We start from the raw sequence: 47,708 nt of genomic DNA, 5'->3' as shown, positions 1-47,708 counted from the left end.
ATCGCGCCGAGAGTACTGCGGGGCCAGCCCGTGGGAGGCCAGGGCGCCGCTGACCGGTGGACGGCACCGAGCCGTCAATGGAATGGAAAAGGGGGAGGCCTCGCGGCCTCCCCCTTTTTTGCGTTTACGGGCTTTTGTCTCACATAGTAGCTGTGTTTTATAACCCTCGTTTGTCGCATCTTCTGTGAACGGGCTACAATAACTTAGTCTGTGCGATATGGAGGTGAACATGGCTGAAGCTGGTATCGGCGTTGATATCGTCGAGATTTCCCGTATGAAATCAATTCTTGAAAAGACGCCGTCGTTTGCTCGGCGTGTGTTTACCGAAGAAGAGCGTGCGTATTGTGATGCATCATCGCGTCCCGCTGCTCACTATGCGAGCCGCTTTGCTTCGCGTGAGGCGGTGCTTAAAGCTCTTGGCACGGGTTTTAGTCAAGGCGTGGGTCGCAAGGATGTTTCGGTAACGCGTGATAAACTCGGCAAACCGAAGGCTCTGCTTTCTGGTCGTGCTCTCGAAATCGCCCAGGATTTGGGTGTTGTCGAGGTCGCTCTTTCTATTACCCTTACGGGTGACTTGGCTGTCGCTAATGCCATTGCAATCACCGAGGATGCTCGACCTAAGCCCAAGGAAGAAAAGGTGAGCAACAAGAAACGCGTTGCGCAGACATTTAAAGAGGCTCGCTCTGTTTTAGATGAGCTTGAGCAGCTGCAGAATTCAGCATTGACGGAGCACTTGGGCGATGCTTCGCAAGATACGCTAGGAGCATAGATGAAACCGGTTTTGAGTACCGAAGAAGTCGTTCGTCTCGAGGATATCATCGAACGCGAAGGGACTTCGAAGGCCGAGCTTATGGAGTTAGCGGGTGAGTTTGCCGCCAACGAGGTCTTGAAGCTCAATCCCGATCGGGTTCTCGTTCTGGTCGGTTTTGGTAATAATGGCGGCGACGGTTGGGTTGCCGCCGATATCCTGAGCCACAAGGGTGTGGACGTGGATATCGTTTCTCCGGTTGAGCCGGATGAGATTCCTGCTGCTTTGGCACGTCATGTTGCTCGTCGAACTGCCGGCCGCGATGTGCACGTTTGCGTCGGTCCCTCGCGTGACGAACTCGAGGTTTTGATCGATAAGGCGGATGTTGTTGTCGATGCCATTTTTGGTACCGGTTTCCACGGGAATCTGCGTGCGCCGTTCTCCATTTGGATTCCTACGGTCAATGAATGCGCCGATTGTGTCGTATCCATTGATGTCCCCTCGGGCCTGAATGCCGAGACGGGCGTTGTTGATGACGACTGCATTCGTGCCGAGCGCACGGTGACGATGATTGCGCCCAAGATTGGTCTGTATAGCGCTGATGGCCCTGAGTATGCTGGCGATTTGATCTGCGGCAATCTTTACGACCGTCTTGACGAAGTCATCGATGATGTTGACCACGCCGCCGAGATTGTCGAGCCCGGTGACTTAGTTGATTACTTTGCTCCGCTACCATCGAATATCGATAAGTATTCCCGTGGCTCTGTGCTTATTGTCGCCGGATCGGCGCAATATCCTGGTGCTGCCATTATGGCGGCCAAGTCTGCAGCTCGCGCGGGTGCTGGTTACGTGGCGGTCGCGGCTCCTGATGCCTGCGCCAATCTTATTCGCATGGCACTTCCTTCGATTCCCGTCTTTGCTATTCCGTCTGATTCCCGCGGCTCCTTTGGCGCCGCTGCGCGCATGACGGTGTGCGAGATCGCAAAGAAGTACAGCTGCGTACTGTGCGGTCCCGGTATGACGACGTCTGCTGGCGCTATGCAGGTGGTTTCGGGCTTGCTCGAGCTTGATGTACCGCTAATTTTGGACGCCGATGCACTCAACTGCCTTGCTAAGATTGCCATTGACGGTATTGATAGTAACCCCGAGATGTATCGTCGTGAGCAGCCGTTGGTTATGACGCCGCACTATCGTGAGCTTTCGCGTTTGGTTGCCGGTGACGAGGTGAACGACCTTGGTACCGCGATTGCAGCTGCGCAGAAGGTTGTCTGGGCTGCAGGCTCCGACAATCTGGTGGTCATAGCCAAGGGGCCGACGACGGCTATCTGTGGCGTTGAGCGCGTGCTGCTGCCACTCTCGGGTCCGGCTTCTCTGGCAACTGCCGGTTCTGGTGATGTTCTCGCGGGTATTTTGGCCGGCACGCTTGCCACCATGCGCGACGAGATGGATCGTTGGGAGCTGCTGTATTCGTACGCCGTCGCACTTCACAGCTACGCCGGTTTTGCCGCGGCGACGGAGTATGGTGAGAAGAGCGTTATCGCGACCGATCTTATCGACTTGATCGGTCCTGCCATGGAGCTGGCGGCAAAGGATGCGCTCGAAGATCTGGGAATCATGGACGAAGGGTCGGATGACTAATCATGAATAAAGCCGATTTGACGCGCTGGTCCTGGGTCGAGATCGACCGCGGGGCGCTCCGTCGCAACACGAGAGCCTATAAGAACTTGTTGAATCCGCGTCAGCGCCTGTGCTGCGTGGTCAAGGCCGATGCTTATGGTCATGGAGCTGTTGAGTGCGCTAAGATCATGTATTCGGCTGGTGCCGACATGTTTGCCGTGGCGACGGTCAACGAGGGCGTTGGGCTCCGTCAGGGCGGAATTACTAAGCCCATCCTGATTCTAAGCGAGCCGCCTATCGAGGCTATTCCTGCATTGCTCGAGTTCGATATCATGCCCTCGGTCTATACGTCCGATTTTGCTCTCGCGTATGGCGAATGCGCCGTCGCGGCGGGCAAGGTGGGCAAGTACCATCTTGCCATCGAGACGGGCATGAATCGTATCGGCGTTCACTACACACAGGTGCTCGACTTTGTCCGCGGCATCAGCTTCCATCGCGGTATTCAGTGCGACGGCGTATTTACGCACTTTGCCACGGCCGATGAACCTTCGGGTTGGGACTACAAGCTGCAGTGCCAGCGTTTTACCGAGGCCGTTCAGGCCATTAAGGACGCAGGTTTTGAATGCGGTATCGTGCATTGTGCCAATACGCCATCCTCGATGCTCGATTCTTCAATGCACTTTGACATGATTCGTGCCGGCATCGGTTTGTATGGTCTGCAGCCATGTGAGCTGAGTGGTCGCGTGATGCAGCTTGATCCCGTCATGAGCGTCCACGCGCGTGTGACGCGCGTGGCGCATCCTGCGATGGGCGAGGGCGTGGGCTACGGCTTTACCTATCGCGTACCGCGCACGCGCGTTCAGATCTGCACCCTTCCGATCGGTTATGCCGATGGCCTTTCGCGTACGCTTTCCAATCGTATGGACGTGCTGTATCGCGGCGAGCGTGTGCGTCAGGTGGGCAATATCTGCATGGACCAGTTTATGGTCGCCATTCAGTCCAACCCGGCGCATGAGATTCCCGAGGCCGAGTATGGTGACGAGATGATCATTGTCGGCCGCGATGGAGATGCCGAGATTACCATGGACGAGATGGCGCGCCTACGCGGCACGATTAACTACGAGGTCGCTTGCGGCTTTGGTATGCGTCTCGACAAGGTCTACGTGTAGGAGTCGCTATGGGCGTCATGCACATCCCCGGCCATAGCCATCAGGCGCCGCGTGAGGTCGCACTCGAGGAGATCGAGGCCGTTCTGGGCGATTGTCACCTTTGCCAGCTTTACCAGTCGCGCCATAACATCGTGTTTGGCGTGGGAAACCCCCACGCTCGCGTGATGTTTATTGGCGAGGCGCCGGGCCGCAATGAGGATTTGCAGGGCGAGCCCTTTGTGGGGGCGGCAGGCGAGGACCTCAACGGCATTTTGTCGCTGGCGGGGCTCAAACGCGAAGACGTCTACATTGCCAACGTGCTTAAGTGCCGCCCGCCGGGAAACCGCAATCCGCGTCCCGAGGAAGTGCTGGCTTGCTCACCGTTTTTGCGCGAGCAGATTCGAAGCATCTGGCCCGATATCATCGTGACGCTCGGCAACCCCGCAACGCACTTTGTGCTCAAGACCGAGATCGGCATTACCAAGCTGCGCGGCAGGTTCCATCAGATGGGGCACTTTGTGGTGATGCCCACTTTCCATCCGGCAGCAGCGCTACGCAATCCAGCGTGGCAGGAGCTGCTGGAGGAAGACTTTAAGATGCTGGGCGACTATCTGGGGCGACATCCCGCACCAGAGGACGCCTCGGAATAATAAGGAGCATGTATGTCCCTGGAGCGCCTGGGGGTAGGTACTTACAAAACGACTTGCGCTGCCGATACAGAGTACTTTGGCGAGCTAATTGCACCGTGCCTTGAGGACGGCGATGTGCTCATCCTGACCGGTGGCCTGGGAGTGGGCAAAACTCACTTTACCAAGGGCGTCTCGCGCGGGTTGGGCGATGGGCATATGGTTACGAGCCCTACGTTTGCGCTCATGGCCGTTCACGATCAAGGTCGTATTCCGCTGTTTCACTTTGATTTATACCGCCTGGAGCATGCCTACGAGCTCGAGGATACGGGCATTTTCGATGTGCTGGGCTATGAGGGTGCTTGCCTGCTGGAATGGGGCGAACAATTCCAGGACGAGCTGACGGATGAGTATCTTTCGGTGACGCTCAAGCGTGATGGGGGCGACAGCGATGTGCGAACGATAACGCTTGAGGCGCACGGTGACCGCGCAATGGAGCTTTCCCATTTGATTGATAAGGCTGTACAAGATGAGCTTGCATAACGACAACGCGCTGGTGGTGGCGCTCGATACCTCGACCGACATGCTTGCCTGCGCGGCAAGCTGGATTGATGGGCAGACGGGCGAGACGAAGCTCGTGAGTGGCGACCACATGTGTCGCCGTCACGCCAACGTTGAGCTCGTGAATACCGTTGATGGCGTGCTGGCTCAAGCCGGTCTGGATCGCAGCGATGTTGGTTGCTATGTGGTCGGCCGCGGCCCGGGGTCCTTTACGGGTGTGCGCATCGGCATCTCCACTGCCAAGGGCCTCGCGCGTGGTGCCAATGTTCCGCTGCTGGGCGTGTCGACGCTCGATGCTTGCGCTTGGACGGCGTGGAAGGCTGGCGTGCGCGGCAAGCTTGGTATCTTGGCCGATGCTATGCGCGGTGAGGTATATCCGGCGCTGTATATGCTGGTCGATGAGGGTCCCGAGCGTCAATTTGAGCGCGAGCACGTGGTCAAGGCCGCCGTGGCGCTCGATGAGTGGCGCCAAGCAGCGGACTGGGACCAGGTTCAGCTGACCGGTGACGGTCTTGTGCGCTATGGCAAGCTGCTGGGTGAGGACGAGACCGCCCGCTGCGTGGAGCGCGACCTGTGGTGGCCTTCGGGCGAGGGCTTGCTGCTCGCGCACGCTGCGGGCGACGGCGATCCGGCCCGCGTCCTGCCGATTTACACGCGCCTTTCGGATGCCGAGGAAAACGAGCGCAAGCGTCTTGGTCTTGCCGAGAGTGCGCAGAGCGAAATTACGGGTGTTGCCGATGAGCTCGCCGGTCGTCATCTGCAGTTCCGTCCCATGGGCGCGGCGGATGCCGAGGGCGCGAGCGCACTGGAGGCTACTTGCTTTGAAGGTGCCGGACACGAGGCGTGGACGCCGGGCATGTTCCTGTCCGAACTGGGCGAGGACGTCGCTGCGCCGCGTAGTTGGTGGGTGGCACACGACGACGGCAAGCTGCTGGGCCTTGCCGGCGGTATGGTCGTGGACGGTGATGTGCAGATTCTGGATGTCGCCGTCGACCCGGCACATCGCCGTGAGGGCATTGCCCGCAAGCTGCTGTCGCATGTGAGCTATGATGCCCAGATGCTCGGCTGCACCACGGCTTCGCTCGAGGTCGAGGACGGTAACGAGGGAGCGACCGCGCTTTATAACGCTCTGGGCTTTACCGAGGCTGGCCGTCGCCGCGGCTATTATGGTGCCGGCAAGGACGCCATCGTCATGACGGCTCCGCTGCCCCTGGTGCTTCCGGTCGACAATGCCTCGCCCGAGCCGACGGCAGCCGAGCAGCGCGTATGGCCGCTGCCTGCGCCTAGGCGCTCCGAGGGGGAGCGTGCCGAAATTGAGCGCCGCCGCCTAGTGCTCGCTATCGAGAGCTCCTGCGACGAGACGGCCGTGGCGATTATCGATGCGGATGGCAATATGCTGGCCAACCAGGTGTCGACACAGATTGATTTTCACGCCCGCTTTGGCGGCGTGGTGCCCGAGATCGCCTCGCGCAAACACGTTGAGGTGATTGTGAGTGTCGTGGATGCGGCGCTCGAGGATGCCGCAGCATCGCTGGGCCTTACGGGCGGAGCCATTGCACCAAGTGAGCTTGCCGCCGTGGGCGTGACACAGGGTCCGGGCCTGGTGGGCGCCCTCGTGGTGGGCGTTGCCTTTGCCAAAGGCTTTGCCTACGCTGCCGGTAAGCCGCTCGTATGCGTCAACCATCTGGAGGGGCACCTGTTTGCCAACTTGCTGGCGCAGCCCGACCTCAAGCCGCCGTTCATCTTCACGCTTGTCTCGGGCGGGCACACCATGCTCGTGCACGTGAAGGCATGGGGTGACTACGAGGTACTTGGTGAGACACTCGACGATGCTGTGGGCGAGGCCTTCGACAAGGTGGCAAAGGCACTGGGTCTGGGCTATCCCGGTGGCCCCATCATCTCCAAGCTGGCCGAGACGGGTAATCCCCGCGCGATCGATTTTCCTCGCGCGCTTAACAGCAGGGGAGACTATCGCTTCTCGCTTTCGGGCCTCAAGACGGCGGTGACGCTCTACATCGAGCAGGAGACCAAGGCCGGGCGCACGATTCACCTGCCCGACCTAGCGGCCTCGTTTGAGGCGGCGGTCTTTGACGTGCAGTACAAGAAGGCCAAAAACGCCCTGCACGCCACCGGGTGCAAGGAGTATTGCATCGGCGGTGGTGTCTCGGCCAATCCGCATCTGCGCGAGATGATGATCAAGAAGCTCGGGCGTCAGGGGATCCGCGTGACGGTGCCGCCCTTGTCTGCCTGCACCGATAACGCTGCCATGATCGCGGAGGTCGCCCGCCGTAAATTCGACCGAGGTGAAATCTCGCCGTTCGACGTCGATGCCGATCCGAACATGACGCTGTAGTCGCAAAGGTGCGATCCCCGGCGCTGCCCGGGCGCCAACGGCCGCATATGAACTTTCCTGCTCTACAGTCCTGCTCACGACGGAGGCCACATTAAGTGGCCTCCTGTTCGTGCGGAACTCGCGATAAAGTTCATATGCGGCCGTTGGCGCCCGGGCAGCGCCGGGGACCTTTCTGTATCGATATAGCTTCTGAGCTGGATCGGCGTCGACAACGTCCAGCAAGGTTAACAAGCCAGCGTCGAATTTCCGGCGTGCTTTAGCTGAAAGAAAAGATGGCATGCGGAGCTTTGCTCCGCATTTGGGATGGGAGCCCCTCGGGAGCGGGCGGGCGTATACAAGGTTTATCGCGAGTTCCGCACGAGCCGGAGAGCACTTAATGTGCTCTCCGTGCGAGCAGGACTGTAGAGCAGGAAACCTTGTATACGCCCGCCCGCTCCCGAGGGGCATCTCTCATGCAAAAACTTTTGTTGGGTAAAGTCCGAGGTCAATGGCGTTTTATACCGAGAAATTCAAAAATAGTTGAAAATTCATTACAAATTTGCGTTGACTTTAGGTAACTAAAGTTTCATACTCCTTTTTCAACCACTGGGGGATGTGAACACGCACGGATCGTTCGCATCATGATTGAAGAGGTTTTTTTAGACATGTTCACGCATCAGCTAAACATTATCAGCGTAGTAATTATCTGATGCGGGTTAGCACATACAGCTAGCCCGTACGATAATGGGCGGCTGATGAAGATGAGGGTCGTCGAGCGCAACCGACGGCCCTCATTTTTTATGTCTGAGAAGTTCTTTTTAGAGGAGGAAATGACATGAACGGAGTTTTGCTCATGGTTGTGACCGCGGCGGTGCTCGCCTGCGGCTATCTGGGCTATGGCCGCTGGCTGGCCAACAAGTGGGGTGTTGACAAAGAGGCCCTCACGCCGGCCAAACGCATGAAGGACGGCAAGAGCTTCTCGCCTGTCTCTGCCTTCACCGCGTTTTCGCACCAGTTTAGCTCGATCTGCGGTGCCGGCCCTGTCACGGGTACGATCGTCGCCATGGCCTTTGGCTGGCTGCCCGTTGTGCTTTGGGTTCTCGTCGGCGGCATCTTTTTTGGCGCCGTCCACGACTTTGGTGCCCTGTACGCTTCGATGAAGAACAACGGCAAGTCCCTGGCTCAGCTCATCGAGAAGTACATCGGCAAGACCGGCCGTCGCCTGTTCTTGCTGTTCTGCTGGCTGTTCTGCATCATCGTCATCGCCGCTTTCACCGATATGGTCTGCAAGACGTTCATGTTCACCCCGGCCGTTGACGCTTCTGGCGCCGCCACCGGTGCCGTCGACTTCGCCAAGTCCTATGCCGCCGGCTGCGCTGGTACCATCTCCATCCTGTTCACCTTCGTCGCTATCGCCTTTGGTTGGGCCCAGAAGAAGTTCAACCTCACCGGTGCTGCCGAGTTTGTCACCGGCGTGGTCCTCATGGTCCTCATGTTCGCCGTCGGCATGCAGTTCCCGGTCTACCTGGACAAGTTCCAGTGGTTCGCCGTTGTCATGGTCTACCTGGTCTTTGCTGGCGCCATGCCCATCCAGATGCTCAAGACCCCTCGCGACTACCTCACTTCCATCATGATGATCGTCATGATCGCCTGCGCTGTCCTCGGTATCGTCGTCCTGGGTGTTAACGGCCAGGCCACCATCACCGCTCCGGCCTTTACCGGCTTCTCCAGCGCTTCTGGCATGATGTTCCCGGTCCTGTTTGTTTCCGTTGCCTGCGGTGCCCTCTCCGGCTTCCACAGCCTCGTTTCTTCTGGTACCTCCTCCAAGCAGGTCGAGAAGGAGCAGGACGCCGTCAAGGTCGGTTATGGCGCCATGATCGTCGAGTCCTTCGTCGGCATCCTTGCCATCATCGTCGCCGGCATCATGTTCTCCGACATGAACACCGCCGGTACCGGCGCCCTCAACGCTGGCGTCGCTTCCACCCCGTTCCAGATCTTCGCTGCTGGTATCTCCCGCGGTATGCAGGCCTTCGGTGTTGACGGCACGCTCGCTACCGTCTTCATGACCATGAACGTCTCCGCTCTGGCCCTGACCTCGCTCGATGCCGTCGCCCGCATCGCCCGCACCTCGTTCTCCGAGTTCTTTGCCCAGACCAACGACGCCCTGGCCATCGAGTCCAAGGCCGGCTACATGAAGGTTCTCGGCAACCCCTGGTTCGCCACGGTCGTCACCCTGCTTCCCGGTCTCGCCCTCGCCTTTGGCGGCTATGCCAACATCTGGCCGCTCTTTGGTGCTTCCAACCAGCTGCTCGGCGGCATGACCATGATCACCCTCGCCGTGTTCTGCAAGTGCACCGGCCGCAAGGGCTGGATGCTCTACGTGCCCGTCGCCTTCCTGCTCTGCTGCACCTTCACCTCGCTGGTCCAGAGCGCCATGGGCTGCATGACCGCTGTCCAGGCTTACGGCTTCTTCGGCACCATCCCGGCTACCGCCACCACGGCCGCCGTCTCCGTCGCCGCCACCAAGGGCTTGCAGCTCGTTTTCGCCGTCCTGCTGATGGTCCTGGGCCTCATCGTCGCCGTCAACTGCCTCAAGGAGTTCTTCGGCAAGGAGGCCGGCTCCATGCCCGACGAGGAGCCCGAGTGGTCCGAGATGGGCAAGGCCGAGTACGGTCGCGCCACTGCCGCTGAAGCTCCTGCCGACGCCGAGGCCGCCAAGGCCTAGTCGGTCGGACGGGTTGAATCTCCCATCTATTTGACTCGGAAAGACCGGGTCCGCAATCAAGCGGACCCGGTCTTTTTTCTTGTGAGAACAGGTGGTGCAAGGGCGTTCTCGCAGATGTTTTGCGTGGATAGGCTCGTGCGTTGTACCATAAGGACGTATATGTGTGCATATGAAAGGGGCCCCGTGGCCAAGACGGTATATTCCGATAATCAAAACAATGTCGATGCTCTGGCTGAGCGTCTGAGCAGCCAGACGTCGCTTTCTGCCGAGCGCGCCAAGCTGGTTGCTTACGACCTGCTCTGCCGCAAGGCGCTCAAGATTAAGTCGAGCGCGCTGGCGCAGATTTTCCGCTCCGTCGATAAGGAATGCGACACCAAGGCGATGCGCGATGAGCTTATCGCGGCAAATATCGTGACCAAGATCGAGGGCAGCGGCATTAACGGGCGCCCGGCGTTCTATACCATCAATGTCGAGATCCGCGATGCCCAGGAGCAGCCTGCCGAGTCCGTCGAAGATTTTGTCGTCGAGGATTCCGCTGACGTGCCTGCTGTGGAAGAAGCTGCTCCGCGTGAGCATGTCGATACCGATGAGTTGCTCGATGAGAACGTCGTGCGTGCCTTTACGGCCAAGGCAGGACGCGGCGGTTTTGGCGGGGGTGGCAAGCGCGATGCGCAGCGCCGCGCCCAGCAGGAGCGCTTCCGTCGTGCCGTTGCTCAAAAGGGTGAGACGGATGCCGAGGCTGTTGAGAACGAGGTTGCTGCCGAGTCGCAGAGGCCCGCGAAGGAGCAAAAGCCCGTGGAGGCCCAGGAGCTCCAGCGTCGCCGTGGTGCCCACTTTAAGGCTGCGCAGCAGGATGTCGCGCATGAGGTTGAAGAGCCTTCCGAGGCTGCAGACGATGTTGAGGAGTCTGCCAAGAAGGCTCCGGGTTCATGCCGTCCCGGGCGTGGTTTTGCGAGGCGCGCGTATCCCGTAAGGCGTCAGGAGAAGGGCGAGCCGGCTCCGACCGCTCAGGCCGAGAAGGCCGAACAAACCGAGAAAACCGTTGAGCCGGCGGCTCGCGAGCAGAAGCCTGTTGAGCCGCAGCTTGAGGTTGCTGCCGAGGCCAAGGGCGAGCAGCCTACTGATGGGCAGACGGAGCAGGGCGCGTCGAGCAGGCCTCGCCGCCGTCGCCATCGCGGGGGTCGCAGTTCCCATGCCGAGACTGCAGCCGAGAAGACCACGCCGCAGGACGAGGATGCGAAGGCCGAGGTTTCTTCGGGGCAGCCTAAGCGCCAGCCGGCGAAGGAGAGCAAGTCCGATCGTCCGCAGAAGCAGGCGTCTATGCCGAAGCGCGAGCGCAATTCCCAAGGCGATTCTAAGCGCAGGTCTCAGAAGAAGCCGGAGTCTGCCGCAGCAGATGCTGCTGCCCAGCAGCCCGAGTCGGCCGTCCACGGCGAGGTATCGGCGTTTGCCCTTGCCCGCGTTTTAGGCAGGCAGCTGCTCAAAGTTGTCCCTACGCCTACGGCGCTCTCTAAGATCAAGGAGCAGCAGACACAGATCGTAAAGGTCGAGGGCAAGGACGGCAAAAAGGCTCCGCAGCGCACTCAGCACAACGAGATGTCCAACCGCAAGATTGCCGAGGAAATCGTAATCATCCAGGCTTGGATCGAGCAAAACCGAGGTGCCGATACGCCGGTTGCCTCGCGCCGCCAGCGTGCCTACCAGATTTTTAACGACGAGAAGGCTTTTGACGGCAAGCACGGTGAGCGCCTGATAAGGCGCATGACCGAAAAGGGCATCAGCATGCAGGCGATCAAGGTCGCCCCCAACCGCCCCGTGCACTTTACGGGTTTCTTTACGCTGGGCGCCGATAAGCCGTTCATTATGGTCGAGAACCTGGACACCTATGACGAGATCGTCAGGCTGCTGCGTGGCCGCAAGCACGCCAAGCTCTTTGGCATCAAGGTGGGCGGCGTGATTTTTGGCGGCGGATGCAAGGCGAGCGTCTCGCATGCCCTGGACGATTATCTGGCTGAGATCGGCTATCGCTTTAACTACGTCTACTACGTGGGCGATATCGACCGCGAGGGCGCGCGCATCGTCGAGCAGGCTCGCAATGCCAATGTGGTTGAGATTCGCCTGCATGCCGGCATGTACCGCGCCATGCTCGCCGAGCATAAGCGTCGCGTGAAGGCCGGCGGCGAGTGCGAGCCCGCGGCTGCCAACCAGGGCGTGCCGCAGAACTTGGCGGCGACGATCAAGGATCTGCCCATGGTCACGCGCGTGCAGTTCCGCAATGTGCTGCGCGAGGGCGGGCGCATTCCGCAGGAGATTCTGATGACCGCCGACTATCGGGATGGCGACTCGGGAAGCTTCGACCGCATGCTTAACAACTAAATTCCGCCGGCCCCGGGAGAGCGGGGACACCGGCTTAGGTTTCCTGCTCTACAATCCTGCTCACGACGGAGGCCACATTAAGTGGCCTCCTGTTCGTGCGGAACTCGCGATAAACCTAAGCCGGTGTCCCCGCTCTCCCGGGGCCTGTCGTGGCTTGGCCGTTGCATGCGGCTCGCTTTTCGGAACGGGGCTGACGGACACGTTCCGAAATCTACCACCGTCGCTGTGCAGGGTGTCTATAAAGAGCCGTGGCCAAAAAACATCAAATATGAGTACTGATACTCTTTTAGTAGCAGTAATTTTGACCACATTTAAGGTGATTTGACGTGTCGATCGAGCAGATAAGCTGCCGTATCTCCTCAAGTGTTCATTAAAGGAAGACCTTGATGCGAATAAATCTCATTAAGATCTTCTTTTATTAACGAAAATAATGTAGCTACAACGGTAACAGTACTCATATTTGCCGTTTTTTGGCCACAATCCTTCGGAGGGTCCTCGAAAATAGTCCCGAGCCGGCACTTGGGGACGTTCCTATAATGCCGGCACTTAGGAGCGTCCCCAAGTGCCGACACCGCGTCTGCCTGCGGCGGCCGCGCCCCGCTGCATCGCTCCGCACCCTTGCGGGTTCGAATCCCTCCGCTTGGCGGCGTTGGCTCGATTTGCTTGACGTGAGGGGCTCTTGGCTGGTGTGGGACGGAGGGATTCCGCGTCCGCCTGGTCGGCGGCCGCGCCCCGCTGCGTCGCTTCGCTCCTTGCGTGCTGCGCTGGAAAACGCTTCGCGTTTCCTCAGCTCCGCACCCTTGCGGGTTCGAATTCCTCCGCTTGCCCACAAGAAAGCGCCCTGGGCCGTTATGGGCTTAGGGCGCTCAGTTTTAATGGCTGGGACGGAGGGATTCGAACCCCCAACAGCCGGCACCAAAAACCGGAGTTCTACCGTTGAACTACGTCCCAATGTGTGGTGTTGCCCAAAAGCAACTCGTCTAGTTTACCTAATCTGCGAGGGCATCGCAAACGCCGTCGAGTAGGCGTACGGCGAGCGTCTGCGCGTCGCTGGCCGTGAAGGTGCCGTTGTAGCGCGTCATGCCCGTGAGCTCAATGCGAATGCGAGCCGGCTTCTGCTGCGCGGCGACATTGGCGGTGCGGATGCGCTGGGCCAGGTTGTGGCACTCGGCGAGGGCAATCGTGGCGCGTGGCGCGGCGTCGGCGGGCAGCTCGTCGCTTGCGATCTCGAGCACCAGGTCAACGTCGGTTGGGACCTCGGAGTCGCAGAGCATCATGCCGCTGTTGTCGGTCGTTGCCGTGGCGATGTTCCACATGCGCGAAGCAACGCTGCGTGCGATGGAGTCCTCACCGATAACGGCGATCTGGAAGCGCTCGAGCACGTTGGCGGCGCGAGCAAAACCGATGCGGGACTCGGCTTCGGTGACCGAGGGCTTGCCCTCCCACACATGGTGCAGGCGGTTGATGTAGGCGTAGGTGTCCTGGAAGGCCATGCCGTCGGCAAACAGGCCGACATTTTCCTGGAACTGCTGCAGGGCGGCCTCGGTATGCGGACCAAAGTAGCCGTCGTCTTCGCCACAGGCAAAGCCCAAAACGTTGAGAGCGCGCTGCAGGGCCTGCACATCGGCGCCATGGAAATTGGGCATGCGCAGATACAGGGTGCGGTCGCCCAGCTTATACGAGGCGTCGACCAGGGCGCTCCAACAGGGGATATCGACGGCATGACCGGCAGCAAGGCCGCTGTCGAGCCTGAAGGTGCTGACGGCCTGCTCGGTGGTGGTGCCAAAGCGCTTGTCGGCGACCTCGTCGGCATCGATGGTGTAACCGAGCTGCAGAAGGCGGGACTGGACGTCCTCGACGGCTGCTCCCTGCATGCCCGTGGTAATAGGTTCCATGAACGAACCCCTTTCGGCGTACCATTCGTACTATTTTGAGCGTGTGTCGGATAGACAACGCGAGACAATTTATAAACATGCACTCAATAGTGTAGCAACTTGTACCCAAACTCGCTGCCCACAGGTTTTATGACCCCCGCTAGTTAAGACGCTCCACAAAGAAATCTGCCATTGAGAGGAAGAGCTCGCGCGCATGCGGGTCGAGCTCGACGCCTTCGATAGCGGCCTTGGCCTTAGCGGTCAGGTCGAGCGCATAGGTGTGGGCGTAATCGATGGAGCCGGTCTCCTGGAAGATCTCCACGGCGCGTGCGAGCTGCGCAGGGTCCTCGGTGCCCGAGGAAAGGATTGCCTCGATCTCGTCGTGATAGCGCTCGTCTGACAGGGCATGCACGGCAACGAGGGTGCGCTTGCCCTCGGTGATATCGGTGCGGAAGTCCTTGTTGGCGGCCTCCTTGGTGCCGATCAAGTTGAGCAGGTCGTCTTGAATCTGGAAGGCAAGGCCCGTGTGCAGCCCAAAGGCGCGCAGTGCCTCAATCTGCTCTTCGCTGCCGCCGCCGATAATGGCTCCGGCGGCAAGCGGCGTCGCTCCGCTGTAGTACGCGGTCTTGTGCGTCGCCATGTCCAGATAATCGTCGACCGAAATGTCAAAGCGCCCGTCGCGGACCCAGCCCAGGTCGAGCGCCTGGCCCTCGATGGTACGGACGATCATCTCGGTAAGCTCGTGGAGCACGCGAAGCTTCACGTCTGCGTTGAGTGTGGGGTCGTCGAGAACCGTCTTGGTGACCATGGTGAGCGCCAGGTCACCGCAGTTGATGGCAAGACCGGTGCCCTCGGTAAGGTGCATGCAGGGCTTGCCGCGACGAATCTGCCCGTTGTCGGCGATGTCGTCGTGGATGAGTGCGCCCGACTGAAAGTGCTCGATGGCCGCCGCGGCGCTGCGGGCGCTCTCAAAGCTGCCGCCTACCGCAGTGGCGGCGAGCATGCAGATGAGCGGGCGGTGGCGCTTGCCAGCGTTTGCCGTAAATGCCGAGAGCGGGGTATACAGGTAGCGCTCGATATCGGCGGAAGTCGCCTGTCCGTCAAAGAACGTGGCCAGATAGTCGTTAATCTGGTCAAAGTGCTGGGCTAAAAAGCTGGTAAACGGACTGGACACGGGTTCTCGCATTCTTTGATAGGTTGCATCGTTGCATTATGCAGACAACATATTGCCACATTAGGGCGTCGAGCGCGGCGGTTGAAGACGATTGGTCCATGCGGCCGCAAGTGCGGTAGGGGCTTGGCTAGATAAGCCCAAAGTGTTCGAGCGCGGTGACGACGCCGTCGTGGTCGATGCTGTCGGTGACATAGTCGGCCTTTTCCTTGAGGAAGTCCGGCGCGTTGCCCATGGCGATGCCAACGTCGACGGCGTTCATCAGCGAGACGTCATTGCTGGCGTCGCCGATGCCGTATACGGTTCCGTGGTGGGGATCGAGGGCGTCGAGTACGGACTGGATACCCTCGCGCTTGGTGCATTCGCGAGGCGAAATCTCGGTCACTTCGAGCTCGAGCTCGTTAAAGCAGAGCAGCGGCTCAAACGCTTGATCCTGAGCGATGCGGTTGGCAAGCGACGTGGACATTAAGATCTTGTAGGCGCTGTAATGTTGCAGCTGCGTAATTGCATCGCCCACGGTGCGGGCGTATCCCGGGGCGTCGGGCGCATCGGCACTCATGCGAACGACGCCATTGAGTCCCTCAAAACGAATCACTTCGTCCGATTGCTCAAGAATGGGAGCAAGGCGCTGCAGCATGCCGGGCGTCATCGCCAAATCGCGAATCACGTGTCCCTCAAGTTCGACATAGCCACCCGCGAGGCAGACGATGCCGGTCCAGGGCAGCTCGAGCAGCTTTGGATGGATGCAGCTCAGCGTGCGCCCTGTGCAGATAAACGCCATATTGCCCTTGGCGACAAAATCACGGATGGCTTGCGAGACCGCTTCATTGGGATAGGGGGAGAGGTCTCGCTCGCTCTCGGGAAGCTCTTGTGCCACTCGAGGGTCTTGCCAGGCGAGTGTTCCGTCGATATCGAAGAAGCAGATATCGCCGCGCTTATGGGCTGCGCTGGCGGCAGGGGAGGCCGAGGTGGTGGGCACAAATCCCGGCTCGAGGCCCATGATCTGGTCAAAATGCTCTTTAACGCGGGGAACGGAGATGCCAATAATCACCTGGGCGGTCTTGCCCGTAATGATGAGGCCCTTGGCGCCCGCCGCGACGAAGGCTGCGTTGTCTGCGACAACGGAAGGTTCTGCGACCTCAACGCGCAGACGCGTGGCGCAATTGGTCGCTCCTACAATATTGCTAACGCCACCCAAGAGCGCAACGACTTGCTCAGCAAGCAGATGATCTTGGGATGATTGGTTGTCGGTGCCGTTTTGGGCCGCGCCTTCTTTGGCAGAGCTTTTTCCCGTCAGACGTGCGAGCGCCGCATCGCTGGCGATATGATCCTCGCGGCCTGGGGTTTTTAGGTCGAAAGCCAGAATGAGGCCCCGGAAGACCAGAAAAAAGACAGCGCTAAACATCAGACCGATACCGAGCGCCAAAAGGTAGGAGCCGGCATGCATTCGCATGAGTGGGATGAAGTTGAAGGCCGTCATTTCCATGAGACCGCCCGAGAAGATGCCGACGATGCCAAAGAAGTTCATGGTCATGGCAAGGCAGGAGGACAGGACGGCGTAGAGCAAAAAGAGTCCGGGATAGGTGAACATAAAGAGAAACTCGAGCGGCTCGGTGACGCCGCAGACCACCGAGGCGACGATGGCGGGCAAAAGGATGACCTTAAGGCCGGCGCGGCGTTCGGGTTTGGCGGTGAAATAGAATGCTGCCGCGATGGCGGGAAGGCCAAAGAGCTTGCCCCAGCCGGTGGCGGTAAAACCTGCCCAGGGCGCAAGTTCATTTAAAGGGCGCGTGCTATGGGAGAGAATGGGGAGCAGGTTGGTCCACGTGGCGTAAATACCGTCGTGAATGACCAGATTGTCGTAATAGATGGGCATATAGAGCAGATGGTGCAGCCCCATGGGCTCGAGCGCTCGCTCCAAAAACACAAAGATGCCCACGCCGAAGGGGCCGACGCCCGCAAGTGCGTGGCGCAGCGTTTCGGTCACAGCGTATGCGAAAGGCACGATGGCGGCCGAGATGGCGGCAAGGGCAAACACGGCAAAAAAGCTGATGAGGTAGACCAGCGAGGAACCCGAGAAGGTGCCGAGCCAATCGGGAACCTTGGCATCGTAGAAGCGGTCATGGATCGCGACGACGGTTGCCGACACCGCCAGCGGGCCGATAATGCCGGTGTCGAGCGTCTTGATGCCGTCGATGACGGTGATGCCGCTAGCGGAGGTCAAAAACGACGGGTACTTAAGCCCAAGGTTGTCTCCGCTCAGCTTAATGATCTCGCTCAAAAAGAAACAGTAGGCAAAATAGGCTACGAGCGCCTCGAGGCAGCAGCGTGCCGGTTGCTTTTGGGCAAGGCCGATAGGCAGCGCTACGGCAAAAAGGAGTGGAAGGCGCTTAAAGACCGTCCACGAGCCGCGCTGAATGATAGTCCAGAAAACGTACCAGGGGGTTCCGTATACGGCGAGGTCGCCGACGATATCCACGGTCGTTGCGAGGGCGGAGATGCCGACCATGAGGCCTGATATAGAAAACAGCATGGCGGGCGCGAACATGGCTCCGCCAAAACGTTGGATTTTCTGCAGCATAATATGCCTTTCGGATGCAACATGCTGTGCGAGCAAGAACGTTTAAACAATGAACTCATTGTAGAGGACTGGCTGCTTGCCGCATTGACGGTTTTGATTCGGTCCGATTTGGGTTTCGGGGGAACCGTCGACGGTAAATAATCCGTGCTTTACCGATAATCGGTTTAAACAACTTTAAGAAATGCTATCGTGCCTAGCCATACATATTCATTAGAGGTGAAATCATGCCAAAAGCGATTTACGAAGGAATCTACCGCGAGATCCGTTCGCGCATCATCAACGGGACCTATGCGTTTCAGGAGATGCTGCCAACCGAAGCCGAGCTGACCGCGGAGTTTGGCTGCACGCGCAATACCGTTCGACGCGCCTTGAGCATGCTGGCCGACCAGATGTTTGTGCAGCCTATACACGGTAAGGGCGTGCGCGTTATTTGGCTTAAGGGCGAAACCGACATGCTGGGCGCACTCGAAGAGGTTGAGTCGTTTGGCGAGTTCGCAAAACGCAACAATGCCGTCGCATCGACCGAGGTCAAGTCTTTTGAACATTTGATTTGCACTGAGCAACTCTCACGTCGCCTGGGCTTTAAGGTGGGCGAGGAGCTGATTCGCGTAGTGCGTGTCCGAAGCCTCAACGGCAGCGCGCGCCAAGTGGACCATGGCTACTTTTTGGCGTCGATCGCCAAGGGCCTGACCCCCGAGATCGCGGCGGATTCTATCTACGGCTATCTGGAGCACAAGCGCGGCGTCAAAGTGATGGCGAGCCGTCGTACGGTGAGTGTCGAGCTCGCCAACGATGAAGACTGCAGCTATCTGGACCTCGGCAAGTACAACTGCGTCGCCGTTATGGAGAGCCAGTCGTACACCTCGGACGGCATCTTGTTCGAGGTCACGCATGCCCGTACACACCCCGAGATCTTCCATTACCGCGTCAATTCCAAGCGATAGCCGGCTAGCTCGCAGCCTGACGAGACTCATGCCCTCAAAGCGAAAACGCCCGGTCAAACCGACGATGCATCGGCTTGACCGGGCGTTTTCTCTGCATTCGATAACAAATAATTGTTTATACAAAACTTGTCAAGTATCAAGTCGAAATTACCGTTCACCGAAGTTTTTCTACCGCTCTAGTAATACTTGTTCAAACAACTAGCCAAATGGCGTATTGTACAAGTCAGCAAAAGGGGCAAAGTCCCCGAGCCAATCTCCGAAGGCGGCGGCAAAGGGTGCCGCCACGGTGTGAAAGGGTGGATTGTAATGAAGAACGAAATGAGCAGAAGGCAGTTCCTGGGCTTTGCTGGTTCCGCGGCTGCGGTTCTTGGTCTGGGCCTCGTGGGCTGCGGTGGTTCTGCCGGCTCTGGCTCCTCTGCTTCTGGTGACGCTGCCGAGGTCTACTTCCTCCAGTTCAAGCCCGAGGTCGACAAGGAGTGGAAGGAGATCGCCAAGGCGTACAAGAAGGAGAAGGGCGTCGAGGTCAAGATCGTGACCGCCGCCTCCAACACCTACGAGGAGAAGCTCAAGTCCGAGATGTCCAAGAGCTCCGCTCCGACGCTGTTCCAGGTCAACGGCCCCACCGGCCTTAAGAACTGGAAGGACTACTGCGCCGATCTTTCCGACACCAAGCTCCGCGGCGAGCTCATCGACGACTCCCTGGCGCTGCAGTCCGACGGCAAGGATCTGGGTATCGACTGGGTTCAGGAGAGCTACGGCATCATTTACAACAAGGAGCTCCTCGAGAAGGCCGGCTACAAGGCCGAGGACATCAACTCCTTCGACAAGCTGAAGGCTTGCGCCGATGACATCCAGGCCCGCAAGGACGAGCTCGGCGTTGACGGTGCCTTCACTTCCGCCGGTATGGATGACTCCTCCAGCTGGCGCTACACCACGCACCTCGCCAACCTCCCGCTCTACTACGAGTTCGAGAAGGAGCACAATCAGGAGGACGACGAGATCAAGGGCGAGTATCTCGACAACTTTAAGCAGATCTTCGACCTGTACATCACCGACTCCACCTGCGATCCTTCGCAGCTCGCCTCCAAGACCGGTGACGACGCCACCAACGAGTTCGCAACCGGCAAGGCCGTCTTCTATCAGAACGGCTCTTGGGCCTACGCCGACCTCACCAAGGCCGGTATGACCGACGACCAGCTCGGCATGCTGCCGATCTACATCGGCGTCGACGGCGAGGAGAACCAGGGCCTGTGCTCCGGCGGCGAGAACTACTGGTGCGTCAGCTCCCAGGCTTCCGAGGATGCCCAGAAGGCCACCGAGGACTTCATGTATTGGTGCGTCACTTCTGACACCGCCACCAGCATCATCGCTGACAAGATGGGTCTGACCGCCCCGTTCAAGAGCGCTAAGGAGACCACCAACGTCTTCTCTCAGCAGGCCGTTGCTATGGCCAAGGACGGCAAGAAGACCGTCGCTTGGGACTTCGTTTACATCCCCTCCGAGGAGTGGAAGAAGAACCTCAAGCAGGCTCTCATCGCTTATGCTGCCGACAACACCAAGTGGGACGGCGTCAAGAACGCCTTCGTCGATGGCTGGAAGACCGAGAAGGCTGCTTCCGAGTAAGCAGTTGCTGCCCAAGCTATCTGATTAGCGACAGGGGGCGGGCAGACGTAGGTTTGCCCGCCCCCTGCATATTGAAAGGACCCTTCTATGGGCAAAGCACTCAAGCGCTGGTGGCCGCTCTTTATGCTGCCCACGTGCCTGGCGTTTATGATCGGGTTCGTGATTCCCTTTATCCAGGGTTTCTATCTCTCGTTCTGCCAGTTTATTACCATCAATAACGCGCACTTTGTCGGTATCGAGAACTACGTGCGCGCGCTGTCCGATCCGCAGTTCTCCACGTCGTTCTTCTTTACCGTGGCGTTTGCCTTCCTGTCGACGGTGCTCATCAACGTGATCGCGCTGGCCATTGCGCAGGCGCTCACTCGCAAGGCGCTCAAGGGCACCAACATCTTCCGTACGATTTTCTTTATGCCTAACCTGATTGGCGGCATTGTACTGGGTTACATTTGGCAGATTCTGATCAACTGCCTGCTCTCCAACGTGGGTGCCCAGCTTATCGCCCTCAACTCCGCCGCTGGCTTCTGGGGCCTTATCATCCTGACCCTGTGGCAACAGGTCGGCTACATGATGATCATCTACATCGCTGGTCTGCAGTCCATTCCGTCCGACTACATCGAGGCCGCCAAGGTTGACGGTGCCACGGCATGGCAGACGTTTTGGAAGGTTAAGATTCCCAACCTGATGCCGACGATCACCATCTGCCTGTTCCTGTCCATCACAAACGGCTTTAAGCTGTTCGACCAGAACCTCGCTCTTACCGGTGGCGCCCCCGCGCACTCCACCGAGATGCTCGCCCTGAACATCTACAACACGTTCTATTCGCGCGCCGGCATCGCATGGCAGGGCATTGGCCAGGCCAAGGCAGTCATCTTCTGCATCCTGGTTGTCGCTATTTCCATGATCCAGCTTAAGGCCACGAGGTCCAAGGAGGTGCAGCAGTAATGAAACGCGATAAGGCTATCAACCGCGCGCTCTCGATTTTCTTTACGATTCTGTCGCTCGCGTGGATCTACCCCGTGTTCATGATTGCGCTCAATTCCTTTAAGAAGGGGACCGCAATCAGCACCACCACGGCGTTCGATCTGCTCACGCCCGAGACGTTCAACGGCTTTGCAAACTATGTGCACGCCTTAAACGAGCAGGGCTTTGCCTCGGCGTTTATGTATTCGCTCATCATCACGGTCACGTCGGTCGTGCTGATCTTGGTGTGCTGCTCCATGTGCGCCTGGTACGTGGTGCGCGTCAATAACAAGATCTCGAACTTCTTCTATTACCTGTTCGTGTTCTCGATGGTCGTGCCGTTCCAGATGCTGATGTTCACGCTGTCCAATTTGGCGGACCGCATCGGCTTTAACACGCCGTTCAACATCTGCTTTATCTATCTGGGCTTTGGCGCGGGCCTGGCGGTCTTTATGTTCGCCGGCTTTGTAAAGAACATCCCGCTCGAGATTGAGGAGGCGGCCATGATCGACGGCTGCAACCCGGTCCAGGTGTTCTTTAAGATTGTCCTTCCCATCATGAAGCCCACCTATCTTTCGGTTGGCATCCTCGAGACCATGTGGGTCTGGAACGACTACCTGCTGCCCTACCTCACCCTCGACTCCACCAAGTACAAGACCATTCCTATCTTGATCCAGTACTTCCGTGGCGGCTATGGCCACGTCGAGCTCGGCCCCATGATGGCCTGCATCATGATGGTCGTTGTCCCCATCGTCATCATGTACATCTTCTGCCAGAAGTACATCATCGACGGCGTGGTGGCAGGTGCCGTCAAGGGCTGATGCCGTAGCTGTTTTGCAAGTTTCTGCGGCGCCCTTCGGCGTGGCGCCGCATATCGAAAGGTAAAGACATGGCCGAGATCGTTCTCAAACATGTTCAGAAGGTGTATCCCAACAACGAGTCCAAAAAGAAGGGCTTCTTTGGCAAAAAGAAGAAGACCGAGGAGAAGAAGCACAACCTCAAGGTTACCGAGGACGGCGTGCTCGCTGTAGAGGACTTCAACCTCACCGTTCACGACCAGGAGTTCATCGTCCTCGTTGGCCCCTCTGGCTGCGGTAAGTCCACGACGATGCGCATGGTTGCCGGCCTGGAGGACATTACTTCGGGCGACGTGCTCATCGACGGCAAGCGCGTCAACGACGTGGCGCCCAAGGACCGCGACATTGCCATGGTGTTCCAGAGCTATGCTCTGTACCCCAATATGACGGTGTACGAGAACATGGCGTTTACGCTTGAGCTCAAGAAGGTCCCCAAGGACGAGATCGACCGCAAGGTTCGCTCCGCCGCCGAGATCTTGGGTATCACCGAGTACCTCGACCGTAAGCCCAAGGCGCTTTCGGGCGGCCAGCGTCAGCGCGTCGCCATCGGCCGTGCCATCGTGCGTGATCCTAAGGTCTTCCTGATGGACGAGCCGCTGTCCAACCTGGACGCCAAGCTGCGTAACCAGATGCGTGCCGAGCTCATCAAGCTGCGCCACGAGATCAAGGGCACGTTCATCTACGTCACCCACGACCAGACCGAGGCCATGACCCTCGGTGACCGTATTGTGGTCATGAAGGACGGTGTTGTCCAGCAGATCGCCACGCCGCAGGAGGTCTTCAACCACCCCGCGAACATCTTCGTCGCCGGCTTCATCGGCGTGCCGCAGATGAACTTCTTCGATGCCCAGCTGGTGCGCTCGGGCAACGGCTTCACCGTCAAGACCGAGGATATGAACGTGGCGCTCGCCCCCGAGACCTGCGCTCAGCTTGCTCTTAACTGGGGCGGCGGCGACATGAAGGAGATCACGGCCGGCGTGCGCCCCGAGCAGATTCTGCTTGCCGACAAGGACGAGGAGGGCGCGCTTCAGGGCACCGTCGAGGTGACCGAGCTCATGGGTTCGACCGAGCATGTCCACGTGACCGCTCCCGACGGTCAGTTTGTCCTGATCATCCCTGTCGTAGATCTGGAGGCCAAGGGTGCGCTCAAGGCGGGCGACCCCATCTGGTTCAAGTTCGAGAAGAACGCGACCCATCTCTTCGATAAGGTGTCTGGCAAGAACCTTATCTAGGCCCGGTGCATCCAGGCCCTCCCTTTGGGCGACTGCGGTATTGCCATCCTTTTGCCGCGGTCACATATAAGGCTCCCCTCCCGTCCACTAGGCGAGAGGGGAGCCTTTCTTTATGTTGGGGTTGTCCATCTGTTAGCTTATCTTGATCTGTAACAGGAGGAGGGCCAAATTGGGCCTAGATGTTACAGATTGAGACAGTGTCGAGCTGTCTGTCCTTTCATCTCAATCTGTAACACGAAGGACTGATTTCGGCAGCTACCTGTTACAGATCGAGATTGTTTTAGCAGCCTTGCCCGTCTGTCTCGTTCTGTAACAGGTAGACCCGATTCCAGCGGTTATCTGTTACAGATTGAGACAGTTCATCGGGACAATTCTGTTTGTCTTGATCTGTAACAGATAGACCCAATTTTGCCGGTTAGGTGTTACAGATCGAGATTGTTTGGTCGAGACAAACCATAGGCCGGCATATGGACACAAAAAGCGGAGCCGTGTTGCCACGACTCCGCTTTCAAGAGGATGGGTAAGGGGAATGGGTTAGTCCAGGTGCCAGATCTCGTCGTTGTACTGGGAGATCGTACGGTCGGACGAGAAGGTGCCGGCGTTGGCGATGTTGATCAGCGCCTTGCGCATCCAAGCGTCCTGGTCCTCGTAGTCGGCCAGCACGCGCTCCTTGGTCTGGATGTACTCCTCAATGTCGAGTAGGGCCATAAACCAGTCCTTACCCTTAATGTCGTCGTGCAGGCGCTGCAGGCGCTCAGCGTTGCCGGTCGCCATAAAGGCCGGGTTGGTGATGAAGTCCACTAGCAGTTTAATGCCGGGCTTGCGGTAGAGCGCACTGGCGTTGTAGGTGCCGTCGGCGTAGAGCTGCTCGACCTGCTTGGACGAGGCACCAAAGGTGTAGATGTTCTCGTCACCCACGAGCTCGGCGATCTCGACATTGGCACCGTCGAGCGTGCACAGGGTCAGGGCACCGTTGAGCATGAACTTCATGTTGGAGGTGCCGCTCGCCTCCTTGGAGGCCAGGCTGATCTGCTCGGAGATGTCGGCGGCGGGAATCACGCGCTCGGCGGCGGTGACGTTGTAGTTCTCGATCATGACAACCTGCAGGTAGGGGGCCACATCGGGGTCGTTTGCGATCCACTGCGACAGCGTCAGGATCAGGTGGATGATGTCCTGAGCGATGGTGTAGGCAGGCGCTGCCTTGCCGCCAAAGATGATGGTGACGGGATGCTCGGGCTTGTTACCGTTCTTGATGTCGAGGTACTTCCAGATGATGTAGAGCGCGAGCATCTGCTGGCGCTTGTACTCGTGGATACGCTTGACCTGAACATCGATGATGGCGTTGGAGGGGATCGTCACGCCCTGTTCGAGCGCCATAAACTCGCGCATGATGGTTTTGGCCTCGACCTTGGTGGCGGCCAGGCGCTCAAGAACGTCCTTGTCGTCGGCGAACTTGGCGAGTTTGCTCAGATCGCCGGTGCTGCGCCAGTCGGTGCCGATTACATCGTCGAGCAGGCTGGCGAGCGCGGGGTTGGCCCCATGGATCCAGCGGCGGAAGGTGATGCCGTTGGTCTTGTTGGAGAACTTCTCGGGATAGATCTCGTAGAACGGATGAAGCTCGGTGTCCTCCAGGATCTTGGTGTGGAGGGCGGCTACGCCGTTGATGGAGAAGCCAAAGTGGATGTCCATGTGGGCCATGTGGACGGTGTCGTATTCGTCGATGACGGCGACGCGCGGGTCATCGTGCTCGGCCTTCGCGATCTCATCGAGCTTGACGATAATGTCGGCGATGGCAGGGGAGACCTTCTGCAGGCTGGCGAGCGGCCACTTCTCGAGCGCCTCGGCAAGGATCGTGTGGTTAGTGTAGGCGACCATGGAGCGTACGATGGTCACGGCCTCGTCAAACTCGATGCCATGCTCGGTGGTGAGCAAGCGAATGAGCTCGGGGATGACCATGGTGGGGTGCGTGTCGTTAATTTGGACCACGGCGTAGTCGGCCAGATCGTGCAGGTTGCTGCCGCGCTCGATGGCCTCGTCGATCAGGAGCTGGGCGGCGTTGCTCACCATGAAGTATTCCTGGTAGATGCGAAGCAGGCGGCCCTGCTCGTCAGAATCGTCGGGGTAGAGGAACAAGGTGAGGTTTTTGGCGATCTCGGTCTTGTCGAAGTCGATGGAGCTGCCGGGGACCAGGCCGTCGTCGACGCTCGCCAGGTCGAACAGGCGCAGACGGTTCTTGGTGGGCTGGCCGTAACCGGGCACATCGATGTTGACGAGCTTGGAGGTAACGGCAAAATCGCCGAACTCGACGGTGTAGGAGCGGTCGTCGTCGACTAGGATGTCCTGCTCACCGAGCCACTCGTCGGGGACGGCCTTCTGCTGGTTGTCGACAAAGCGCTGACGGAACAGGCCGTAGTGATAGTTGAGGCCCACGCCATCGCCGGTCAAGCCCAGCGTGGCGATGGAATCCAGGAAGCATGCGGCCAGGCGGCCCAGGCCGCCGTTGCCGAGCGACGGCTCGACCTCGAACTCCTCGATCTTGTTGAGGTCGTGGCCTGCGGCGGTGAGCTGGTCCTTAACCTCGTCGTAGATGCCGAGGTCGATCATGTTGTTGATGAGCAGCTTGCCGATCAAAAATTCGGCGGAAATGTAATAGAGCTTTTTCTTGCCGTTGTTGAGCGGGCAGGCGGCGGAGCGCTCCTGCACGAGTTTGACCAGCAGCTTGTAAATGCGACGGTCGTCGAGCTGCTCGAGCGAGGTGCCAAAAGACTGCTCGGCGAGTTCCATGAGGTTAATTTGGGGCATGTTTCCTCCTGTAATGGGTTGATTACATGTCTGCAATTCATAAGAAGCCCGCGCGAGGGGATTGGGGTGGCCTCGCGCGGGTAAGCAAGCGCGTCCGCACGGTGGGGAGGGGTCGGGCGCGGTAGCTCCTATTGAGGAAGCTCGATTTCGGCTTCCGACGGGATGCGGAAGTAGGTCTCGGTCCAGTCGGTGAGTTTGTGCTCGAGCTCGCGGGTGATGGCGCCGTCGAGCATGCGCCAGGTCCAGTTGCCGCCCAGCGTGGCAGGGGTGTTGATGCGCGCCTCGTTGCCCAAGTTGAGCAGGTCCTGCATGGTGTAGATGCACGTGTCGCTCACGCTGGCCGCGATGGTTCGGTTGAGCGCGTCGGCGATGGGTTCGCCGGCCTGCTGATGGGTGTACAGGGCTGTCTGCTCGCGCTGACGCGGGGTAGCCGTTCCTTCAAACCAGCCGCGTGCCGTCTCGTTGTCGTGAGTGCCCACGTAGGCGACGGTGTTGGCAATGTAGTTGTGCGGCAGGTAGTACGAGTTGGTGCCCTCAAAGGCAAACTGCAGGATCTTCATGCCGGGGAAGCCCGAGTTGTCGCGCATATCGATGACGCCGGGGGTGAGGAAGCCCAGGTCCTCGGCGATGATGGGCAGCGTGCCGAGCTTTTCCTCGAGTGTCTTGAAGAGCTTGAGGCCTGGACCCTGCGTCCACGAACCGTAGGACGAATCAGGCGAGGAGAACGGCACCTCCCAATAGGCCTCGAAGCCGCGGAAGTGATCCAGGCGGATGACGTCGTACATGTCGAGGGCGGCGCGAATGCGGCCCTCCCACCAGGAGAAGCCGTCGGCCTCCATGGCGTCCCAGTCGTAGATGGGGTTGCCCCAGTACTGGCCGGTGGCCGAGAACTGGTCGGGCGGCGTGCCGGCGACGCTCACGGGATTGCCGGCGGCGTCGATCTTAAAGAGCTCAGGTGTCGCCCACATCTCGACGGAGTCACGCGAGACATAGATGGGCAGGTCGCCGATGATGAGAATGTCGCGCTCGTTGGCATAGGCCTTGAGGCGGCTCCACTGGCGATCGAAGAAGTACTGCGTCATCTGGTGGTAGAGCATACGCGCCGGATGGTCGGCGCAGACCTTGGCGGAAGCCTCGCCGCGGGTGCGGAGCTCCGCGGGCCACTCCCAAAACGCCTTGAGACCGCACTCCTCTTTGACGGTCATGAACTCACAGTAGGGGATGAGCCAGTCCTCGTTGGCCTGGATAAAGTCATCGAAATCGGCCGGCTTGTCGGCAGCAAAGCGCTCGGCGGCGCGGTCGAGAATCTGACGGCGGCCGCCAAAGATAGCACCGTAGTCGACATTGCTGGGGTCGGATCCCAGATACACGCCATCGATATCGCGCTGCTCCAGATACCCTGCCTCGATAAGCTCGGCAAAGTCGATAAAGTTGGGGTTGCCTGCGCGGGCCGAGAACGACTGATAAGGCGAATCGCCATAGCTGGTCGTCGTAAGGGGCAGAATCTGCCAGTAATGTTGTTTGCACGAGGCGAGAAAATCGACGAAGTCGTAGGCATTCCAGCCAAAGCCGCCGATTCCGTATGGTCCGGGCAGAGATGAGACGGGCATGAGGACGCCGCTTGCACGCTCCATGAATGCGCTCACCAACCTTCTTGTTGTGGGGTCGGCCTGCCGATGGGTGTGCAGTCCGCCTCCGATGTTCTGATTCGATACGCCTATTGTAAAACACGTTGTTTAAACATGTACAGGCAAGATAAAAAAGTTGGTCGATTTTCGGCGAATGGCTACATGCCATGAAAAAAGCCCCGACCTCACAACGTGAGATCGGGGCAAGAACGGTATGTAGGTTTTTGCTACTCGGCGTCGGCGAAGCCGTTGGGGTTGTGGCTCTGCCAGTTCCAGCTATCGCGGCACATGTCCGCGATGTCGTACTGGGCCTTCCAGCCCATCATGCGCTCGGCCTTGGAGGCATCGCACCAGTTGGCGGCGATGTCGCCGGCGCGGCGCTCGCGGATCACATAGGGCAGCTCCTTGCCGCAGGCCTTGGAGAAAGCAGCGACGACCTCGAGTACCGAGGTGCCGGTGCCGGTGCCCAGGTTAAAGATCTCGACGCCGGTCTTGCCGTTCATCCAGTTAAGGGCGGCAACGTGACCAGAGGCCAGATCGCACACGTGGATGTAGTCGCGCACGCCGGTGCCGTCGGGGGTGGGGTAGTCGTTGCCAAAGACCTGAACGGCCTCGAGCTTGCCCACGGCTACCTGGGCGACATAGGGCACCAGGTTGTTGGGGATGCCCTTGGGGTCCTCGCCGATCAGGCCCGACGGATGAGCGCCGATGGGGTTGAAGTAACGGAGCAGCACGACGTCCCACTCGGGGTCGGCGGTGTGGACGTCCATAAGGATCTGCTCGATCATCCACTTGGTCCAACCATAGGGGTTGGTCGCGGGCTTCTTAGGATCCTCCTCGGTGACGGGCGGGTTGTCCGGGTCGCCGTAGACGGTCGAGGAGCTCGAGAAGATGATGGACTTGCAGCCATGGCTGCGCATGACGTCGATGAGCACCAGGGTGTTCTCGATGTTGTTGTGGTAGTACTCGACGGGCTTGCTCACCGACTCGCCGACGGCCTTAAAGCCGGCAAAGTGGATGACGCGGTCGATCTGATGGGTATCGAAGATCTTGTTCATCGCATCGCGGTCGAGCACGTTGGCCTCGTAGAAGGTGAGGTTCTTGGCGGCCTCGTCGCCCACGATGGTCTTGACGCGGTCGACGGCGACGGCGCTGGAGTTGGAGAGATCATCGACGATGACGACCTGGTAGCCACCCTCGAGCAGCTGAACGACGGTGTGCGAGCCGATAAAGCCGGCGCCACCGGTAACGAGGACGCAGGTGTCTTTGGGGTCGAGTGCTTTGGACATGTAGTCTCCTATCGAATCAGGAACACTTCTTCAGGGGAGTATAGCGCAGGCAGGGACGCCCAAATCGTGCGCTGTAGGAAAAGCAGAGGATTATGTTAACGTACTCATAACAGAGCTTGCGTACGCATAACCTGATCTTTGGTATTTGCTTACGAGCCGCCGACCTTGCAGTTTCCTGCCGTTCGTGGAAATCGTTGGGACGCGCCATATGTACGCTAATATGTATGAGTTGAGCGACATATAAATAAGCATGTAACGGAGTACATATGTCACCAAACAGCGATTCCATCCTTTCCCAGGAGCTCTCGCGCCGCACTGCCCTCAAGGCCCTGTTCGGCGCCGCTTCTGCGGCAGTTCTTTTTGGCCTGCCCGCTCGCGCCCATGCGGCGGAGGCTTCCAAAGAAACCACCGATAAACTGAATGCCGCCCAGGCCCAGCTCGACGAGGTTCAGGCCCAGCTCGACAGCATCGCAAATGAGTATGCGGCGCTGGCCAACAAGAATGCCCAGACCCTCAACGACATCGAGAATGTCCAGGGCAAGATTGACGACACGCAGGCCCAGATCGATGAAAAGAAGGCCGAGCTCAAGAAGAAGCGCAACGACCTTTCCGATCGCGTGGCCGCCAGCTACAAGTCCGGCGGCACGAACATCCTGTCGCTGCTGCTGGCCTCTGGCTCGTTTGAGGAACTCGTCGCCAACGCGCATTACGTTGAGAAGATCAACAAGAGCGACCGCGACGCCATCGAGGACATTCAGACCATCCAGGAAGAGCTCGATGCGCAAAAGACCGAGCTCGAGTCGCAGAAGGCCGACTTAGAGAAGCTCAAGGACCAGCAGACTGCCCAGATGCAGGACATGCATGCCAAGCAGCAAGAAGTCCAGACCGTGCTGAACGGTCTTTCCGACGACGTCAAGGAGCTCATGGCTCAGCGCGATTCCGAGATCATCGCTGCCGCCCAGGCTGAGGAGGCCGCTAGGAAGGCTGCCGCTGCCGCGGCTGCCGCGAACAAGAACAATTCCTACTCGGGTGGTTCAAGCTCGGGTGGCGGATCGTATGCGCCCGGAACCCCGCAACAGAATGCCGGCTCGGGCAAACAGCAGGCCGTCGTCAACGCGTGCTACTCCACGCCTTCGCCGGGTCAGAACTGGTGCGCGGCGTGGGTTACCAATGTCTTCCGTAACGCCGGCGTTGGCTACTTTGGCGGTAACGCGTGCGATATGTTTAACGCATGGTGCTATAGCTCCGACCGCTCGGCGCTGCAGGTGGGCATGATCGTGGCCGACTCATCGCATAGCGGCACCGGCATGCCGGGTCTGATCTATGGCCACGTGGGCATCTATGTTGGCGGCGGCATCGTCATGAGCAATGAGGGCGCCATTACGTCTAAGTCGCTTGATTCGTTTATTAGCTTCTATGGCACTGGCTCTGGCGTGCGTTGGGGCTGGCTCGGCGGTATTGCGCTGTCGTAAAGCCGACGGGGCCGCGTGCCCGCCCGCAATATATTTGATTGCCTGCTCGGGCAGTCCTACGCAAGACGAAGGCCACATTAAGTGGCCTTCTTTGCGTGCGGAACTCGCGATCAATCAAATATATTGCGGGCGGGCACGCGGCCCTCTCGGGTTCGGGGCGCGACACACCGGACTGGGTTATCTGAATAAATATGGTGAAGGCCCCTTTCGGGGCCTTCTTTTTATAAAAATTCGCCTACTCGGTGGACTTCGGGTTCTAGGTCTACGTCGAACTGCTCTTTGACTTTGGCTTGGATGTCGCGGATGAGTTCGTCGACGTCGGCGGCGGTGGCGTGGTCGGCGTTGACGATAAAGCCGCAGTGCTTTTCGCTTACCTGCGCGCCGCCAACGGCGTGTCCTCGCAGGCCGGCATCCATGATGAGCTTGCCGGCAAAGTAACCCTCGGGGCGCTTGAAGGTGGAGCCGGCACTCGGCATGTCGAGCGGTTGCTTGTCCTCGCGACGCTGACGGTAGTCGTCCATGTCGGCCTTGATCATCGCGGCGTTGCCCGGGGCGAGATTGAAAGTGGCCGAAAGCACGATGAAACCGTCGTCGGCAATGCGGCTCTTGCGATAGCCCAGGTTGAGCTCGTCGACATCGAACTCGATGATGTTGCCGCTGCCGCGGGTGCCGTCGTCGAGCTGGCGAGCGGGTTTGTAGACGCGCACGGACTCCAGCACATCGGCCATGCAGGCACCGTAGGCACCGGCGTTCATGTAGCAGGCGCCGCCGACCGATCCGGGGATGCCCGAGATGGGCTCCATGCCGGTGAGACCGGCCTCGGCTGCCGCCGCGGCGACATCGGAAAGCAAGGCGCCGGCCGCCGCCGTGACGTGCGTGCCGTCGACCGTAATGTCGGAGAGGCCTTCGCCCAGCGCCACGACGACGCCACGGATGCCCTTGTCGCCGACGAGCAGGTCGGAGCCGTTGCCCACGATGGTAAGCGGCAGGTCGCAGCGATAGCAGGTATCGAGCGTGGCGACGAGGCCCTGCTCAGTATCGGGCGTGACAAAGACGTCGGCCGGGCCGCCGATCTTAAGCGTGGTGTGCTCGCGCATGGGCTCGCTCATCAACACGTTGTCCTCGCCGGCAACGCCAGCAAGTGCGCACAGCAGGTCCTCGTTAAAAAAGTCGTTCTCGTGCATACGAATATCCGCCTTTTGGTGGTCGTTGTCATCAATCGATTGCAATATACCCCACCCGGACGGATTTGGTGCGCTGGCGGCGATAAAACAGCCGTCTACCGGATTGGTAAAGTGTTTATCACCGAGGTAGAGGGGCGGTCGCTATACTTTCAAGAGATTGCGCGTAAACCTGGAAGGAGCGAGATGGCCAACAAAGTCACCCTCAAGCAGATTGCCCAGGAGGTGGGGCTTTCCCCCTCGTCGGTCTCGCTTGTTCTCAATAATCGGCCCTGTCGCATCTCGGAAGAAAACCGCAAGCTCATCAAGGAGGTTGCGGCGCGCAACCACTATGTTCCTAATCAGATTGCGCGTAGTCTGGTCATGCGCGAGTCGCGCACGCTGGGCCTTATCGTCCCTAACATCGAGAGCCGCTTTTTTGCCTCGCTCGCCGGTAGCCTGGAAAAGCGCTGCCGCGAGGACGGCTATGCGCTCTTCATTACCAGCTCGGGTGGAAGTGCCGACGACGATCTGGAGCTGCTGCGCCAGCTGGTAACGCGCGGCGTTGATGGCGTCTTCCTGGTTGTGGGCGACGAGTTCTCCGACGACCGCGCCCTGCGCGAAGAAGTCAGCCATCTGCCTATCCCTGCCGTGATGGTCGACCGTGCCATTGAGGGGCTCGAGTGCGACAAGGTGATGTTCGACCACGAGATGGGTGGCTACATGGCCACTCGCTATCTGATCGAGCAGGGTCACCGTCGCATTGCCTGCTTGGTTAACGCGCGCCGTTCCAATACGGGGCGTAAGCGACTTGCCGGCTATGAGCGCGCGCTGCGCGAGGTTGGCCTGCCTATCGACGCACGTTTGGAGTTTGAGAGCGAGTACTACATTCCGAGTGCCTACGAGGCCTCGGAGGCGGTGCTCGCAACTGACGCCACTGCCGTGTTCGCAAGCTCAGATAATATTGCCCTCGGTTTGCTCAAGCGCTTGCACGAGATGGGGAAGAGCATCCCGGGCGATATTTCGGTGGTGAGCTATGACAACTCGGCGGCCGATGTTCTCTTTGAGCCGGCGCTGACCGCGATTGAGCAGGATCCTGGTGTCCTTGCGGAGCATGCTTTTGGCTGCATGTCCAAGCGTCTTGCCGGTAGGGGCGGCAGGCATGCCGAAGAGGTCGTTCTGGAGCCGGAGCTTATCGTTAAGGACAGCGTGCTCGAGCTTACTAAACACAACTAAACACGTTTATCAATTTGCAGAGACCGAATGTGGAGCACCTGTGACAGTCAATGCCGCAGGTGAATGTCGCGTTTTGTTGATCGATGCGATTGATAAGGGTGGTAAAACGTTTTTTCACCATGATAAAACGTTTTAGCAAATATACTAGTCCCAACGAAAGGTTGCCGTATCGGAGGGCGACCGCACAGCGAAGGGACATAAACAATGGCTAAAACACTGGGGACGCCGTGGCAAAAGCTGGGCCACGAGGTGCCGGCTTCCGAGCTCGAGGGCGTCGACCTGTATTGGCGCGCATCGAACTATCTGTCCGTCGGTCAGATCTACCTTCGCTCTAACCCGCTAATGCGCCCCGACTTTGTTGATGAGAAAACCGGTGAGGTGCGCGACTTCGGTCGTCCGGACGTTAAGCACCGCCTGGTTGGCCACTGGGGCACCACGCCCGGCATCAACTTCCTGTTCGGTCACGTCAATCGTCTGATCGCCGACCACAACCAGAATGCTATCTTCTTGATGGGCCCTGGTCACGGTGGCCCCGCCGGTACTGCTCAGTCGCTGCTCGACGGCACCTACCGCGAGATTCGCCCCGACATCACCAATGACGAGGCCGGCTTGCAGAAGTTCTTCCGCCAGTTCTCCTATCCCGGCGGCATCCCGAGCCACTTTGCGCCCGAGACGCCCGGTTCCATCCACGAGGGCGGCGAGCTTGGCTACACGCTCAGCCACGCCTACGGTGCCGTCATGGACAATCCGAGCCTGCTGGCCGTGGCCGTGGTGGGCGACGGTGAGTCCGAGACGGGCCCGCTCGCGACCTCTTGGCAGTCCAACAAGCTCGTGAACCCGGCAACCGACGGTATCGTTCTTCCGATCCTGCACCTCAACGGCTACAAGATCGCCAACCCCACCATTCTTGCCCGCGTGTCCGACGAGGAGCTCACCAAGTTCTTCGAGGGCATGGGCTACAAGCCGCACTTCTTCGTTGCCGGCTTTGACGACGAGAGCCACGCAAGCATCCACGAGCGCTTCGCTGCCCTGTTTGAGCAGGTCTTTGACGAGATCTGCGACATCAAGGCCACCGCGCAGGCCCAGGCCGCCTCAGGCGAGACCGTGGTCCGCCCGGCCTACCCCATGATTGTGTTCCGTACGCCCAAGGGCTGGACTTGCCCCAAGCACATCGACGGCAAGAAGACCGAGGACTCCTGGCGCGCGCATCAGGTGCCGCTGGCGAGTGCCAAGGATACCCACGAGCACTTCCGCGTGCTGCGCGAGTGGCTGCGTTCCTACAAGCCCGAGGAGCTCTTTACGCCCGAGGGCCAGGTGCGCCCCGAGGTGACGGCCTTTATGCCGACCGGCGAGTTGCGCATCGGCGCCAATCCCAACGCGAACGGCGGTAAGGTGCGTCGCGAGCTCGAGCTGCCCGATATTCATGCCCACGAGGTCTCCGTCGCAACTAAGGGTCATGGCTGGGGCTCCACCGAGGCCGCCCGCGTCTTTGGTGAGTACACTGCCGACGTTCTGGCCAAGAACATGGATGACTTCCGCATCTTTGGTCCCGACGAGACCGCGTCCAACCGTCTGCAGGCTGCCTACAAGGTGACCAAGAAGCAGTGGGACGCTGGCTTCTACGAGGACGAGGCCAACGACGAGCTGCTGGCAGGCTCCGGTAAGGTCGTCGAGCAGCTGTCCGAGCACCAATGCGAGGGCTTCCTCGAGGCCTACGTGCTCACTGGCCGTTCCGGCGTGTGGAGCTCCTACGAGAGCTTTGTCCATGTGGTCGACTCCATGGTCAACCAGCACTGCAAGTGGCTCGAGGCTACCAAGCGCGAGATTCCGTGGCGTGCTCCCATCAGCGGCCTTAACATTTTGCTGTCGAGCCACGTCTGGCGTCAGGACCACAACGGCTTCTCGCATCAGGACCCCGGCTTTATCGACTTGCTGCTCAACAAGGCCAACGACACGCACATCGTGAACGCCTACTATCCGGCCGACGCCAACATGGCTCTCGCTGTGGCCGAGCACGTCTACCAGTCCACCGACTGCGTCAACGCCATCTTCTGCGGCAAGCAGCCTGCTCCGACCTTCCAGACGGTCGACGAGGCCAAGGCGGAGCTCGCCGAGGGCGTCGCGACTTGGGAATGGGCATCGACCGCCGATTCGCTCGCCGAGGCCGACGTCGTGGTCGCCACCTGCGGCGACGTGCCGACGCTTGAGGCTCTGGCTGCAACCGACATGCTGCGCGAGCTGGGTATCAAGGTATGGTTCGTCAACGTGGTCGACCTGCTCAAGATTCAGAACGTCTGCGAGAACGACCAGGCCATCAGCGACGAGCACTGGGCTGAGCTGTTCGGCTGCGGCGAGAAGCCCGTCCTCTTCGCGTTCCACGCCTATGCCGGCACGATTCGCCGCCTGATCTGGAACCGCCCCGGCCACGACGCCTTCCGCGTCCACGGCTACGAGGAGAAAGGCTCCACGACCACGCCGTTCGACATGCTGCGCCTGAACAACATGGACCGCTGGGCACTGGCCGCCGACGTGCTGCGCATGGTCGACGCCGATAAGTTTGCCGAGCAGATTGATAAGTGGGAGGCATTCCGCACCGAGGCCTTCGAGTTCGCGTGCGATGAGGGCTACGATCACCCGGCCTTCACCGACTGGGTCTGGCCCGACGCCGCAGCCGCAACCGCTGCCGACGGCGCGCTCTCCGCAACGCAAATGACCGCAGGCGACAACGAGTAACTTAGTTACGCGGTTTTACCAAACCGCGTAACGGCCCGACGCTGCGCGGGTCCCAGGCACCCCATCTCGCCGTTCAAACCGTCGCTCGCGTACATAAAGTACGCGTCGCTCCTCTTTCACGACGACCTGGGGCACCTGGAACCCGCTCGCTGACTTTTGTGCAACCAGCGGCGAGCGGTTGCTCGGGGAGCGCTTGTGCTGGACGGTCTCGCGCTGGGGCCGCCTCCGGGCGGGTGCCTTCCTCTGAGAAGTGGGCTTCGCGAACTTCTCAGAGGAAGGCACCCCGGCCCTCGCCCGTATTACCCCGCTGGGCGAGCCATAGACGCCGCGTACCGATAGGGTAAGGCGGCGGCTTGAAATTGGTGCTATATTCGGCTTGAGTTGTTTAATGCTAGTACGGGAGGCTGATATGGGGCTGTTCAAGAAGAAAAACCCGCAGGATGCCTTTGATCCCGATGTGTTTACCATCACGGATACGATTTTGGACCCGCCGCGGTTTACATTTTTGCCGGCTATCTACCAGGACGCCACGCGCCGCAAGTGGGCCGTGCATCAGCGCGGCGGCGAGCCGAAGATTTTTGACTATGCGGACGTGTTGCAGTGCGAAGTGGCCGAGGCGGGCGATCCGGAGGCCGAAGAAGCGGTCTCTAAACAGGAATTTGCCCAGCGTATCCTGGCAAATCCTGCCAAGGCGGCGAAAATAAACGCTGCCAAGCGTAATATGTGTCTTGGTATGGGCGTTGTTGTGGCGGTTCAGACGGGAAAAGACGAGGTTTCCAAATTAGAGATTCCCGTTATGACCGACGAAGTCAAACGCGATTCAAGTCTATATAAGTCGTATCGGAATGTCGCCGAGAAGATCAAGGCAGAATTTGATGCCATGGGAGGGCTGGCCTAATTTTGGCGGCATACGTTTCTGAATGAGGAGTCTGTGCAATGGCAGGCGAATCTTATGCAATTCCCCCCAAAGATCATGCTGTTGAGGGAATTCTTTGGTATATCCAGCACCATCAGCTTGCCGGCGGCGATCGCCTGCCGGCCGAGCGCGTGCTGTGCGAAGAGATTGGCGTTTCGCGTACGGCGTTGCGTGCCGGTATCACGCGGCTTATCTCGTGTGGAACGCTCGAGAGCCGTCGCGGATCGGGCACGTATGTGTGTCCTCCCAAGCCGCTGAACATCTTCCAGGAAACGTATAACTTTTCCGATGCTGTGCGGACTGCCGGCCTGCACCCCTCTTCTCGTCTGGTTTCCACCGGGACCATCGAGGCGGATGAGGCGCTTGCCGACAAGCTTGGGGTGGCTGTAGGCGCTCCCTTGCTCCGCATGCAGCGCGTTCGACTTATTGAGGGCGAGCCGGCGTCAATCGAGACCGCTCACGTTAACCTGTCCCTGTGCCCATCGCTTCCCGAGCACGATTTTGAGTGTGAGAGCCTTTACGATGTCTTGCTCAAAGAAGGTGGCGTGCGCGTTGAGCATGGACGTGAGCATATCTCCATCTCGCGTTTGAACGTCGAAGAGGCCGAGCTGCTCCAGCAAGAAGAGGGAACGCCGGTGTTCTATGAGAGCTCGATCGAATTTGATAAGGACATGCGTTTTGTGGAGCATTGCAAATCGGTGATTTTGCCCACAAAGTTCCGCTTTGCCGATAACGGCGAAGAGAACGGCATGAGGAGCGTGGCAGGTGAACAATGGCTGAAACAGTAGATGCCACCCCGGTTTATATGCGCATTCGACGCTGCATCGAGGAACGTATCGAGCGCGGTGCATATCCCACGGGTTCCATGATTCCGTCCGAAAAAGACCTCGCCGAGGAATTTGGTACGACACGCTTGACCATCCGAAGCGCTGTCGATGAGCTGGTTCGGCGCGGGCAGATTCGCCGTGTTCGGGGAAAAGGTGCCTTTGTGGCGCAGAAAGTACCTGCTTTTTTTGAACGCACGGTCGGTTTCCGTGAATCGGTCCGTGCTTCGGGCGGCGAGCCGTCCGTCCGTATTCTCGCGCGTTCCAAGCGTTATGCGGGGCCATATTACGCCGACCTGTTTGGCATCGCCGAGGACGACCTGCTCTATTCCGTTCGACGCCTGAACTGCATAAACGGTAGCCCCGTATCGATTGAGACGGCGCTGATTCCCTGCCTGCTGTTCCCAACCATCGAAGATATTGACGTGTCGGTCTTCAGTTTGTACGAGACCTATGAGATGCTGGGCCGAAAGCCAGTCATGGCACAGGAAAAGCTCGATATCGAAGCGCTGGGCGCACGAGATGCCGGCCTCCTTGGACTGGAACAGGGCGATCTTGTTTTGCTTTTGGAATGCGTGAGCTATGACGCGAGCGGTCAGGCTATCGAGTATGTAAAGTCCTTCAATCGTGGCGATACGGGCGGCTACACCTATACGTACTAGCTGGTATTTTGTGAATAACGGCTGGGAAACTAACCAGTTTTGATCGTTGGGTCAGCTGTATATACAACCTTACATGGCTCAAAATCGACCGTTCGCCGAAGGGGATAAATTAATCGACAAAGAGGTATCAAAAAGCCGTAACCTGTAACTGTGATTGGTATCAAATACTAATGATTTGTTACGAGGTGAGACGATGAAGATGCTCGATTACGTTCAGCTTGCCCATGTGCGTATGGGAGAGAACCTCGAGCGTTCGTCTGAGCTGGTAGCGCAGCTCGTTGATATTTTCCAGTCCGGTTCTTTTGACGCGCTGCGCATCGTTGCTTCGGGTTCGTCGCGCCATGCTGCGGATTGCGCCCGCGATTACCTGCAAGATGCGCTGCAGATGCAGGTGTCCGTTGTGACGCCCGAGGCCTTCGTCGATTTTGAACACACCTATCCACAGCATGCGCTTAACATTGCCGTCTCGCAGAGCGGCTATTCAACCAATACGATTGCGGCGCTCGATTACATGCGCGCACACGATATGGCTGCAGTTGCGCTCACGGCAAACGTCGAGGCACCCATCAAGGAACACGCTGACATCGTTCTTGACTACGGTGTGGGCGTCGAGTCGGTGGACTTTGTGACTCTGGGCGTCGAGGTTCTCGTTGAGTACCTGGTGCTCTTTGGTATTTACGGCGGTCAGGCGCGCGGAACGATTGACGCCAAGGGCGTTGCTCAGCGTCTTGATGACCTGCGCGAGGCTATCCAGGCTAATGCCGTGATGTGCAAGACCGCCGAGGCATATGTCCAAGATCACATGCTCGAGCTTTCTGAGCACATGCCCGCCATGGTCGTCGGCAACGGCCCCAACTATGGTGTTGCCGAGGAGGCAGCGCTCAAGCTGAGCGAGACCATCAAGATTCCTGCCATGCATCACGAAGGCGAGGAGTTCGTCCACGGTCCCGAGATGCAGATCGTTCCGGGCTATCTGGTGTTTATCGTCGACGATCCGCAGGGGTCGGAGCGTCTTGCGAATATCGCCGATGCGCTATCGAACGTTACGGCAAAAACGGTGCTGCTCACGGCCCATCCCAAGGGTAGGGCTCACGAGGTTGCGGTGCCTCAGGTGGCTCCGCTGCTCAGCGCAATTCCCAATCTTGTGTTCTTCCAGACGATTGCGGCCATGATCGCCGAGCGTCTGAAGTCATGGAACGTGCACCCGTATCTCGATGCCGTCTCCAAGCAAATGGAGGTCAAGGCAGAGGGCTACGAAGAGTCAGTCAATGCGCTTAAGGCCAAAGCGGCTGAGTGTTACGGAATGTAAGCGGGTTTTGATGCCCGTTGGCATGGGGGATGTGGAAACAACCCCAGAAAGGAGAGACAAATGAAGGAAACCGAGAAGATCGAGATCATGCATTTCGACCAGGAGGGCTATCTCGAGGACGGCAAGGCGCTCTACGAGACCGGCAAGAAGATGACCGCGCTCGCCGACAAGGTCGCCGACGAGGGCTACGACGCCGTGTTCCTGATGGGCGTCGGCGGCACCTGGGACGAGCTCATGCAGCTCGAGTACCTCATGAACAAGTTCGGCGACCGCGACCTCGAGGTCTACCTGATCCACGCCGCCGAGTGGAACGTCATGGGCCACAAGCGCATGACCGAGAAGTCCGTCGTGCTCACCGCCTCCGAGTCCGGCACCACCCCCGAGGTCCTCGAGGCCGTCAAGAAGATGAAGGGCATGGGCGTGCGCGTCTACGCCATGACCAAGCCCGAGGGCCCCATCGGCCAGGCTGTCGGCGCCGAGAACTGCGTCGCCATGGCTTCTGACCATGGTTCGGGCGGCTGCGAGAAGGGCTACTACCTCGCCGACTGCTTCGGCCTGCGCCTGCTCAACCGCCGCGGCTGCTTCCCCAAGTTCGATCTGTTTATCGAGCAGACCAAGGACATCTGGAAGGACATGCTCGATATCCGCAAGCGCTTCGAGCCGCGCGCCGAGGAGCTCGCCAAGAAGTACGCCCTGGCCCCCTACACCATGTTCATCGGCTCCGGCGCCCTGTGGGGCGAGACCATCCTGTTCTCGATGTGCATCCTCGAGGAGATGCAGTGGAAGCGCACCCGCTACATCACCTCGGCCGACTTCTTCCACGGCACCCTCGAGCTCGTGGAGCCGGGCGTCCCGGTCTTCCTGTTCATGGGCGAGGACGAGAACCGCAAGCTCGACGAGCGCGTCCGCGCGTTCCTGACCCGCGGCGTGACCGGCGACACCGACATCAACGTCATCGACACCGCCGAGTTCGCGATCCCCGGCCTTGACGACGAGTTCCGCGTCATCGTGTCTCCGTGGATTCTGACGGTGCTCGTTACCGACCGCCTGGCTCGCTACTACGAGACGGTCACCAAGCACAACCTCAAGTATCGTCGCTACTATCACCAGTTCGACTACTAAAGAAAACGGGTGCGGGAACGCGCCGGGCTATTGAGAGGAACACAGAATGAGGCAGTACATCATCGCCAGCCATGCGCACTTCGCTACCGGCATCAAGGAGAGTGTCGAGCTGCTCTCGGGCGCTCGCGACAACGTCCACGATCTTTCGATGTTCGTCGATGACCGCATGGACGTGGCCGAGGAGGCCCAAAAACTGCTGGCAGGCATGGCTGCCGACGATGATGTTGTTGTCTGCACCGACCTCTTTGGCGGCAGCGTCAACAACGAGTTCACCAAGATCGTCCAGACGCGTCCCCGCACGTACCTCGTTACCAACATGAACCTTCCTCTGCTTATCCAGCTGCTGTTCTCTGACGAGTCGGCGCCGGTTGAGGAGACGATTCGCGCCATCGTCGCTGCGGACGATACGCGCGTGAAGTTTGTCAACGATCTTTTGGTCGATGACGAAGAGGAAGAAGAGTTCTAATCCGCAGCACCTACTGACACGCCGTAAGACGGCACAAGACCTTTGGGGGGTCACATTATGATTCAGCTACTTCGCGTCGACCATCGCCTGCTTCATGGCCAGGTCGCGGTCTCTTGGGTCCAGGGCCTTGGCTCCAACTGCATTTTCTGCGTGGGCGATAAGGTCGCCAACGACCCGGTGTGGAAGACGACGCTCAAGATGGGCAAGCCTGCCGGCTGCAAGCTCGTCATCAAGGATATGGCGAATGCCATCGAGGCCATTAACTCGGGTGTGACTGACAAATACAAGATGATTATCTGTGTCGCCACCATCGCTGAGGCAAAGCAGCTTGTTGAAGGCTGCCCGCAGATCAAGTCGGTCAACCTGGGCAACACCAAGCCCAAGGACGAGAAGCGCCCCGATGCTCGTCAGGTCTCTCGTCAGATCTTCCTGACTGCAGCCGAGGAGGCCGATGTGCGTGAGATGCTGAACAACGGCGTCGAGGTCGAGATCCGTCCTCTGGCCGATGACCCCAAGGTTGACTGCGCAAGCGTGCTCTAGGCGTTCAATTTCGAAGAGTCTGAGCTCTTCGTAGTGTCCTATTAGGAAAGGGGGATATATGCTTACCCAAGCAATCCTCATCGGACTTATCGCCGCATTTGGTAAGTTCGACTTCCAGCTCGGTACGCTCTATGCGTTCCGCCCCATCGTCCTGTGCCCGCTCGTGGGCCTGGTGCTGGGGGACCTGCAGTCCGGCCTCGCGATCGGCGCCAGCCTGGAGCTTCTGTTCATGGGCTCGATCTCCATCGGCGCCTACGTGCCGCCTGATGAGACGATCGGCGGCGTGCTCGCCTGCGCCTTCGCTATCCAGTTGGGCCAGAGCACCGAGGCAGCCATCGCGCTCGCTATGCCCATCGCCACGCTGTGCCTTGCCATCAAGAACATCCTCAACGCCGCCCTGCCGATTCTGGTTGACCGCGCTGATGTCTTCTCCGGCCAGGGCAACCTTAAGGGTGTCTATGCGATGCACTTCCTGATCGGTTTGACCGGTATCATCATGGCGTTCCTGCTGTGCTCGCTGTCGTTCTATCTGGGCGCTGACGCCATCCAGGGCATGCTCGACTTCATCCCGCCCTTTGTCCTTGCTGGCTTTGGCGTTGCCGCCAACATCCTGCCGGCCATGGGCTTCGCCATGCTCGGCCGCCTGGTGCTCACCAAGCAGCTCGTGCCCTTCTACTTCCTGGGCTTCCTGCTGTGCTCCTACGCCAACGTGCCCGTCCTGGGCGTCGCCCTGATCGCCATCATCATCGGCATCGACAAGTTCGACCTGCTCGGCCTGGGCGGAGCCCAGCCCCAGCTCTCCGCGGAAGGGGATGAGGACGATGACTTCTAGTCCCGAGAACAAGATCACGCGCTCCGACCTCGTCAAGAGCGCCGTCAACGTCGGCGCCCTGGGCATGGAGTTCTCCTGGACCTACTACAAGCAGATGAACATCGCCTTCTGCCTGATGGTCGCCAACATGCTCAAGAAGATCTACGCCGGCCGCCCCGACGACTACGCCGAGGCCCTGCACCGCCACTGCGCGTTCTTCAACATCACCGTCCAGTTCGCCCCGTTCGTCGGCGGCATCGCGATGGCCATGGAGGAGAAGGTCGCCCGCGGCGAGATCGAGCCCGAGAGCGTCAACGACGTCAAGGCCGCCCTCATGGGCCCGCTGTCCGGCATCGGCGACTCCATCTTCCTGTCGACGCTGCGCGTGGTCGCCGCCGCGGTGGGCATCAGCCTGTGCCAGGCCGGCAACCCCTTCGGCCCCATCGCCTTCCTGCTCATCTACAACGTCCCCGGCTTCGCGCTGCGCGTCTGGGGCGCCGTCAAGGGCTACGAGCTGGGCGTGGGCTTCCTGGACGAGGCCCAGAGGACCGGCCTCATGCAGAAGATCATGACCTGCGTGGGAATCGTGGGCGTCATGGTCGTGGGCGCCATGTGCAAGGACATGTTCTGGGCCAGCATCCCGGTGGCCATCGGCTCGGGCGACGACGCCCAGACCCTCCAGGACATCCTGGACGGCATCATGCCCGGCATGCTCGGCATGATCGCCTTCTGGCTGTACTACTGGCTGCTGTCCAAGAAGATCAACCCCATGGTGCTGATCGTGGCCACCATGGTCGTGGGCATCGTCGGCGCGTTCTTCGGCGTGCTGGCGTAAGGGCCCGGCCTATTATTTGCCCCCAAGGGAAACGGCGACCCATTGCGGTCGCCGTTTTTTATTACCGAAAGCTAGTTGGAGGTGCTTCGTGATTCGATCTGACAATCCACCCGATAATGGCGTGAGCGGGGCGATGTATCTATTTGGCACGGCGCTCTTGTGGAGTTTTATCGGCATCCTCGTTCGCGCCAATTCGCAGTCAGCTCTTTTGATCGGTGCCGTCACGGCAATATTTATGGCGCTCTTTATCCTGCTCGTCGGCAGACCCGTCCTTCGCGTCAGCCGTCTTATTGTCCTTGTGGCCGTCTGCAACTTCGTGACGGGCACCACGTTTAACTTTGCCAACCAGCTCACGACGGTCGGCAACGCGATCGTTCTGCAGTACACCTCGATGATTTTCGTTATCGTGTATCAATCGCTCGCAACTCGCACGTTGCCCTCGCCTGCGAAGATTGCCTCCGTGGTGGTTGCTTTTACGGGTATGGGACTTTTCTTTTTAGGTGATTTGAGCGCCGAGGGCATGCTCGGAAATCTGCTTGCCGTCATTTCGGGCGCCACCTTTGGGCTGTGTTTCTTTTTAAACTCTCGCCCCGATGCGTCGCCCATGGTGTCCTCGCTCATCTCCTGCGGCATCTCGATACTTCCGATCGTCTATTTTGCCGGCGACCTAGGCTCCGTGAAACCCTTTGAGTGGGGGCTTATGCTGGTGCATGGCCTTTTTTGCAGCGGCCTTGCGAGTGTGCTGTATGCCAAGGGGATTGCGCGCACCAACGCGTTTGCGGCCAACTTGGTTTGCATGAGTGAGGTCGTGCTCGCTCCCTGCTGGTCGGCGCTCCTCTTTGGCGAGGTCTTTAGCTGGAACGAGTTCTTGGGCGCGGCGATGATCGTTTTGGTGATTGTGGCCAACTTGGCATCCGATGCTTTTGGCGACGGCTTTCTGGTGGCGCTTGTCCGCCATCGAAACAAAGAGCGTGCCTAATGGGATGCGCCTGCCGTTTACGGTAAAAAACACCCCGCTGAGCGACTGGTATTAAATAAGGCGAACCTGCATACCTATAATTGGTATCAAATCATTTGTGCCTGGTATGGGTGTTAGCAGCACGCCAGGTGCGGTTCGGACCGTGTGGTCAAACTCCCGGATTGATATCAATAACGCGCGCGACGGGAGTGACGACGGTTCGAGATTCCTTATTGGGAGGAACTATGCTTGTCCAAGCAATCCTCGTCGGCTTAGTCGGAGCTTTTGGATGTCTCGACTACCAGCTCGGCACCCTCTACGCGTTCCGCCCCATCGTCCTGTGCCCGCTCGTGGGCCTGGTGCTGGGGGACCTGCAGACTGGCCTTGCCGTTGGCGCCAGCCTGGAGTTGCTGTTCATGGGCTCGATCTCCATCGGCGCCTACGTGCCGCCTAACGAAACCGTCGGCGGCGTGCTCGCCTGCGCGTTTGCCATTCAGCTCGGTCAGGGTACCGAGACGGCCATCGCGCTCGCCATGCCCATCGCCGTCCTTGCACTGACGATCGGCAACATTACCAATGCCTTGTTCCCTGTGTTTGTCGATATGGCAGACAAGTTCGCCCTCAAGGGAAACCTCAAAGGCATCTACGCCGTTCATTGGGGAATTGGAATCTGGGGCTGCGTCGAGTACTTCCTGCTGTGCGGCGGCGCCTTCTATTTGGGTTCCGACGCCATCCAGGGCCTGCTCGACTTCATCCCGCCCTTCATCATCGACGGTTGCGGCGTTGCCGCCAACATCCTGCCGGCCATGGGCTTCGCCATGCTCGGCCGCCTGGTGCTCACCAAGCAGCTCGTGCCCTTCTACTTCCTGGGCTTCCTGCTGTGCTCCTACGCCAACGTGCCCGTCCTGGGCGTCGCCCTGATCGCCATCATCATCGGCATCGACAAGTTCGACCTGCTCGGCCTGGGCGGAGCCCAGCCCCAGCTCTCCGCGGAAGGGGATGAGGACGATGACTTCTAGTCCCGAGAACAAGATCACGCGCTCCGACCTCGTCAAGAGCGCCGTCAACGTCGGCGCCCTGGGCATGGAGTTCTCCTGGACCTACTACAAGCAGATGAACATCGCCTTCTGCCTGATGGTCGCCAACATGCTCAAGAAGATCTACGCCGGCCGCCCCGACGACTACGCCGAGGCCCTGCACCGCCACTGCGCGTTCTTCAACATCACCGTCCAGTTCGCCCCGTTCGTCGGCGGCATCGCGATGGCCATGGAGGAGAAGGTCGCCCGCGGCGAGATCGAGCCCGAGAGCGTCAACGACGTCAAGGCCGCCCTCATGGGCCCGCTGTCCGGCATCGGCGACTCCATCTTCCTGTCGACGCTGCGCGTGGTCGCCGCCGCGGTGGGCATCAGCCTGTGCCAGGCCGGCAACCCCTTCGGCCCCATCGCCTTCCTGCTCATCTACAACGTCCCCGGCTTCGCGCTGCGCGTCTGGGGCGCCGTCAAGGGCTACGAGCTGGGCGTGGGCTTCCTGGACGAGGCCCAGAGGACCGGCCTCATGCAGAAGATCATGACCTGCGTGGGAATCGTGGGCGTCATGGTCGTGGGCGCCATGTGCAAGGACATGTTCTGGGCCAGCATCCCGGTGGCCATCGGCTCGGGCGACGACGCCCAGACCCTCCAGGACATCCTGGACGGCATCATGCCCGGCATGCTCGGCATGATCGCCTTCTGGCTGTACTACTGGCTGCTGTCCAAGAAGATCAACCCCATGGTGCTGATCGTGGCCACCATGGTCGTGGGCATCGTCGGCGCGTTCTTCGGCGTGCTGGCGTAAGGGCCCGGCTGCATAGACTGTCATTGCAACCTGGTAAGGGGATGGAGCGGGCCTATGCCCTCCATCCCCTTACTTGTATAGAGGGAGTTCGTATGTTCGCGAAGGATCGCGAAGCAATGCGCCTGACGCCGGCAGAGGTCAGGCTGATTCTTATTGAGTCCCTGCAATGGTGCGCCAACAACGCGGTGTACTTTTTAGGGCTTATCGGCGCGGCGACGTATGATTTGGCTGGCACGGCCTTTTTGGTTGCTGCCATTACGCTCGTACGCAATCTTATGACGTCGGCGGGCAATATGGTGTCGGGCTCGGTCATCGACCGCTTTGGACCGCGCCGGACGTCGTTTGTGACGTGCGTGATTACGGCGGTGCTATCGCTTGGCGTGGGGTTGGCGCCGTTGTCTGTCCCCGGGCTTGTGTTTGCCGCGTGCGTCTTGGGGCTTGCGGGCGGCTTTATCAACACCTGTACGCATGCGTTTCCGGGATACCTGGAGTCGACCACCGAGGGCCGTACCCGCGTGAACGGTCTCATGGTGTTCTACAGCAATATCGCCTATACCGCTGGCCCGCTGCTCGGTGGTGCCATCGTGAGCTGTTTTGCCACGCAATCGGTCTATCTGCTCATGGCGGGCATGATGGGTGTGGCGGCCGTGCTCTCCTTGGGCTGTCACGAGTGTGTTGCTCCCGCAAAAGGGGAGAAGCCGAAGGGCGGCATTCTGGGCGGCATGGCCGAGGGCGCGCGACTTACGTTTCGCGACCACGACCTGCGCCTTATCTTTATCTCGGGCTTTCTGGGCTTCTTTGCGTTTGGCGCGTTCGATTCGCTGGAGTCGTTGTTCTATCGCGATGTGCTCAACGTGGATATCGTCTGGCTGGGCTGGCTGTCCTCGGTCGTGGGCCTCACTTCCTCGGTGGGCGCGTTCATCCTGACCAAGCTTTCTGCCCGCCATGTCAACCTGCGATTGCTGCTCGGCGCGCTCATGGCCGTGGGCATTGGGTCCATGGTGTACGTGGGCACCGATATGCTGGGGGTCGCGATTATCGGTCAGGCGATTAACGGTCTGGCCTGGGGATTCCTGGAACCGCTGCAGATGATCTTGATTCAGGAGCGCGCTGACATCAAATACCTGGGGCGCATTACCGGCTTTGTGCGTTTTGGCCTGATGAGCGCCGGCGTGCTGCCGCTGCTGGCGGCTCCGTTTTTGGCGGAGGCTTTGGGTGTCCAGACGGTACTGTTTGGGGCATCGACCATTATTGCGCTGGTAGGAACGCTGTTCTTTGTCACACAAGGGAGGCGCCAGAGGCGTTAGCTATACATTCAATTCTAATTTAATACCACTCACCAGAGAATTTCGACCGTTCACCGAGGATTGGAGCAGATTGATAAGTGGTATTAAAAACACATTAGGTGTATGTCTATAATTGGTATCGAAAAGAAACGCGATGTATAGAGTTGCGTGCAGGACAGAAAGGAAAAGCCATGAAGGAAACCGAGAAGATCGAGATCATGCACTTTAGCCAGGAGGGCTACGTCGAGGACGGCAAGAACGTCTACGAGACCGGCAAGAAGATGATTGAGCTCGCCGACAAGGTCGCCGACGAGGGCTACGACGCCGTGTTCCTGATGGGCGTCGGCGGCACCTGGGACGAGCTCATGCAACTTGAGTACCTCATGAACAAGTTCGGCGACCGCGACCTCGAGGTCTACCTGATCCACGCCGCCGAGTGGAACGTCATGGG

36 protein-coding genes, 1 tRNA gene and 1 pseudogene are annotated in these 47,708 nt (G+C 59.3%); 30 read left to right on the top strand and 8 right to left on the bottom strand.

Annotation, left to right across the window (positions count from 1 at the left end):
- Window positions 1-229 precede the first annotated feature (229 nt).
- From acpS to PMW70_RS08345, 8 genes are all read left to right on the top strand, one after another.
- Window positions 230-769 (top strand): holo-ACP synthase, encoded by a 540-nt coding sequence (gene acpS / locus PMW70_RS08380; RefSeq protein WP_055252164.1) that lies wholly within the window; start codon window positions 230-232, stop codon window positions 767-769.
- Window positions 770-2,386 carry an NAD(P)H-hydrate dehydratase gene (locus PMW70_RS08375; protein ID WP_082435564.1) on the top strand — a complete coding sequence of 539 codons (1,617 nt, stop codon included), beginning with the start codon at window positions 770-772 and terminating at the stop codon, window positions 2,384-2,386. It abuts the gene before it with no gap.
- 2 nt (window positions 2,387-2,388) lie between these two features.
- The gene (gene alr, locus PMW70_RS08370) at window positions 2,389-3,534 is read left to right on the top strand and encodes an alanine racemase (protein ID WP_117798368.1); all 1,146 of its coding nucleotides are present in this window, start codon (window positions 2,389-2,391) and stop codon (window positions 3,532-3,534) included.
- A gap of 8 nt (window positions 3,535-3,542) precedes the next feature.
- On the top strand, window positions 3,543-4,163 hold the full coding sequence (locus PMW70_RS08365) for a uracil-DNA glycosylase (RefSeq protein ID WP_117848849.1): 621 nt from the start codon (window positions 3,543-3,545) through the stop codon (window positions 4,161-4,163).
- Between the two features lie 12 nt (window positions 4,164-4,175).
- Entirely contained in the window at window positions 4,176-4,682 is a 507-nt protein-coding gene (tsaE, locus tag PMW70_RS08360; protein ID WP_271744569.1) for a tRNA (adenosine(37)-N6)-threonylcarbamoyltransferase complex ATPase subunit type 1 TsaE, read from the top strand.
- Window positions 4,669-7,053: a tRNA (adenosine(37)-N6)-threonylcarbamoyltransferase complex transferase subunit TsaD gene (gene tsaD, locus PMW70_RS08355; protein ID WP_271744568.1), complete on the top strand. Its 2,385-nt coding sequence runs from the start codon at window positions 4,669-4,671 to the stop codon at window positions 7,051-7,053. The genes tsaE and tsaD overlap by 14 nt, the downstream gene beginning before the upstream one ends.
- A gap of 814 nt (window positions 7,054-7,867) precedes the next feature.
- Window positions 7,868-9,757, top strand: coding sequence for a carbon starvation CstA family protein (locus PMW70_RS08350; RefSeq protein WP_271744567.1), 1,890 nt, complete (start codon window positions 7,868-7,870; stop codon window positions 9,755-9,757).
- A gap of 183 nt (window positions 9,758-9,940) precedes the next feature.
- Window positions 9,941-12,133, top strand: a complete 2,193-nt coding sequence (locus PMW70_RS08345; protein ID WP_271744566.1) for a hypothetical protein — start codon at window positions 9,941-9,943, stop codon at window positions 12,131-12,133.
- 876 nt (window positions 12,134-13,009) lie between these two features.
- On the opposite strand, the gene PMW70_RS08340 is transcribed toward PMW70_RS08345, so the two are convergent.
- From PMW70_RS08340 to PMW70_RS08325, 4 genes are all read right to left on the bottom strand, one after another.
- Window positions 13,010-13,084, bottom strand: a tRNA-Gln gene (locus tag PMW70_RS08340).
- Window positions 13,085-13,122: 38 nt separating this feature from the next.
- Window positions 13,123-14,028, bottom strand: a complete 906-nt coding sequence (locus tag PMW70_RS08335) for a peptidoglycan-binding domain-containing protein (RefSeq protein WP_271744565.1) — start codon at window positions 14,026-14,028, stop codon at window positions 13,123-13,125.
- 139 nt (window positions 14,029-14,167) lie between these two features.
- The gene (locus PMW70_RS08330) at window positions 14,168-15,181 is read right to left on the bottom strand and encodes a polyprenyl synthetase family protein (RefSeq protein ID WP_089573618.1); all 1,014 of its coding nucleotides are present in this window, start codon (window positions 15,179-15,181) and stop codon (window positions 14,168-14,170) included.
- 127 nt (window positions 15,182-15,308) lie between these two features.
- Window positions 15,309-17,759 (bottom strand): PTS transporter subunit EIIC, encoded by a 2,451-nt coding sequence (locus PMW70_RS08325; RefSeq protein WP_117757958.1) that lies wholly within the window; start codon window positions 17,757-17,759, stop codon window positions 15,309-15,311.
- Window positions 17,760-17,983: 224 nt separating this feature from the next.
- Here PMW70_RS08325 and PMW70_RS08320 point away from each other — a divergent pair, with 224 nt between their 5' ends.
- The 5 genes from PMW70_RS08320 to PMW70_RS08300 all read left to right on the top strand — a co-directional run bounded on the left by PMW70_RS08320 (window position 17,984) and on the right by PMW70_RS08300 (window position 23,375).
- Window positions 17,984-18,703 (top strand): GntR family transcriptional regulator, encoded by a 720-nt coding sequence (locus PMW70_RS08320; RefSeq protein ID WP_055252172.1) that lies wholly within the window; start codon window positions 17,984-17,986, stop codon window positions 18,701-18,703.
- A 306-nt stretch (window positions 18,704-19,009) separates the two neighbouring features.
- Window positions 19,010-20,326, top strand: coding sequence for an ABC transporter substrate-binding protein (locus PMW70_RS08315; RefSeq protein WP_055252173.1), 1,317 nt, complete (start codon window positions 19,010-19,012; stop codon window positions 20,324-20,326).
- An 87-nt stretch (window positions 20,327-20,413) separates the two neighbouring features.
- Window positions 20,414-21,268 (top strand): carbohydrate ABC transporter permease, encoded by an 855-nt coding sequence (locus tag PMW70_RS08310; RefSeq protein ID WP_055252174.1) that lies wholly within the window; start codon window positions 20,414-20,416, stop codon window positions 21,266-21,268.
- The gene (locus PMW70_RS08305) at window positions 21,268-22,107 is read left to right on the top strand and encodes a carbohydrate ABC transporter permease (RefSeq protein ID WP_118345985.1); all 840 of its coding nucleotides are present in this window, start codon (window positions 21,268-21,270) and stop codon (window positions 22,105-22,107) included. The genes PMW70_RS08310 and PMW70_RS08305 overlap by 1 nt, the downstream gene beginning before the upstream one ends.
- A 68-nt stretch (window positions 22,108-22,175) precedes the next feature.
- Window positions 22,176-23,375, top strand: a complete 1,200-nt coding sequence (locus PMW70_RS08300) for an ABC transporter ATP-binding protein (protein ID WP_271744564.1) — start codon at window positions 22,176-22,178, stop codon at window positions 23,373-23,375.
- A gap of 534 nt (window positions 23,376-23,909) precedes the next feature.
- Here the strand turns inward: PMW70_RS08300 and glgP are convergent.
- The 3 genes from glgP to galE all read right to left on the bottom strand — a co-directional run bounded on the left by glgP (window position 23,910) and on the right by galE (window position 29,094).
- Window positions 23,910-26,177 (bottom strand): glycogen/starch/alpha-glucan family phosphorylase, encoded by a 2,268-nt coding sequence (glgP, locus tag PMW70_RS08295; RefSeq protein WP_271744563.1) that lies wholly within the window; start codon window positions 26,175-26,177, stop codon window positions 23,910-23,912.
- A 128-nt stretch (window positions 26,178-26,305) separates the two neighbouring features.
- On the bottom strand, window positions 26,306-27,823 hold the full coding sequence (gene malQ, locus PMW70_RS08290) for a 4-alpha-glucanotransferase (RefSeq protein ID WP_233502855.1): 1,518 nt from the start codon (window positions 27,821-27,823) through the stop codon (window positions 26,306-26,308).
- 209 nt (window positions 27,824-28,032) lie between these two features.
- A complete protein-coding gene (gene galE / locus PMW70_RS08285; protein WP_271744562.1) occupies window positions 28,033-29,094 on the bottom strand; it encodes a UDP-glucose 4-epimerase GalE in 1,062 nt (353 codons plus the stop codon).
- A 266-nt stretch (window positions 29,095-29,360) separates the two neighbouring features.
- Here galE and PMW70_RS08280 point away from each other — a divergent pair, with 266 nt between their 5' ends.
- Window positions 29,361-30,566 carry a coiled-coil domain-containing protein gene (locus PMW70_RS08280; protein WP_271744561.1) on the top strand — a complete coding sequence of 402 codons (1,206 nt, stop codon included), beginning with the start codon at window positions 29,361-29,363 and terminating at the stop codon, window positions 30,564-30,566.
- Between the two features lie 221 nt (window positions 30,567-30,787).
- Here PMW70_RS08280 and murB read toward each other — a convergent pair whose 3' ends face one another.
- Window positions 30,788-31,750 carry a UDP-N-acetylmuramate dehydrogenase gene (murB, locus tag PMW70_RS08275; protein WP_195363670.1) on the bottom strand — a complete coding sequence of 321 codons (963 nt, stop codon included), beginning with the start codon at window positions 31,748-31,750 and terminating at the stop codon, window positions 30,788-30,790.
- A gap of 183 nt (window positions 31,751-31,933) precedes the next feature.
- Between murB and PMW70_RS08270 the strand changes: the two genes are divergently transcribed.
- The 16 genes and pseudogenes from PMW70_RS08270 to PMW70_RS08195 form a co-directional block, all read left to right on the top strand.
- Complete coding sequence (locus tag PMW70_RS08270) at window positions 31,934-32,962, top strand: LacI family DNA-binding transcriptional regulator (RefSeq protein WP_271744560.1); 1,029 nt, start codon at window positions 31,934-31,936, stop codon at window positions 32,960-32,962.
- A 204-nt stretch (window positions 32,963-33,166) separates the two neighbouring features.
- Window positions 33,167-35,695 (top strand): phosphoketolase family protein, encoded by a 2,529-nt coding sequence (locus tag PMW70_RS08265; protein WP_271744559.1) that lies wholly within the window; start codon window positions 33,167-33,169, stop codon window positions 35,693-35,695.
- A 409-nt stretch (window positions 35,696-36,104) separates the two neighbouring features.
- Window positions 36,105-36,593: a hypothetical protein gene (locus PMW70_RS08260; RefSeq protein ID WP_035137745.1), complete on the top strand. Its 489-nt coding sequence runs from the start codon at window positions 36,105-36,107 to the stop codon at window positions 36,591-36,593.
- A gap of 38 nt (window positions 36,594-36,631) precedes the next feature.
- The gene (locus PMW70_RS08255) at window positions 36,632-37,399 is read left to right on the top strand and encodes a GntR family transcriptional regulator (RefSeq protein WP_035137744.1); all 768 of its coding nucleotides are present in this window, start codon (window positions 36,632-36,634) and stop codon (window positions 37,397-37,399) included.
- On the top strand, window positions 37,384-38,097 hold the full coding sequence (locus tag PMW70_RS08250; RefSeq protein ID WP_035137743.1) for a GntR family transcriptional regulator: 714 nt from the start codon (window positions 37,384-37,386) through the stop codon (window positions 38,095-38,097). The genes PMW70_RS08255 and PMW70_RS08250 overlap by 16 nt, the downstream gene beginning before the upstream one ends.
- A gap of 193 nt (window positions 38,098-38,290) precedes the next feature.
- A complete protein-coding gene (locus PMW70_RS08245; protein ID WP_117655976.1) occupies window positions 38,291-39,406 on the top strand; it encodes an SIS domain-containing protein in 1,116 nt (371 codons plus the stop codon).
- 60 nt (window positions 39,407-39,466) lie between these two features.
- Window positions 39,467-40,528, top strand: coding sequence for an SIS domain-containing protein (locus tag PMW70_RS08240; RefSeq protein WP_253057201.1), 1,062 nt, complete (start codon window positions 39,467-39,469; stop codon window positions 40,526-40,528).
- Window positions 40,529-40,574: 46 nt separating this feature from the next.
- Window positions 40,575-40,994 carry a PTS sugar transporter subunit IIA gene (locus PMW70_RS08235; protein WP_117565057.1) on the top strand — a complete coding sequence of 140 codons (420 nt, stop codon included), beginning with the start codon at window positions 40,575-40,577 and terminating at the stop codon, window positions 40,992-40,994.
- Window positions 40,995-41,051: 57 nt separating this feature from the next.
- Window positions 41,052-41,534 carry a PTS sugar transporter subunit IIB gene (locus tag PMW70_RS08230; protein WP_117565058.1) on the top strand — a complete coding sequence of 161 codons (483 nt, stop codon included), beginning with the start codon at window positions 41,052-41,054 and terminating at the stop codon, window positions 41,532-41,534.
- A 58-nt stretch (window positions 41,535-41,592) separates the two neighbouring features.
- The gene (locus tag PMW70_RS08225; protein WP_118206271.1) at window positions 41,593-42,366 is read left to right on the top strand and encodes a PTS mannose/fructose/sorbose/N-acetylgalactosamine transporter subunit IIC; all 774 of its coding nucleotides are present in this window, start codon (window positions 41,593-41,595) and stop codon (window positions 42,364-42,366) included.
- Window positions 42,347-43,180 (top strand): PTS system mannose/fructose/sorbose family transporter subunit IID, encoded by an 834-nt coding sequence (locus PMW70_RS08220; RefSeq protein WP_117798386.1) that lies wholly within the window; start codon window positions 42,347-42,349, stop codon window positions 43,178-43,180. The genes PMW70_RS08225 and PMW70_RS08220 overlap by 20 nt, the downstream gene beginning before the upstream one ends.
- 88 nt (window positions 43,181-43,268) lie before the next feature.
- A complete protein-coding gene (locus PMW70_RS08215) occupies window positions 43,269-44,159 on the top strand; it encodes a DMT family transporter (RefSeq protein ID WP_233505160.1) in 891 nt (296 codons plus the stop codon).
- Between the two features lie 224 nt (window positions 44,160-44,383).
- Window positions 44,384-45,157 (top strand): PTS mannose/fructose/sorbose/N-acetylgalactosamine transporter subunit IIC, encoded by a 774-nt coding sequence (locus PMW70_RS08210; RefSeq protein WP_035137735.1) that lies wholly within the window; start codon window positions 44,384-44,386, stop codon window positions 45,155-45,157.
- Window positions 45,138-45,971, top strand: coding sequence for a PTS system mannose/fructose/sorbose family transporter subunit IID (locus PMW70_RS08205; RefSeq protein ID WP_117798386.1), 834 nt, complete (start codon window positions 45,138-45,140; stop codon window positions 45,969-45,971). Before PMW70_RS08210 ends, PMW70_RS08205 begins: the two co-directional genes overlap by 20 nt.
- Window positions 45,972-46,063: 92 nt before the next feature.
- A complete protein-coding gene (locus PMW70_RS08200) occupies window positions 46,064-47,278 on the top strand; it encodes an MFS transporter (protein WP_195241124.1) in 1,215 nt (404 codons plus the stop codon).
- 170 nt (window positions 47,279-47,448) lie between these two features.
- Window positions 47,449-47,708 (top strand): annotated as a pseudogene (locus PMW70_RS08195) (SIS domain-containing protein); the annotation flags it as partial.

It is taken from the genome of Collinsella aerofaciens (assembly GCF_028209625.1).
GTDB classification, from domain to species: domain Bacteria; phylum Actinomycetota; class Coriobacteriia; order Coriobacteriales; family Coriobacteriaceae; genus Collinsella; species Collinsella aerofaciens_AM.
This window is presented reverse-complemented; position numbering and strand designations above follow the sequence as displayed.

Coding starts and splice junctions, on each gene's coding strand:
- PMW70_RS08210 (WP_035137735.1), top strand. CDS start 44,384: ATGCTTGTCCAAGCAATCCTCGTCGGCTTAGTCGGAGCTTTTGGATGT.
- PMW70_RS08255 (WP_035137744.1), top strand. CDS start 36,632: ATGGCAGGCGAATCTTATGCAATTCCCCCCAAAGATCATGCTGTTGAG.
- PMW70_RS08280 (WP_271744561.1), top strand. CDS start 29,361: ATGTCACCAAACAGCGATTCCATCCTTTCCCAGGAGCTCTCGCGCCGC.
- galE (WP_271744562.1), bottom strand. CDS start 29,094: ATGTCCAAAGCACTCGACCCCAAAGACACCTGCGTCCTCGTTACCGGT.
- PMW70_RS08310 (WP_055252174.1), top strand. CDS start 20,414: ATGGGCAAAGCACTCAAGCGCTGGTGGCCGCTCTTTATGCTGCCCACG.
- PMW70_RS08365 (WP_117848849.1), top strand. CDS start 3,543: ATGGGCGTCATGCACATCCCCGGCCATAGCCATCAGGCGCCGCGTGAG.
- PMW70_RS08205 (WP_117798386.1), top strand. CDS start 45,138: ATGAGGACGATGACTTCTAGTCCCGAGAACAAGATCACGCGCTCCGAC.
- PMW70_RS08230 (WP_117565058.1), top strand. CDS start 41,052: ATGATTCAGCTACTTCGCGTCGACCATCGCCTGCTTCATGGCCAGGTC.
- PMW70_RS08265 (WP_271744559.1), top strand. CDS start 33,167: ATGGCTAAAACACTGGGGACGCCGTGGCAAAAGCTGGGCCACGAGGTG.
- murB (WP_195363670.1), bottom strand. CDS start 31,750: ATGCACGAGAACGACTTTTTTAACGAGGACCTGCTGTGCGCACTTGCT.
- acpS (WP_055252164.1), top strand. CDS start 230: ATGGCTGAAGCTGGTATCGGCGTTGATATCGTCGAGATTTCCCGTATG.
- PMW70_RS08305 (WP_118345985.1), top strand. CDS start 21,268: ATGAAACGCGATAAGGCTATCAACCGCGCGCTCTCGATTTTCTTTACG.
- PMW70_RS08320 (WP_055252172.1), top strand. CDS start 17,984: ATGCCAAAAGCGATTTACGAAGGAATCTACCGCGAGATCCGTTCGCGC.
- PMW70_RS08335 (WP_271744565.1), bottom strand. CDS start 14,028: ATGGAACCTATTACCACGGGCATGCAGGGAGCAGCCGTCGAGGACGTC.
- PMW70_RS08270 (WP_271744560.1), top strand. CDS start 31,934: ATGGCCAACAAAGTCACCCTCAAGCAGATTGCCCAGGAGGTGGGGCTT.
- PMW70_RS08300 (WP_271744564.1), top strand. CDS start 22,176: ATGGCCGAGATCGTTCTCAAACATGTTCAGAAGGTGTATCCCAACAAC.
- PMW70_RS08235 (WP_117565057.1), top strand. CDS start 40,575: ATGAGGCAGTACATCATCGCCAGCCATGCGCACTTCGCTACCGGCATC.
- PMW70_RS08240 (WP_253057201.1), top strand. CDS start 39,467: ATGAAGGAAACCGAGAAGATCGAGATCATGCATTTCGACCAGGAGGGC.
- PMW70_RS08250 (WP_035137743.1), top strand. CDS start 37,384: ATGGCTGAAACAGTAGATGCCACCCCGGTTTATATGCGCATTCGACGC.
- tsaD (WP_271744568.1), top strand. CDS start 4,669: ATGAGCTTGCATAACGACAACGCGCTGGTGGTGGCGCTCGATACCTCG.
- PMW70_RS08220 (WP_117798386.1), top strand. CDS start 42,347: ATGAGGACGATGACTTCTAGTCCCGAGAACAAGATCACGCGCTCCGAC.
- PMW70_RS08315 (WP_055252173.1), top strand. CDS start 19,010: ATGAAGAACGAAATGAGCAGAAGGCAGTTCCTGGGCTTTGCTGGTTCC.
- PMW70_RS08245 (WP_117655976.1), top strand. CDS start 38,291: ATGAAGATGCTCGATTACGTTCAGCTTGCCCATGTGCGTATGGGAGAG.
- PMW70_RS08375 (WP_082435564.1), top strand. CDS start 770: ATGAAACCGGTTTTGAGTACCGAAGAAGTCGTTCGTCTCGAGGATATC.
- PMW70_RS08260 (WP_035137745.1), top strand. CDS start 36,105: ATGGGGCTGTTCAAGAAGAAAAACCCGCAGGATGCCTTTGATCCCGAT.
- tsaE (WP_271744569.1), top strand. CDS start 4,176: ATGTCCCTGGAGCGCCTGGGGGTAGGTACTTACAAAACGACTTGCGCT.
- PMW70_RS08225 (WP_118206271.1), top strand. CDS start 41,593: ATGCTTACCCAAGCAATCCTCATCGGACTTATCGCCGCATTTGGTAAG.
- PMW70_RS08350 (WP_271744567.1), top strand. CDS start 7,868: ATGAACGGAGTTTTGCTCATGGTTGTGACCGCGGCGGTGCTCGCCTGC.
- PMW70_RS08325 (WP_117757958.1), bottom strand. CDS start 17,759: ATGCTGCAGAAAATCCAACGTTTTGGCGGAGCCATGTTCGCGCCCGCC.
- alr (WP_117798368.1), top strand. CDS start 2,389: ATGAATAAAGCCGATTTGACGCGCTGGTCCTGGGTCGAGATCGACCGC.
- PMW70_RS08200 (WP_195241124.1), top strand. CDS start 46,064: ATGTTCGCGAAGGATCGCGAAGCAATGCGCCTGACGCCGGCAGAGGTC.
- glgP (WP_271744563.1), bottom strand. CDS start 26,177: ATGCCCCAAATTAACCTCATGGAACTCGCCGAGCAGTCTTTTGGCACC.